Origin of the sequence: Streptomyces sp. Y7, assembly GCF_043195415.1 — a bacterium.
Classification (GTDB): Bacteria; Actinomycetota; Actinomycetes; order Streptomycetales; family Streptomycetaceae; genus Streptomyces.
This window is the reverse complement of sequence record NZ_JBIDDQ010000005.1, coordinates 1-56,993: the sequence shown is the minus strand read 5'-3', so window position 1 is coordinate 56,993 and position 56,993 is coordinate 1. Positions and strand designations below refer to the sequence as shown.

The 56,993-nt window shown below is 69.7% G+C and carries 52 protein-coding genes (1 of these 52 running past the window's edge); 16 read left to right on the top strand and 36 right to left on the bottom strand.

Annotated features, from left to right (window positions below):
- The 18 genes from ACGFW6_RS15820 to ACGFW6_RS15735 all read right to left on the bottom strand — a co-directional run.
- On the bottom strand, window positions 1–1,024 hold the 5' portion of the coding sequence (locus ACGFW6_RS15820) for an amino acid adenylation domain-containing protein (protein ID WP_393508988.1). 512 nt of this gene lie to the left of the window's left edge; only the first 1,024 of its 1,536 coding nucleotides appear in the window; the start codon lies at window positions 1,022–1,024; its stop codon lies off the left edge, out of view.
- A gap of 47 nt (window positions 1,025–1,071) precedes the next feature.
- Entirely contained in the window at window positions 1,072–1,530 is a 459-nt protein-coding gene (locus ACGFW6_RS15815) for an SRPBCC family protein (RefSeq protein WP_393508985.1), read from the bottom strand.
- Window positions 1,530–1,781, bottom strand: coding sequence for an acyl carrier protein (locus tag ACGFW6_RS15810; protein WP_393508983.1), 252 nt, complete (start codon window positions 1,779–1,781; stop codon window positions 1,530–1,532). Before ACGFW6_RS15810 ends, ACGFW6_RS15815 begins: the two co-directional genes overlap by 1 nt.
- Before the next feature lie 33 nt (window positions 1,782–1,814).
- The gene (locus tag ACGFW6_RS15805; protein WP_393508980.1) at window positions 1,815–2,864 is read right to left on the bottom strand and encodes a methyltransferase; all 1,050 of its coding nucleotides are present in this window, start codon (window positions 2,862–2,864) and stop codon (window positions 1,815–1,817) included.
- Window positions 2,861–3,142 carry an acyl carrier protein gene (locus tag ACGFW6_RS15800; protein ID WP_393508977.1) on the bottom strand — a complete coding sequence of 94 codons (282 nt, stop codon included), beginning with the start codon at window positions 3,140–3,142 and terminating at the stop codon, window positions 2,861–2,863. The genes ACGFW6_RS15805 and ACGFW6_RS15800 overlap by 4 nt, the downstream gene beginning before the upstream one ends.
- Before the next feature lie 70 nt (window positions 3,143–3,212).
- Window positions 3,213–5,102: a BTAD domain-containing putative transcriptional regulator gene (locus ACGFW6_RS15795; protein WP_393508974.1), complete on the bottom strand. Its 1,890-nt coding sequence runs from the start codon at window positions 5,100–5,102 to the stop codon at window positions 3,213–3,215.
- Between the two features lie 179 nt (window positions 5,103–5,281).
- The gene (locus ACGFW6_RS15790; protein WP_393508971.1) at window positions 5,282–7,066 is read right to left on the bottom strand and encodes a BTAD domain-containing putative transcriptional regulator; all 1,785 of its coding nucleotides are present in this window, start codon (window positions 7,064–7,066) and stop codon (window positions 5,282–5,284) included.
- Between the two features lie 37 nt (window positions 7,067–7,103).
- Entirely contained in the window at window positions 7,104–7,925 is an 822-nt protein-coding gene (locus tag ACGFW6_RS15785) for a BTAD domain-containing putative transcriptional regulator (protein ID WP_393508968.1), read from the bottom strand.
- Window positions 7,926–8,078: 153 nt separating this feature from the next.
- Entirely contained in the window at window positions 8,079–8,240 is a 162-nt protein-coding gene (locus tag ACGFW6_RS15780; protein ID WP_393508965.1) for a hypothetical protein, read from the bottom strand.
- A complete protein-coding gene (gene metF / locus ACGFW6_RS15775; RefSeq protein WP_393508963.1) occupies window positions 8,218–9,087 on the bottom strand; it encodes a methylenetetrahydrofolate reductase [NAD(P)H] in 870 nt (289 codons plus the stop codon). Before metF ends, ACGFW6_RS15780 begins: the two co-directional genes overlap by 23 nt.
- A 79-nt stretch (window positions 9,088–9,166) precedes the next feature.
- Entirely contained in the window at window positions 9,167–10,150 is a 984-nt protein-coding gene (locus ACGFW6_RS15770) for a carbohydrate kinase family protein (RefSeq protein ID WP_393509878.1), read from the bottom strand.
- Between the two features lie 104 nt (window positions 10,151–10,254).
- Window positions 10,255–11,757: an FAD-dependent monooxygenase gene (locus ACGFW6_RS15765; RefSeq protein WP_393508960.1), complete on the bottom strand. Its 1,503-nt coding sequence runs from the start codon at window positions 11,755–11,757 to the stop codon at window positions 10,255–10,257.
- 109 nt (window positions 11,758–11,866) lie between these two features.
- The gene (locus tag ACGFW6_RS15760) at window positions 11,867–12,700 is read right to left on the bottom strand and encodes a BTAD domain-containing putative transcriptional regulator (protein WP_393508957.1); all 834 of its coding nucleotides are present in this window, start codon (window positions 12,698–12,700) and stop codon (window positions 11,867–11,869) included.
- 260 nt (window positions 12,701–12,960) lie between these two features.
- Window positions 12,961–13,551: a ScbR family autoregulator-binding transcription factor gene (locus ACGFW6_RS15755; RefSeq protein ID WP_393508955.1), complete on the bottom strand. Its 591-nt coding sequence runs from the start codon at window positions 13,549–13,551 to the stop codon at window positions 12,961–12,963.
- A gap of 247 nt (window positions 13,552–13,798) precedes the next feature.
- On the bottom strand, window positions 13,799–14,464 hold the full coding sequence (locus tag ACGFW6_RS15750) for a ScbR family autoregulator-binding transcription factor (RefSeq protein ID WP_393508952.1): 666 nt from the start codon (window positions 14,462–14,464) through the stop codon (window positions 13,799–13,801).
- A gap of 133 nt (window positions 14,465–14,597) precedes the next feature.
- Window positions 14,598–15,368 (bottom strand): SDR family NAD(P)-dependent oxidoreductase, encoded by a 771-nt coding sequence (locus ACGFW6_RS15745; protein WP_393508949.1) that lies wholly within the window; start codon window positions 15,366–15,368, stop codon window positions 14,598–14,600.
- Entirely contained in the window at window positions 15,361–16,098 is a 738-nt protein-coding gene (locus ACGFW6_RS15740; protein ID WP_393508946.1) for an HAD family phosphatase, read from the bottom strand. Before ACGFW6_RS15740 ends, ACGFW6_RS15745 begins: the two co-directional genes overlap by 8 nt.
- A gap of 33 nt (window positions 16,099–16,131) precedes the next feature.
- A complete protein-coding gene (locus ACGFW6_RS15735; protein WP_393508943.1) occupies window positions 16,132–17,373 on the bottom strand; it encodes a cytochrome P450 in 1,242 nt (413 codons plus the stop codon).
- A 312-nt stretch (window positions 17,374–17,685) separates the two neighbouring features.
- Here ACGFW6_RS15735 and ACGFW6_RS15730 point away from each other — a divergent pair, with 312 nt between their 5' ends.
- A complete protein-coding gene (locus ACGFW6_RS15730) occupies window positions 17,686–18,654 on the top strand; it encodes a ScbA/BarX family gamma-butyrolactone biosynthesis protein (protein ID WP_393508940.1) in 969 nt (322 codons plus the stop codon).
- 738 nt (window positions 18,655–19,392) lie between these two features.
- Here ACGFW6_RS15730 and ACGFW6_RS15725 read toward each other — a convergent pair.
- A complete protein-coding gene (locus ACGFW6_RS15725) occupies window positions 19,393–20,046 on the bottom strand; it encodes a TetR/AcrR family transcriptional regulator (protein WP_393508937.1) in 654 nt (217 codons plus the stop codon).
- 246 nt (window positions 20,047–20,292) lie between these two features.
- Between ACGFW6_RS15725 and ACGFW6_RS15720 the strand changes: the two genes are divergently transcribed.
- The 3 genes from ACGFW6_RS15720 (at window position 20,293) to ACGFW6_RS15710 (ending at window position 25,480) form a co-directional block, all read left to right on the top strand.
- Complete coding sequence (locus tag ACGFW6_RS15720; protein ID WP_393508934.1) at window positions 20,293–23,514, top strand: bifunctional cytochrome P450/NADPH--P450 reductase; 3,222 nt, start codon at window positions 20,293–20,295, stop codon at window positions 23,512–23,514.
- Between the two features lie 160 nt (window positions 23,515–23,674).
- Complete coding sequence (locus ACGFW6_RS15715) at window positions 23,675–24,721, top strand: zinc-binding dehydrogenase (protein ID WP_393508932.1); 1,047 nt, start codon at window positions 23,675–23,677, stop codon at window positions 24,719–24,721.
- A 108-nt stretch (window positions 24,722–24,829) separates the two neighbouring features.
- The gene (locus ACGFW6_RS15710) at window positions 24,830–25,480 is read left to right on the top strand and encodes a TetR/AcrR family transcriptional regulator (protein ID WP_393508929.1); all 651 of its coding nucleotides are present in this window, start codon (window positions 24,830–24,832) and stop codon (window positions 25,478–25,480) included.
- Here the strand turns inward: ACGFW6_RS15710 and ACGFW6_RS15705 are convergent.
- Window positions 25,446–26,084, bottom strand: coding sequence for a TetR/AcrR family transcriptional regulator (locus tag ACGFW6_RS15705; protein WP_393508926.1), 639 nt, complete (start codon window positions 26,082–26,084; stop codon window positions 25,446–25,448). The genes ACGFW6_RS15710 and ACGFW6_RS15705 overlap by 35 nt on opposite strands.
- A 138-nt stretch (window positions 26,085–26,222) precedes the next feature.
- Between ACGFW6_RS15705 and ACGFW6_RS15700 the strand changes: the two genes are divergently transcribed.
- Genes ACGFW6_RS15700 through ACGFW6_RS15680 form a run of 5 tightly spaced genes read left to right on the top strand, consistent with a single transcriptional unit; the run spans window position 26,223 to window position 32,302 of the window.
- On the top strand, window positions 26,223–27,368 hold the full coding sequence (locus ACGFW6_RS15700; protein WP_393508923.1) for a VOC family protein: 1,146 nt from the start codon (window positions 26,223–26,225) through the stop codon (window positions 27,366–27,368).
- Window positions 27,365–28,303, top strand: a complete 939-nt coding sequence (locus ACGFW6_RS15695) for a fumarylacetoacetate hydrolase family protein (protein ID WP_393508920.1) — start codon at window positions 27,365–27,367, stop codon at window positions 28,301–28,303. Before ACGFW6_RS15700 ends, ACGFW6_RS15695 begins: the two co-directional genes overlap by 4 nt.
- A gap of 44 nt (window positions 28,304–28,347) precedes the next feature.
- Window positions 28,348–29,940 (top strand): bifunctional 3-(3-hydroxy-phenyl)propionate/3-hydroxycinnamic acid hydroxylase, encoded by a 1,593-nt coding sequence (locus ACGFW6_RS15690; protein ID WP_393508917.1) that lies wholly within the window; start codon window positions 28,348–28,350, stop codon window positions 29,938–29,940.
- On the top strand, window positions 29,937–31,958 hold the full coding sequence (locus ACGFW6_RS15685; protein WP_393508914.1) for an acetoacetate--CoA ligase: 2,022 nt from the start codon (window positions 29,937–29,939) through the stop codon (window positions 31,956–31,958). Before ACGFW6_RS15690 ends, ACGFW6_RS15685 begins: the two co-directional genes overlap by 4 nt.
- Complete coding sequence (locus ACGFW6_RS15680; RefSeq protein WP_393508911.1) at window positions 31,955–32,302, top strand: DoxX family protein; 348 nt, start codon at window positions 31,955–31,957, stop codon at window positions 32,300–32,302. The genes ACGFW6_RS15685 and ACGFW6_RS15680 overlap by 4 nt, the downstream gene beginning before the upstream one ends.
- A gap of 309 nt (window positions 32,303–32,611) precedes the next feature.
- On the opposite strand, the gene ACGFW6_RS15675 is transcribed toward ACGFW6_RS15680, so the two are convergent.
- Together ACGFW6_RS15675 and ACGFW6_RS15670 are read right to left on the bottom strand one after the other, a co-directional pair.
- On the bottom strand, window positions 32,612–33,940 hold the full coding sequence (locus tag ACGFW6_RS15675; protein WP_393508908.1) for a class I SAM-dependent RNA methyltransferase: 1,329 nt from the start codon (window positions 33,938–33,940) through the stop codon (window positions 32,612–32,614).
- A gap of 99 nt (window positions 33,941–34,039) precedes the next feature.
- On the bottom strand, window positions 34,040–36,088 hold the full coding sequence (locus ACGFW6_RS15670; protein WP_393508905.1) for an APC family permease: 2,049 nt from the start codon (window positions 36,086–36,088) through the stop codon (window positions 34,040–34,042).
- A 496-nt stretch (window positions 36,089–36,584) separates the two neighbouring features.
- Between ACGFW6_RS15670 and ACGFW6_RS15665 the strand changes: the two genes are divergently transcribed.
- Together ACGFW6_RS15665 and ACGFW6_RS15660 are read left to right on the top strand one after the other, a co-directional pair.
- Complete coding sequence (locus ACGFW6_RS15665) at window positions 36,585–37,256, top strand: TrkA family potassium uptake protein (protein ID WP_030953572.1); 672 nt, start codon at window positions 36,585–36,587, stop codon at window positions 37,254–37,256.
- Window positions 37,256–37,933: a TrkA family potassium uptake protein gene (locus ACGFW6_RS15660; protein ID WP_030953574.1), complete on the top strand. Its 678-nt coding sequence runs from the start codon at window positions 37,256–37,258 to the stop codon at window positions 37,931–37,933. Before ACGFW6_RS15665 ends, ACGFW6_RS15660 begins: the two co-directional genes overlap by 1 nt.
- A gap of 100 nt (window positions 37,934–38,033) precedes the next feature.
- Here ACGFW6_RS15660 and ACGFW6_RS15655 read toward each other — a convergent pair whose 3' ends face one another.
- The 8 genes from ACGFW6_RS15655 to ACGFW6_RS15620 all read right to left on the bottom strand — a co-directional run bounded on the left by ACGFW6_RS15655 (window position 38,034) and on the right by ACGFW6_RS15620 (window position 45,948).
- Window positions 38,034–38,765: a DUF3159 domain-containing protein gene (locus tag ACGFW6_RS15655; protein ID WP_393508901.1), complete on the bottom strand. Its 732-nt coding sequence runs from the start codon at window positions 38,763–38,765 to the stop codon at window positions 38,034–38,036.
- Between the two features lie 3 nt (window positions 38,766–38,768).
- On the bottom strand, window positions 38,769–39,167 hold the full coding sequence (locus ACGFW6_RS15650) for an OB-fold nucleic acid binding domain-containing protein (protein ID WP_393508898.1): 399 nt from the start codon (window positions 39,165–39,167) through the stop codon (window positions 38,769–38,771).
- A 93-nt stretch (window positions 39,168–39,260) separates the two neighbouring features.
- A complete protein-coding gene (locus ACGFW6_RS15645; protein WP_393508895.1) occupies window positions 39,261–39,944 on the bottom strand; it encodes a response regulator in 684 nt (227 codons plus the stop codon).
- Complete coding sequence (locus tag ACGFW6_RS15640) at window positions 39,941–42,547, bottom strand: DUF4118 domain-containing protein (RefSeq protein ID WP_393508892.1); 2,607 nt, start codon at window positions 42,545–42,547, stop codon at window positions 39,941–39,943. The genes ACGFW6_RS15645 and ACGFW6_RS15640 overlap by 4 nt, the downstream gene beginning before the upstream one ends.
- A 135-nt stretch (window positions 42,548–42,682) precedes the next feature.
- On the bottom strand, window positions 42,683–43,897 hold the full coding sequence (locus tag ACGFW6_RS15635; protein WP_393508889.1) for an alginate lyase family protein: 1,215 nt from the start codon (window positions 43,895–43,897) through the stop codon (window positions 42,683–42,685).
- A gap of 158 nt (window positions 43,898–44,055) precedes the next feature.
- The gene (locus tag ACGFW6_RS15630; RefSeq protein ID WP_393508886.1) at window positions 44,056–44,814 is read right to left on the bottom strand and encodes a DUF3710 domain-containing protein; all 759 of its coding nucleotides are present in this window, start codon (window positions 44,812–44,814) and stop codon (window positions 44,056–44,058) included.
- A gap of 1 nt (window position 44,815) precedes the next feature.
- A complete protein-coding gene (gene dut / locus ACGFW6_RS15625) occupies window positions 44,816–45,367 on the bottom strand; it encodes a dUTP diphosphatase (RefSeq protein ID WP_393508883.1) in 552 nt (183 codons plus the stop codon).
- Window positions 45,364–45,948, bottom strand: coding sequence for a PaaI family thioesterase (locus tag ACGFW6_RS15620; RefSeq protein WP_393508880.1), 585 nt, complete (start codon window positions 45,946–45,948; stop codon window positions 45,364–45,366). Before ACGFW6_RS15620 ends, dut begins: the two co-directional genes overlap by 4 nt.
- A gap of 58 nt (window positions 45,949–46,006) precedes the next feature.
- Here ACGFW6_RS15620 and ACGFW6_RS15615 point away from each other — a divergent pair, with 58 nt between their 5' ends.
- Window positions 46,007–46,468: a DUF3093 domain-containing protein gene (locus ACGFW6_RS15615; protein WP_393508877.1), complete on the top strand. Its 462-nt coding sequence runs from the start codon at window positions 46,007–46,009 to the stop codon at window positions 46,466–46,468.
- An 83-nt stretch (window positions 46,469–46,551) separates the two neighbouring features.
- On the opposite strand, the gene ACGFW6_RS15610 is transcribed toward ACGFW6_RS15615, so the two are convergent.
- From ACGFW6_RS15610 to ACGFW6_RS15595, 4 genes are all read right to left on the bottom strand, one after another.
- A complete protein-coding gene (locus ACGFW6_RS15610; RefSeq protein WP_393508874.1) occupies window positions 46,552–47,475 on the bottom strand; it encodes a hypothetical protein in 924 nt (307 codons plus the stop codon).
- A gap of 13 nt (window positions 47,476–47,488) precedes the next feature.
- Window positions 47,489–47,785, bottom strand: a complete 297-nt coding sequence (locus tag ACGFW6_RS15605; RefSeq protein ID WP_005481602.1) for a DUF4193 domain-containing protein — start codon at window positions 47,783–47,785, stop codon at window positions 47,489–47,491.
- Window positions 47,786–48,190: 405 nt separating this feature from the next.
- Window positions 48,191–49,441 carry a sensor histidine kinase gene (locus ACGFW6_RS15600; protein WP_393508871.1) on the bottom strand — a complete coding sequence of 417 codons (1,251 nt, stop codon included), beginning with the start codon at window positions 49,439–49,441 and terminating at the stop codon, window positions 48,191–48,193.
- 6 nt (window positions 49,442–49,447) lie between these two features.
- Window positions 49,448–50,101 carry a response regulator transcription factor gene (locus ACGFW6_RS15595; protein ID WP_007385219.1) on the bottom strand — a complete coding sequence of 218 codons (654 nt, stop codon included), beginning with the start codon at window positions 50,099–50,101 and terminating at the stop codon, window positions 49,448–49,450.
- Between the two features lie 419 nt (window positions 50,102–50,520).
- On the opposite strand from ACGFW6_RS15595, the gene ACGFW6_RS15590 reads away from it, so the two are divergent.
- The gene (locus ACGFW6_RS15590; protein WP_393508866.1) at window positions 50,521–50,694 is read left to right on the top strand and encodes a hypothetical protein; all 174 of its coding nucleotides are present in this window, start codon (window positions 50,521–50,523) and stop codon (window positions 50,692–50,694) included.
- Window positions 50,695–50,786: 92 nt separating this feature from the next.
- Here ACGFW6_RS15590 and ACGFW6_RS15585 read toward each other — a convergent pair whose 3' ends face one another.
- Window positions 50,787–51,614, bottom strand: a complete 828-nt coding sequence (locus ACGFW6_RS15585; RefSeq protein WP_393508863.1) for an inositol monophosphatase family protein — start codon at window positions 51,612–51,614, stop codon at window positions 50,787–50,789.
- Complete coding sequence (locus tag ACGFW6_RS15580; RefSeq protein ID WP_393508860.1) at window positions 51,611–52,738, bottom strand: ferrochelatase; 1,128 nt, start codon at window positions 52,736–52,738, stop codon at window positions 51,611–51,613. Before ACGFW6_RS15580 ends, ACGFW6_RS15585 begins: the two co-directional genes overlap by 4 nt.
- Before the next feature lie 186 nt (window positions 52,739–52,924).
- On the opposite strand from ACGFW6_RS15580, the gene ACGFW6_RS15575 reads away from it, so the two are divergent.
- From ACGFW6_RS15575 to sepH, 3 genes are all read left to right on the top strand, one after another.
- Window positions 52,925–54,163, top strand: a complete 1,239-nt coding sequence (locus ACGFW6_RS15575; RefSeq protein WP_393508857.1) for an MFS transporter — start codon at window positions 52,925–52,927, stop codon at window positions 54,161–54,163.
- Entirely contained in the window at window positions 54,123–55,442 is a 1,320-nt protein-coding gene (locus tag ACGFW6_RS15570; protein ID WP_393508854.1) for a D-arabinono-1,4-lactone oxidase, read from the top strand. The genes ACGFW6_RS15575 and ACGFW6_RS15570 overlap by 41 nt, the downstream gene beginning before the upstream one ends.
- Before the next feature lie 461 nt (window positions 55,443–55,903).
- Window positions 55,904–56,938 carry a septation protein SepH gene (gene sepH, locus ACGFW6_RS15565; RefSeq protein ID WP_393508851.1) on the top strand — a complete coding sequence of 345 codons (1,035 nt, stop codon included), beginning with the start codon at window positions 55,904–55,906 and terminating at the stop codon, window positions 56,936–56,938.
- Window positions 56,939–56,993 lie beyond the last annotated feature (55 nt).

The following is a 56,993-nucleotide window of genomic DNA, read 5'->3' as shown; positions in this document are numbered from 1 at the left end:
GGAGCCCCTCCTCCCCCACGACGAGGGCAGTAAGCCCCGGATACACGGTGCCCACCGGCACGGTGCCGTTGCCGGGCTCGGGCCAGGCGGCAGGGTCGGGGGGAAGCCGGAACTGAGCACAGCTGAGGGTGAGTTCGGTGGGGCCGTACAGGTTCTCCATGGTGCTGTCGGGCGCCGCCCGCCGCCATGCCGCGGCCTGCTCGACGGTCAGCTGCTCGCCGCAGAACAGACTCCAGCGCAACCCCGGCATGGAGTTTTCGCCCAGTCGTCCCAGGCGCTGGGCCACGGAGATCGCGGACGGCACCGAGAACCAGTGGGTGATGCCGCGCCCGGCCACGAACCGTGCGGGCGAGAGCAGTTCACCCCGCGAGGGCACGACGAGCGTGGCGCCCGATCCCCAGGTGGCGAACAGGTCGAAGACCGACAGGTCGAAGGTGAGGTCGAAGTTCTGCGTCACCCGCGCACCGGGGCCGAGTCGATAGCGCGGAATGACGTACCGCAGGTACGCGTCGACGTTGCGGTGGCTCACCGGCACGCCCTTGGGCGTCCCGGTCGACCCGGAGGTGAAGAGGATGTACGCCGCTTCCCCGGCATCGGGCCGTCGCCGCCGACGCGGTACGGAAGATCCCTGCGGGACGGTCCCCGCCGGTGACGGGTCCGGTACGAGCACGGGTGCCGGCAACCCGGGATCGGCGTCCTGCGCGATGATCGCGTCCAGGTCGGCGTTGCGCACGATCCGCTCGTTGCGGGCCGCCGGAAAGGACGGGTTCAGCGGTACGACGGTCGCGCCGAGCCGGAGGGCGGCGAGGTAGCCGGCGTAGGCCACGAGCGACCGGGAAGCGTACAGGCCGATCCGCCGGGGTTCGCCGGCACACCTGCCGAGGATGTCCGCGGCGAAGCCGTCCGCCGTCCGGTCGAGTTGCCGGTACGTCAGCTTCCGGCCGCCGACTTCGAGGGCGACCGCGTCACCGTGCCGGGCCGCGGACTGCGCGAACCACTCGTGCAGCGTTCGATCCTTCATCATCTTCCCCTCCAGACGCCCTCAGGGCAGCGCGGCGCGTGGTCGCCGGCTCAGACCGCCGCCGCGGCGGCCGCCTCGACCTTCTTCTTGATCACATCCATCTGGATGCGTGTGTTGTCGTTGATGCGCTTGGTGATGGACGCGTCGTCGAAGGGCGCCTCGGGCTTCGCCTCGAACTCCTGGCGCCAGCGCATCCTCGTGCCCTCGCCCTCGGACTCGTACGTCCAGTGGATGCGCATGTACACGAAGGGCCCGGTCTCCACGCGGTGCGCGCGTACGGAGCGCGTCGCGATGTCGGTGGTGCGCTCGCTGACCCAGCTCCACACCGTGCCGTCGTCGTCGGGGACCATGGTGAGCCGGAAGCGGACGGTGGGCCCGTCCTCGTGGAGGACGTCGACCGAGGCGTATTCGGTGAACAGGCCCGGCCAGGTCCTGACGTCGTTGGTCAGCCGCCACACCACGTCCAGGGGGGCGGCGATGTATACCGAGTTGTCCGTGCTGCTCGCCATCAGCTTGCCTTCCTCAGCTTCGAGTTCAGGTGGTCGAGGATCTGGTTGACGCTCCACGCGTGCGCCTCGTCGGGGAGTTCCGTGCCGTACGTCTCGGACACGGCCTTCTGCAGCTCGATGAGTCCGATGGAGTCGACTCCGAGGTCGGCGAGCGAGACGGGTCCCGCCGCGTCGACGGTCTCCGGTTCGAGGCCGATGTTGGTGGTCAGGATGTCGTGCAGCGTCGAGCGGGATACGCCTGTCGGCGCCATGCGTGCCTCCGTGGGCTGGGCTGGTTGCGGGTCTCAGACCGGCTTGCACTCGAGCAGGTCCCAGTGGTAGATCGGCTCGTTCAGCAGCTCGAATCCGGTGCGGGCGAACAGCTCGTTCCAGTCGTCGAGCGTGCGCTTGCGGCCGCCGTGCAGCACGAGCATGTCGATGTCGAGCAGCTTGCCGTGATCCCACTCGTTGCCGGGCTTGAGCACGGAGTCGACGATCAGCAGACGCGCCTTCGTGTCGTCCCCGATCGACTCGCGGATGTTGCGCAGCGCCCGCTCGGCCTCCTCGTCGGAGAAGCGCATGAACACGGCCTTGACGAAGTAGCACTCTGCGCCGCGGGGCACCGGGTCCTTGAGGAGGTCACCGCCGACGATCTCGGCGCGGTCGCTCACTCCGTGATCCGCGAAGACCTTCTCGCCCTTCTTCGCCATCCAGGGCAGGTCGAACAGCTGCGCCGTCATCTGCGGGTAGCGCCGCAGGGCTTGGGCCAGGAAGAAGCCGTCGCCGCCGCCGAGGTCGGCGATGCTGGAGAAGCGGCCGAGCTCCCAGTGGTCGAGTTCCTCCTCCGCGAACTGCTTGGCCCAGTAGGTCTGGAACTCGTCGCAGAACCGGTCGGCCTCCGGGTGCTCCTCCAGGTACGCGTTGAACGTCGTGCCGAAGGTCCTCTTGAAGGCCGGCTCGCCCGTCCTGAGGCTGTGCAGGGTGTCCTCGAAGGGACGGGCGGTGAGCTCCATGTGGTTGTAACGGATCAGCGGGAACACCCCGTGCGGGTTGTCCTGGGTCAGCGACTTCGTGACGGGAGTGGAGCTGAAGACCCCGGTCGGCCCCTCGGCGAAGATGCCGAGCATGGCGGTGGCCCGCAGCACCCTCTGCAGCGCCTGCTCATCGGCGCCCGCACGCTCGGCCAGCTCGGAGATCGGCAGCGGGCCGCCTTCGAGGAGGTCGGCGACGCCCAGCTCCGCGAGCGCGTTGACGATCTGGAACAGTCGCCCGCCCGAGGCGAGCAGTACCAGCTGCAGGCCGTACAGATCGTTCGGAAGGAACTGCTCCGCGGCAGTCTTCTCGACCTCACTCACGACGAAACCTTCTTTCGGTTGCCACTCTGGGAACGGATTACTTCGTTGACCTTCTCGATGACGGCACGGGGTGTTTTCAACGCGTCCACGGCCTCTTCGGCGAGATCGATGCCGTACTCGTGCTTGATGTGGCTCAGAACCTCCATCAAGGCAACCGAGTCATAACCGAGGTGAGTGAAGAGGACGTCGACGATGTCACCGTCCAGCGCGCCTTCCTCGGACTCTCCGGCGTAGGTTCGCGTGAGATCCACCAGGTCATCGAGGGTGAATTCCCGCACGCTCTGTCTCCCCTCAACAGCCCGGTTCTTCTTTTCCTCTGATTCCTTCGAAAGAGCGTGACAAAGACTTCTAGAGAAGCCCTGACGATGCGGTGAAGGCGGCTGATGCGCAGCTGGGGGCGGCCTCGTCGAGGAGCGCCGCCGTGAGGTCGTCCGGCCCCTGCTGCTGAACGAACAGACGGGTGAGTTCCATCAGTCCGTAGCGGGTGCCGGCCCCTCCCCCGTCCGTGTGGGCCACGACGAACCGGGCGTCGTAGAGCCGCTCGAGCGCGTCCTCGGCCTCGACGGCGTCCAGGCCGAACGACCGCGTGACGGCGTCCACCGTGAAGGTTGTTTCCGGGGCACGGCTGAGGGCCCGCAGCAGGTGACGGGCGACCGGGTCCAGGCATTCGTAGGCATGCTCGAGCCTGCCGGACAGGTCGGCGCTGCCACTCCTGAGCACCTGCAGGCGGAGCCTTCGATCCGTCATACGGTCCACGGCGCGGCGCAGCGGCATGCGCGAGGGCAGCGCCAGCAATGAGCCGACGGCATGCACCGCCAGCGGAAGGCGGTCGCAGTGGTCGGCTATCGACCGGGCCATCGCGCGGTCGCGGGTGTCCCACGTGCAGCCGGAGACCCGGGACAGCAACTCGACAGCGTCGGCGGCCGCGAGGGGGCCGATCTCCATGTTCCGCGCCCCGCTGAGCGCATACAGCGGAGAACGGCTGGTGATCAGTACAGCGCACCGCGGACCCGCGGGGAGAAGCGGACGCACCTGCTCCGCGGACGGGACGTCGTCCAGCAGGATGAGCACAGCGCGGTCCGCGCACCAGCTGCGGAACAGCTGGCTGCGGCCGGTCAGATCGTCCGGCATCTGCTCGGGCAGGAAGCCTATGCCGCGCAGAAAGGAACCGATGACGGAACAGGGGTTCGGAGGCAGACCACTGCGGGCGGTCAGACTCCCCTGGAAGCAGGCGAAGAACTGGCCGTCGGGGTACCGCTTGCGCAGCGAGTGCGCCACCCGTACGGCGAGTGCCGTCTTGCCCGCGCCGGCCATCCCGCTCAGCGCGGCGACCCGAGGGCCGGGACCGCCGGGCACGGTAAGGATCTGCTCCAGCCGTGCCGTCTCCGCCTGCCTGCCACAGAACTCGCGTATGTCGGGCGGCAGTTGGGCCGGAATCACGGTCAGCGGGACGCCGGCCCGGTTGACCGTGTGATCGAGCTCCGGGTCACCGGCGAGGAGGGATCGATGGATCCGCTGAAGGCCCGAGCCGGGCTCCAGCCCGAGCTCCTGGGCCAGGGCGGCCCGCAGCTTACGGTAGACCTCCAGTGCCTCGTGGCGCCGTCCGGCCCGATGCAGGGCCAGCATCAGCCGGCCGTGCAGGCCCTCGTGCAGAGGGTGGTTGACGGTGAGGGCCCGGAGCTGGGGAAGCACATCCAGTTCCCGGCCGAGCTGCAGATACGCCTCGATGCGCAGCTCGATCGCCTGCATCCGGGCCTCTTCGAGCTGGACGGCGTAAGCCTCCAGGAAGGGCCCCTTGGGCACGTCGGCCAGAACCTCCATGGAACGCCAGACGGCGAGCGCCCGATCGAAACTCTCGATGGCCTCCTCGTGGTCGCCCGCTCTCATGGCCGCTTTGCCCGCCTCGAAGCGAGTCTCGAAGACGTGCACGTCGATGCCCTCGGCGGAACCCTTGAAGGCGTATCCGGCGGAATCCGTGGCCAGGGTGGCCGATCCCGCCTCCCCGCCCACCGCCCCCAGCAGCTTGCGCAGTTGGTAGATATACGTCTGCATCGTGGCCGAGACCGTGGCGGGCGGCCGGTCCAGCCAGAGTTCCTCGACGAATTGACTGATGGGGACGGTGCGTCCCCGGGAGATGAGCAGCAATGCGAGCACCGCGCGTAACTTAGGAGCAAGTACCAGAGGTTCGCCGCCCGCGTCCGGCAATGCTTCAAGATTCCCCAGCAACCGGAATTTCACTCGACCACCTCGACTGTGTCACCGGATTACCTTCCTGATGCCGGGACCACATACTGAGCGCAACATCAATGTTCCGTTCGGGCCCCCGTCCACTTGCCATCCTGCCGAATGTCTCTATACGAAAACGCGTCGACGCTATACGGCGGCTGGAGTGGGGCTCGCAGCGAAATCACCAGCGGTCAGATCGACTTCGCATGCTGTTCCCTCAGATACACGGCAAGGAATTCCGAGATTTTGTAGTCGATGGCGTCGGACCGGTCCCGCACGACGGCACGGACGGCCTGGGCATCCGCCAGGCTTTCCAGTAGGTCCTCCGCCTCGTGTTCCGGCAGGGCGAGGGCCCGTGCCGCTTCCGGGACCGAGATGCGGCGCTCGGTCAGAAACGCCAGCCGGGTCAGTGGGGCCAGGAGCTCCGCGGGCAGATCCCGGCACGCCCTGGCCAGGCCGGTGCGCAGATCCAGATCGGAGACGCGTAGCTCCTCCAGCCGGTTGCGGGAGGCGTCGCGGAGCCGTCGGACGAGCCGGTCCAGCGTCCAGTGAGGACGGGCCGCCAGCCGCGCCCCGGCGGCATGAACGGCCCCCGGAAGGTACTCGCACAGGCCCATGAGGTGCTCGGCCGCATCGGGTTCGGCAGCAACCCGCGGGACTCCGACGATCCTGCGCAACAGGTCCATCGCCTCCTGGGCGGTGAACTCGGCGAGATCGGCGCGGTGCGCGCCGCCCAGCGCGGCCATTCTGGCCCGCGCGGTCACGATGACCCGGGCCTGCCCGAGGCCGGGCAGCAGGGGGCGCACCTCGGCCTCGTCCGCGGCCCCGTCCACCACGACGAGGACCCTGCGGTCGGTCACGAGGGCACGGTAGAGCCCTCCGCGTTCCTCCACGGAGTCCGGCAGCGTCCCGTCCGGGTCCAGCGCCTCGACCAGGCGGCCCAGCGCCGCACGCGTACGGCCCGGCCCCGGGGGCATGCTGTCGACGTCGACGTACAGCTGTCCGTCGGGAAAGTCGTCCAGGCATCGGTGAGCGAGACGGACCGCCAACCCGCTCTTGCCCACGCCGACGGCACCGGAGATCACAAGAGGGCCGGATGCCGCCGGTCCAAGACGCCGGCCCAGCTCCTCGAGCAGGGCGTCCCGCCCGGTGAAGCCGGCGACGTCCGGGGGCAGGAGGCATGGGCGGGCGGCGCGCAGGCGCTGCCGAGGCATCGCGTACGCAGGGCCGGAAGCCCTGGCATCGAGATCGGGATCGGCGTTGAGTATGGCGTGGAACACCCGGTCGAGAACCGGTCCGCATCGCAGTCCGGCCGCTGCCAGCAGGTCACGTCCCCGCTGACAGGTCTCCAGTGCGTCCGCCTGCCTGCCGCACCGGTACAGCGCCGTCATGAGCTGGGCCCTGAGGCGCTCGCGCAGCGGATGCTCCTCCACCAGCCCGCCGAGTTCCGTGAGGATGCGGCTGTGCCCGCCCTGGGCCAGATCCGCGTCGACACGGTCCTCCAGCGCCGCCAGTCTGGCCTCCTCCAACCGCGGCCGCTCCGCGTCCACGAGGTAGTCGGTGGTCCCTCCCAGAGCCGGGCCGCGCCACATGTCCAACGCGGCCGCCAGGTGCGCGGAGGCTTCCGCGTGACGTTCCCGGCGGGCCTCCTCGTGCCCCAGCTCGACGCGGCGGCGGAACTCCCCGAGGTCCAGGGTCCCTTCGTGCGGGTGCAGGGAGTAACCGGCCCGGGTGCGCTCCACGTCGGCGTACGGGGCGAGGAGTTTGCGCAAGCGGGACACGTAGGTATGGATCTGCGCACGCCTGGTCCGCGGCGGCCTGTCGTCCCACAGCATGCTGCCGAGCCGGGCTTCGGACACGGCCCTGCCGTCGGCGAGGAGCAGAGCGGTCAGGAGCGTCCTCGGCTTGCTGCCTCCGAGTGGGAGCGGCTGTTCGTCGTGCAGGACCTCGACCGGTCCGAGCAGCTTGAATTGCATGTCACGTTCCCCGTTGGATCGCGGCTTGGGGTGGGTCTCAGGCCGCGTACAGGTCGAAGGTCGACGTGTGCCGCGGCCCCGCGGCGACGGTCAGCCTCGGGTCGACATCGAGGATGGCCTGGTGCAGCCGCTGCAGCTGGGGCGAGGGCTCGACGCCCAGCCGGTCGACGAGGAACCCGCGCACCCTGCGGTAGACGTTCAGCGCCGCTGCCTGCCGGCCGGCTCGGTACAGGGCGACCATGGCCTGCGAGTGCAGCCCTTCGTGCAGAGGATGGCGGAGCGTGAGTCCGGCGAGCTCGGCGAGCAGCTCGGTGTGGCGCCCCAGTCGCAGGTCGGCGTCTATGCGGCGTTCCAGGGCAACCAGCCTGGCCACTTCCAGACGTCGCCGTTCCACCTTCAGCACACGACCGCACGGGACGTCGGCAAGCACGGCGTCGTGCCACAGATTCAGCGCCGCCCGGTACGAGGCCGCCGCCTTCTCGTCGTCTCCGGCCGCGAAGGCCGCATGGCCGACGGCGACAAGCCGCTCGTGCTCGTGGACGTCGACAGCGGCCGGCGGAATCTGCAGGACGTAGCCGCCATGCCGGGTGGCCAGGACGTCCTTCGCATTTCTCGGCGCATCGGGCCCCATCGCCGCGTCCAGTCTCCTGCGCAGTTGGCAGATGTACGTCTGGAGAGTGGTCGACACGCTCCGCGGAGGTTCGGCTCCCCACAGTTCGTCGATGAGCGTCTGCGCCGGAACCATCTGGCCGGCCTTGAGTGACAGCAGGGCCAGCACCTGACGCGGCTTGCCTGCCGCGGGCACGATCGACGTCCCGTTCATTTCGGCGCTGAAGGGGCCCAGAATCCGTATGTTCACACTCTCCCCCAGACCTGGCGGTTACCACACTGAGTTGGTACGCACGTTCGGTTCTGGAACGGTAGCCCGGTCACCGGCCACATCCGGACTTCCTTGAGTATCTGTCGAGCGGGCGTCTATCCGTCTCCCAGAGCCTGTGCCGTAGGACTCCCCTCAGTCGATGCCCCGCACGATGTGCGTCTCTTCCTCCTCGTCCTCGTCGCCGGTGCAGGCAGCCCGCTGCGGGCGGAGCGTCGTCAAGTTCACGCCAGGCGGGTCCTGGTGGAGGCGGGCGGCCTCCTCGCCGGAGAAGTCAGTGGGCGTTTGCGAGGGCATGGACACTCCTTGAGGCCTGGATGTTCTGGTGGATCTCCAGCGTCGCGGTGGACCGGTTGAGCGTGATGTAGTGCAGACCCGGCGCCCCCTCGGCCAGCAGCCGCTCCGCCATGGCCGTGGCGTGCTCGACGCCGATGCGGTGACCGTCGGCCGGGTTGTCCCGGGCCTCGTCCAGGCGGCGCGCCAGGTCCTGGGGCAGACGCGCACCGCTCAGTTCGGCGAACCGGACGATCTGGCGGGCATCGGTGGCCGGCATGATCTCGGGGATGATCGCGATGTCGCAGCCCGCGGCCATGACCCGGTCACGCAGCCGCAGGTAGTCCTCCACCCGGAAGAACATCTGCGTGATGGCGTAGTCGGCGCCCGCCCGGCACTTGGCGACGAAGTGCCGGATGTCGCTCTCCCAGTCCGTCGAGCGCGGATGCCGCTCCGGGAAGGCCGCGACCCCGATGGTGAAGTCGCCCAGGGACCGCACGAGTTCGACCAGTTCCCGGGCGTACGTGAAGCCGTCGGGGTGGGGGAGCCACACACCGTTGGGATCGCCGGGCGGGTCGCCACGCAGGGCGAGCACGTCCCGGATACCCGCGTCGGCGTACTGGCCGATGATGTGCCGCAGTTCGGCGACCGAATGGCCGACCGCGGTGAGATGGGCGACCGGGCGCAGGGTGGTCTCGGTGGCGATGCGCCGGGTGACGGCGATCGTCCGGTCACGGGAGGAACCCCCGGCGCCATAGGTGACGGAGACGAAGTCGGGGCGCAGCGCCTCCACCCGGCGGATCGCCTCCCACAGGGTGCGCTCGCCCTTCTCGGTCCCGGGCGGGAAGAATTCGAAGGAGTACGTGGTCACCGCCCGCCTCCCGCGTGTCCCGCAACGTCGAAGCGGCTCGTCTCCCGGAGGGGCCTGGTGGGGCGTTTCCGTTCGCTTCTCATGCCACACCCGCCAGCAGGGGCTCGATCTCCCTGGCAGCCGCATGGCCGTAGGCCCCGTCGATCCGTGCGACGAGGTCCGCCGCGACCACCTTGTACTCCTGCGTGCCCACCGACTCCAGGACCAGGGTCGCCAGTGCACAGCCGAGGCGTGCCGCGTTCTGGTACGTCAGCTCCTGGGTGACTCCCGCGAGGAACCCGGCGCGGAACGCGTCCCCGGCTCCGGTCGGCTCCGCGATCGTTTCAGCCGGTACCGACGGAACCTCCACGGTTGCCGCATCAGCGGAGGCGATTGTCACTCCGTCGCTTCCTCGCGTGGTGACCCATACGCCGACCCGGCGCAGGACCTCTTGTGCGGCCCAGCCGGTGCGCTTCTGCAGCAGCCCGGCTTCGTACTCGTTGGTGAACAGCCAGCGAGCTCCGTCGACGAGTGTTCTGGTCTGCTCGGTGGTGAGGCGGGCGAGTTGCTGGGAGGGGTCGGCGGCCACGTCGACGTCGAGGTCGTGCGCGATCCTGGTGTGGCGCAGCATGGCCTGCGGGTCGTCGGCGCCGATGAGCACCAGGTCCAGGCCACCGGTGGCGCGCTGTACGTCGGCGAGGTCGATCTTCCCGGCCTCGGCCATCGCGCCCGCGTAGAAGGTGGCGATCTGGTTCTGATCGTCGTCCGTCGTGCACACGAATCGGGCGGTGTGCAGCGCATCGCTGACGCGCACCCAGGTGGTGTCCACGCCGGCGGAGCGCAGCAGGGCGTCGTGCTCGGCGAAGTCGAGGCCCGCGGATCCCACGAGCACGGGCCGCAGACCGAGGCTGCCCAGTCCGAAGGCGATGTTGGCGCCCACTCCCCCGCGCCGGACGTCGAGTCGGTCAGCCAGGAAGGACAGCGAGACGTGTTCCAGCCTGCCCGTGAGCAACTGCTCCGAGAAGCGCCCGGGAAAGGCCATCAGATGATCCGTTGCGATCGAGCCGGTGACAGCGATGCACACCACGGTTTCTCCTCGAACCCTGAGCCGATGGAAACATCAGCAAGGTTGGTAGGTGCCGCTGAGGACTCTCTGGAGAGCCGCTGTCACTGCCGTTTGCCGCGCCTTCACCACCGTAGGTAGCCCTCGACGGCGGCGGGGTCCATGGTGGCGAGTCCCACGTAACCGTCGGGACGGACGAGAAACAGTCCGCGCCTCGCATAGGCGCTGTGCACGTGGCCGTCGGTGTCGATGAGGTCCGCGCCGTCTCCCGGGCTGCCGACCCGGAAGGCACGGACTGTCGAACCGTCCAGGGCGGAGGCGGGCAGTGGCACCCCGCCGAAGGCGAGCAAGGTGGCGTGCGGGCCCTGGAAGACCTCGAAGAGGCGCGTCGCCCGACCCGAGGAGTCCGTGCACGGGGCGTCAGGGGCCCTGTCCCCCGCTTGAAGGGCATCTTCGGCCACCTCCGGCCGCAGGTCGAGGGAGAGTGGCCCGCCGCGGTAACCGAGTTCCAGCTGCTGCAAGTCCTTGCCCCGCCGGGTGTTCGCCTTCCTCTGAGACCCCCGGTAGGAACGGTGGATACGGGTGCTGGTTCCCAGAACGTCGGCGGCGACGGGCCGTCGCTCCTCCTCGTAGGTGTCCAGGAGGGCGTCACCCGCTCCGTGGCGGAGTACCCGTTCCAGCTTCCATCCCAGGTTGTAGGCGTCCTGAATGCTGGTGTTCATGCCTTGGCCACCGGCGGCCGTGTGGATGTGCGCCGCATCGCCGGCGAGGAAGACCCTTCCGCTACGAAAGCGGTCGGCCAGAGCGGCGTTGGCCCGGTGGACGGAGACCCATGCCAACTCCCGCAGCCGCAAGCACGATTGTCCCGTGCGTCGGGTGATCAGTCGCTGAACGGCGTCGAACCCGGTGTCGGGTGCCTCGTAGGTGGCGTCGAAGCGGGCCACGAGCTGGTAGAGATCCGTCCCCTCCAGCGGCCGCAGCAGGAACACTCCGCCCTCGGCGTCGGGCCACATGTGCCAGTGGTCTCGGTCGATTCCGTCCACGGCCACGTCGGCGACGAGCGCCGGGCTCGGGTCCACGACGTCCCCTGTGAGTGCGACTCCGATCGCCTTGCGGACCGCGCTGCGCCCTCCGTCCGCCCCGACGAGGTAGGCGGCCCGCACACTCCGTTCCGAGCCGCCGGAACGGCAGAGCCGGGCTGTGACACCGGCGGCATCCTGGTCCAGCCCTGTCAGTTCGGTGGAGTACCGTATCCGGCCGCCGAGTTCGGCGAGGCGGTCCGCGAGCAGTTCCGCCGTCCGCCACTGGGGCAGCATGAGTACTTCGCCGTAGGGGACGTGCGGGTCGGAAGGACGCCGTTCGACCAGGTCCCAGGTCCGCAGTCGGGTCTCTCCGTCCCAGGACAGCATCATCTGGCAGGGGCCGCCCGCGGCCCGCACGGCGTCCAGCACGCCGAGGTCCTCGAAGACCTCCTGGGTACGCGGCTGCACGCCGGTGCCGCGTGACCCTGGCAGGAGCCGGTCCTCACGCTCGACGACCACGCACCGGACGCCACGTCGTGCCAGATCGCATGCGAGTACCAGTCCGGTGGGGCCGGCCCCGACGATCAGTACCTCCGTCGCCGCCACGATCGCTCCTTCAGAGGAACCTGAGCTGTCGGCGACCAGCCTGTCGCCGGCAGCTCAGGTTCCTCTGAAGGACCAGGAAAGGGGGCGACAGCCACCTCATGGAGCGACGTCAGCAGGCGGTGCTGAGCCGGACGCCCTTGCGTTCCTCGGCGGGCAGCGCCTGGTTGTCGTCCGCGCCGGCCAGGAGGATGGAGCGTTGCAGTCTGCGCAGCCAGGCCGAGGGTTCCAGTCCCTTGCTCCGCACCAGGGTGTTGCGCAACCTCTGATAGGCATCGAGAGCCTCACCCCTGCGGCCCGAGCGGTGCAGGGCCAGCATGTACTGGCCACAGAGGGTCTCGTGGGTGGGATAGCGCCTGACCAACACCGTCAGTTCGGCGAGGAGCGACCTGTGCTGACCCAGCCGCAGTTCGGCCTCGATGCGCTGGTCCAGCGCGCACAGCCGCGTCTCTTCAAGCCGCTTGACCTCTGTCTCCAGCTGTTTGCCGGCCTGTATGTCGACGAGTGCGGGACCACTCCACAGAGCAAGCGCCTCCCGCAGATACCGGGAGGCCTCCGCGAAGTCACTTGCGTCCATCGCCGCGTATCCAGCGTCGGACAGCCGCTCGAACTCTCGGATGTCGCTGCTGCCGTCGCCGCTGCGCAGGAGGTAGCCGCCCGGAAAGGTCATCAGGACATCCTTGGCGGTGAGCCGGCTGCCTCCTGTCGAGTCCTGCAGCGCCGTCGTGATCAGCTCCCGCAGGTGCAGGACGTACGTCTGAACGGTGGTGCGCGCCGTTCGCGGAGGCTCCGCGTCCCACAGTTCTTCGATCAGCACGTCCATAGGGACGACCTGGTCCGCGCGTACGGCCAGCAGGGCGAGAACCTGCCGCGCTTTTGGTGCCGTTGGCGTGATCGAGACCCCGTTCACCGACACCGCCAATGTCCCCAGTATTTCGATGTTCACGCCATGTCCCCCTGTCGCTGCCGTCCGTGCGGTCGCCCGATGACGATCGGGTCCCCAGTGACCAGCTCATCGAAAAACAATCCGGACGGTTTGTCAATGCACGACTATACGGTCGGCTTTTGAAGGAGGAACCCTGGGAAGGCGGCATCCTTCCCACCGTCAAACCAGGACAAAGAGCATAGAAATTGCCCAGAGAGTCAGGGGCAATGGGATGGCAAAGATTTATTTGCGCACCCTTAAGAAAACCGAATGGACGGATCTTAAGGGCAAGAACGCGCCTCGAGTCGTGGCAGCAACAACTCCCACAGCCAGTTCAACCGCTCCGGAGCACTCCACTCCGCGTTCTTCGAGGCCAGCGCCTCGAAGCCGGCCATCGCGATCACGATGACCGCGCCGACCGCCACCCGCGAGACTCCGGGCGCCAGTTCACCCGAACTCTCGGCCTGCACCAGCATGGAGCGCACCCACCCCCGCCAGCGCCCCCACAGATCGACACTGCTCACACGGGCACTCTCCGCGCCCAACCGAAAACCCGCTCGCACAACGGCGTCGGAGGCAATACCTTCCATGAGGGCATAGGTGGCATCGACGACGTTCTGCAGCGACGTCGCCCCTTCCCGCCCCTGAGCATGCTCCAGAATGCGCTTCAGACGCGCGTCGGCTTCTTCCTCGATCACCCTGGCAAGGTGGTCCTTGCTGTGGAAGTGAAAGTAGAGGGCCCCTTTACTCACCCCGGCGGCATGACTGATCAAGGGAAGTGAGGCGTGCACGAAGCCCTCCCGCGCGAAGATCTCCGCCGCGGTCTGCCGCAATGCTTCGCGGGTCCGGATCGCACGCTCCTGCTTGGTCATCCACGCCTCCCCTGACATCGGACGGCGTCGGCCGGAGCGACCGACTCGTCCGTCTGTGAGTTCATCTGCGCCCCCGCGCCATCAAGCTAGCAAACCGCTTAGACGGTTTTAAATCGGCTTCAGTGAAACTGGACGGAAGGTTGATCAGGGAAGCTTCGATGCAGACGTCGCCCGGAGCGCCGTCACGCCGCCTCGTCGCGCGGCGAAAACAAACCGGTACCCGCGGCGTCGCAGGGACCGCCGGGGATCAGACGTCGGCGCCTGCCGCAGCTGTCGCCGACAGCGCCTTGGCCTCCGCCAGGACACGGGACCCCCGGTCGGGCGCCGTGTCCAGCTGCACGAGCACCGCTGGGGCGGCGATGGCCGGAAGGACATGACCGAACAGCTCCGACATACGCAGCTCCAGATCAGCCCAGTTGGAGACCGCCTGCGAGACGAACTGGACACCGATCCAGGCACCGAGAAAGACCTGGGCGGTCTTCTCCGGCACGATATGGGGAAAGACCTCGCCCCGCTCCTTGGCGTCGGACAGGAAGTTCGCCGTCAGTTCCGTCCAGGCCGGCCAGGCGCTGCCGAAGAGGCTGCGGCCCTGAAGATCCGCGGAGAGCCGGACCCCGGCGAGGAGCAGGGGTTCCCGAGGGAGACGCGCGGCAAGCGTCATGCCCGCATCCACCCATTCCTGCAGCTTGAGCTGACGGGGCAGGTGGTAGTCACTGCTGATCTGCGCTTCGAGCACGCCTTGAGCGAGCGCGGCCTTGGAATCGAAGTGGAAGTACAGTGCGCCCTTGGTCACGTTGGCACGGTTGTGGATCTCAGTGATCGTGGCTGCCGCATAGCCGCGCTCGGCAAAGACCGCCGCAGCGGCCTCGAGGACGGCGCGGCGCGTCCGTATCGCACGCTCCTGCTGAGCCACAGGGCCTCTCCTGAAAACAGAAACAAAACCGGATGGGACGTACTTTAGCGCACGACAAACAAGGTCGAGCAGGGCCTTTCGGCAAGCAATGTGCAGTATTTTCCCTATCGCACCATTGACAGCCAGGGATCCCTTACCAAGCGGTCCGCCCGCCGTCCACCGCGAGACAGGTGCCGGTGACGAACGAGGCTCGGTCGCTGCACAGCCACGCCGCCGCCTGAGCCACCTCCTCGGGATCTGCGGCCCGTTGTTGTGGAGCCGAGCGGAAAGCCCTTGCCTCCGCCTCCGGATGCACCGTGAACCACTGGTCCACCATCTCGGAGCGGGTCAGGCCCGGAGCTATCGCGTTGACCCGGATCCCGTGTTCCGCGTATTCGACCGCGGCGGCCTTGGTCAGGCCGACGACAGCGTGTTTCGAGGCAATGTACGGAGCCGCCACCGACGTGGCGACGAGTCCCCCGACACTGCTGGTGTTCACGATGGAGCCGGCTCCGGTCGTGAGCATGGCGGCGATCTGGTGTCGCAGACAGTTCCACACCCCGGTCACGTTGACGTCCATGACCCGTTGGTAGGCGTCGTCGTCGGTGAGGTGCAGCGGGGTCTTCTCCACCCCTGTGCCCGCGTTGTTGAAGGCGGCATCGAGTCGGCCGTACCGGGACACCGTGAACTCGACCATCGCCTGGACGTCGGCTGGTTCCGAGACGTCGGCCGTGACCCAGCTCGCCGTGGCCCCCTCCTCCCGCAGCTGGTCGGTGAGCCGGCGCAGCAGGGCTTCACGGCGTGCCGCGAGCACCACGGTGGCGCCTTGCCGAGTGAAGACGCGGGCCGCCGCGGCGCCGATGCCGCTACTGGCCCCCGTGATGATGATGATCTTTCCGGTCAGGGGCGCCCGGTCGTCACTCATGGCTCAATCCTTCGGTCCTGTCCGTTGTTCGCGGGGTGGTGTGCCACACCGTCCCGGTCGACGCTTCGTGGTCGAGAGTCCGCAGGAGGTCCTGGTCGATGCCGCTCAGCGTGCGGACCATGTGCCTCACGCCGGCCCGCGCCATCAAGCTCTCCTGGTACCGGGATTCGGCGCTGAGATGCCCGATGAACGGCACCCCGAGTGACCGCGCGGTCTCCGCCACGCGCGCCACGTCGTCGACGAAGACCGCCCGGTCGTACCCGAGGCCGAAGACGTCGTGGGTGATTTCGTGGATGCCCGGGCGGAAGCTGTCGGTGCAGACGTAGCCCGGGCCGTCGAAGAGGTCGCTGAACTCGCCGAGGTAGCGGTCGAAGTGGGATCTGTCCAAGCCTCCGTAGCACACGACTTGGAGGTTCAGACCGCGCAGCAGCCGCAACAGGTCACCAGCGCCGTCGAGCACGCGCACCGGATACCGGGCGACGTACTCCTCCCGTCGCGCGAGGTAGTCGGCCACCAGCTCACGGGGAGGGGCGGGCGTGTTCGTCACCTGGGCGAACGCGGCGGCGGCGGTGAGTTGCGTCTGGGAGAGCAGGGCGTACTCGACATCCGCTGTGTAGTCACCACCGTGGGCGATCACCATCTCGCGGATCACCGGACTGAAGGTGTCGTTGAGCAGGACACCGTCGATGTTGACCGCGGCGAGACGCAGGTGTTTCAAGGCTGTGGGCACGTCATTCCCCCTCTTTCGCTCTGTTCGGCGGACTCAGGAAGTGGTGGCGGGCTCCAGGACCACCGGGAGTTCGCGATGGCCTGTGGTGATGAACGATTCGAGCGGACGCAGCCGCTCGGGCGGAACCGCCGGCGCCATCCGGGGAAAGCGCTCGAAGAGCGCGGGGAGCGCCGTGGTGGCCTCGGCCATGGCGAGGGGACGCCCGAGACAGTGATGGACGCCGTACCCGAATGCGAGGTGGTCGCGGCTGGCCCTCCGGGTGGCGTCGAAGCGATCGGCGTCCGTCCCGTACTGGTCGGGGTCGCGGCCGGCCGCCGCCATGGAGAGCAGGATCGGCTCTCCCTTGGCGATGCGCGCACCGTCGATGTCGATGTCCTCGACGGCGAAGCGCAGCGGGATGTTGGCCACCGGCCCCTGGGAGCGCAGCGTCTCGTTGACGACGGCCTCCCATGTGACGACACCGTCGCGGACCAGCCTCAGCTGCTCGGGTTCGGCCAGCAGCACGCTGATCGCGTGGTCCAGGAGGTTGACGGTGGTCTCATGGCCGGCACCGATGACGAGCAACAGGGTGTCGACGAGTTCCTTCTCGGTGAGTCCGGAGCCCGCGTCGTCGCGTACGGCGATCAGATCACTGGTCATGTCGGAAGCAGGGCAGGCACGTTTCTGCGCCACGAGCTCGCTCAACAGCCCGTACAACTCGACCTGATTCGCCTGGGCCTGCGCCGAGGTGGTCGTCGTGGTGAACAGGACGTCCACCACCCGTTGGAGGTTCTCCCGGTCGGGTTCGGCCAGCCCGAGCAGCTCGGAGATCACCTGGATGGGAAGCGGGCAGGCGAATGCGCGACGCAGATCGACCGTGTGACCGTACGGAACATCGGCCAGGCGATCGAGCAGCGCCTTGGTGATCTCTTCTATACGGGGCCGGAGTTGAGCGGTGCGCCGAGCCGTGAACGCCGGGGCGACCAGTTTGCGCAGGCGCGCGTGCTCGGGGCCGTAGGCCGTCAGCATGTTGCGGACCGAGACCCACATGGCCATGGGCCAGGAGTCGTCGACTTCACCCGTGATCCACGCAGGCCAGTGCTGGTACGCGTCCTTCGACACCCGGTGATCGACCAACAGCTCCTTGATCCTGGCGTGTCGGGTGACGGCCCATGCCATCACCCCGCCGGGCAGGGACACTTGGGTGATCGCGCCGCGTGCCCGCAGCCGCGCCGCTTCGCCGTGCACGTCGATTCCCGAGGGATCCAACACCGGCGGGTCGGTTCTTTTCTCCATGGGGCAGCTCCGCGAGGCAGGGTCAGGTTCAGGGAACGCACAGGCAGTCGGCCCTCGGAAGAACTCCGAGGATCGAGGGCCACGAGGCATCCTTCTATGACAACTTGACTGCCGCGGTGGGCCACTTGACCAAGCCTTCAAGGACCGGGCCGGCAACCGCAAGGCGCATTACGATTCCCCCGTATCCGGAATACCGGATTCCATACGCTTTAAGGTAGTTTTACCGGACTTTGCTTGAGAAGAAAACCGGTAGGTACGTATCTTACATGACCGTGCCTGCACCACCCCTTCACTCGATCAGTGGAGAAGCAGATGACTTTGCTCCAACCCCTCACCCCAACGCCCACAGTGCCGCTGCCCCGACTGACCACGACCGTTCCCAAGGAGTACGTCCACAGGGCGAGTTTGGCCGAGGTCTTCCTCACCGGCTGCACGACACAGCACGAGGCCCACTTCGAACTCACCGGCCAATGGCCGCGCGCACACACCTTCTTCCACAGCTTCGACGGCAAGGACCATGACCCGCTGATCGTCGCCGAGACCTTCCGGCAGGCCGGGCTGTTCCTCGCGCACGCCGAACTGGGTGTGCCGCTCGGCCACCACTTCGTCATGTGGGACCTGACGTTTACGAGTCAACTCCGCCATCTACGCGTCGGTTCGGCGCCCACGGACATAGAACTGACCGCGATATGTACCGACGTCAGCCGCCGAGGCCGTACCACCAGCGGGTTTCGCATGGAGTTGGCCCTGCGCCGTGACGGCCGGGTCATCGCCACCGGCGGGGGACGATTCACCTGCGTCTCCCCGGCCGTGTACAGCCGGCTGCGCGGTTCGCGGCTGGACCGGGCGAGCATCCCGCAGCCCCGAACCGCTCTCGATCTGCTGCCCCCGTCCGCGGTGGGGCGTCTCAGGCCCAGCGACGTGGTCCTCTCCTCCACCCACCGGCCGGACAGTTGGCTGCTCACTCCCGATCCAGACCATCCGGTACTGTTCGACCACTCGGGGGACCATCTGCCCGGTATGGTCCTGCTGGAAGCAGCCCGCCAGGCCGCCTACCGTTGCGCGGCTCCCGGCACGATAGTGCCGTCGGCCATCTCCACCGTCTTCCACCGCTATGCGGAACTCGATGAGCCGTGCTGGATCGAGGCCACGCCCGCTTCTTCCCGGCAACCCACGGTCACGGCAGTCGAAGTGACGGGCCGCCAGGGTGGTCAGCGGGTGTTCACCTCCACGGTCACCGGTCCCCGGCAGCGGGCACTCACTGCTCAGAGCTCCCTGTAAGTCAGGGAAATGACGTGCCGTCACCCACGCCGAAGCAGCGACGGCAGCAGAGCACACCGGCGACCGGGCCGCTCCTGCCAGCTCCCCTTCCGAGTGACTTTCACCTCGGGACGCCGGGCAAGCTCTAGGAAGCCCGCAGAGAGCGCAGGACACCTGACGACCCGTCACAGCAATCGCCGAGGCGCGCCCCAACGCCCGCACCGCCCACGACGCGCGGGCCCATCCGCAGCTCAGGCACCCTTGCCGGCAGGCTCCAGGATCGCCACGCACTCCACGTGATGCGTCATCGGAAAGACGTCCGCCTGAGCGTGGCTCAGAAAAGGCCAGGTCAGGCGCGTTTTATCGGCCCGCTGCCCCGGTTGCGGGTGCTCAGCTCGCGGGCGAACTGCCCAAACTCCTGCACGGCCCGGCGCCCCCGGTCCGCCTGCTCCGTATCTCTTCGTAGGCGGCTTCCGGACCGAAGTCCATGAAGCCCTGGGCCGGTTTCTCAAGCCTCCCGTCAGGCGACGGCGCCCGATGGCCGCCCCTTCGCCCCGGCCAGGCCGCCGAATGAGCAGGTTCGGTCCTGTTCGCTGCGCCGCTTCCTTCACGATGGAGCTTGCCGGCTGTGAGCGTGGGCGTCACCAGAAGGGGGTCCTGGGCGCTCGCCAAGTCGCCGGCCGGGACCTGGCCGCCGACCCGGCCTGCGCGTCCCGGTTCCCTGAAGGCGCGACGGCGCAGCGCCTCAGCAGAGGTGACTCAGAGGCCGGCGTCCCGGCCGTCACGATCGCCGGTGAGCCGGCTTTCCAGACCCCTGATCAGCGTGTCCATCACAAGGCGGAACATGTGGTCCTGATCAGGGCCTTCAGAACCTGTGCCCGCAGAGTCAGGGTCCGCGTCCCCGTCACCGACTTCAGCATCGTCAGAGCCGGGGGGCTTGAGGGTCGACCACTGGTGGAGCGAGCCGTTGAGTTCGGCGGCGAGGACACCGATGACGACGGCGACCATCAGCGCCGCGATCTCCGAGACCTCTGACTGCGGAACCCCGGCGGCCTCCACGATCGCCGTGAGCGCGGTCCAGAACGGGTCGTCCGGCTGGATGAAGTCGGGCTGGTGGCTGAACGAGTAGGCCATCAGTTCGGGGTGACGATGCGCCAGGGTCCGGAAGTCCGTTGCGAGCAGGCGGATGCGCTCCTGCCAGGGAGCGTCCTCAAGCGTCACGGTGCGGAACTGGGCGCCGACCATTCTTGTCACGCCGCGCAGCACCGCTTCCTTGTTCGGCACGTGGTGGTACAGCGACATCGGGTTCGCGTCGAGCTCGGTGGCGAGCTTGCGCATGGTGAGCGCCTCGACCCCGTCCTCGTCGATGAGCCGCAGGGCGGCGGCGTAGATCCCGGCCTCGGTCAGAGGCACGTCCCTCTTCCTCGTTCCCCGCGGGGGACGCCTCACCTTCTTTTCCATACCTCGTACGGTATCAGTTTCGTACACCGTATGGAAATGGCCCGAATCACAGCACTCATCAAGGCGACCGGGCTTGCTTCACGTTTCCATACGCCGTACGGTACGAGTTCCATACGGCGTATGTTTCCGTACGGCGCCACGGCATCGACCTGCGCAGCGCGCCCTTGCCCATCCCCCCTCCACGCAGAGGAGCAAGCCATGACCATGCACTCCGCGAACGACCTTCGCCCCATCCGGTCCCCGCGTGGGATCCCTCTCCTCGGGAACACGCCGCAGATCCCTGACACCAATCCGGTGGAGTACTTCGGTGAGCTGTCCAAGCAGTTCCCCGAGGGCATCTACGGCATGGACATCGCCGGCATCGAGCAGGTCTTCGTCTACGACCCGGACCTGGTGGCCGAGGTCTGCGACGAGACGCGGTTCTTCAAGCAGATCGACAAGACGCCGCTGCAGCACGTCCGGGACTTCGCCGGCGCGGGCCTGTTCACCGCCCACCAGTACGAAGAGGAATGGGGCATGGCACACCGTGTCCTGCTGCCGGCGTTCAGCCAGCGGGCCATGAAGGCGTACTTCGGGCAGATGCTGGAGATCGCCCAGAACCTCGCGGGCAAGTGGGAGCGGCGGGAAGGGCAGCCGGTCAACATCACCGACGACTACACCCGTCTGACGCTGGACACCATCGCCCTGTCGGGGTTCGGCTACCGGTTCCAGTCCTTCGACAAGGAGGAGCTGCACCCCTTCCTCAACGCACTGCTGGAGGCGCTGATCGAGTCGCTGCGGCGCTCGCAGGAGCTGCCGATGATGACCAAGCTGCGCAAGGCGGACGACCGGAAGTACCGCGACAACGTCCGTCTGATGCAGGACCTGGTCGAAAGCGTGATCAAGGAGCGCCGCGAGGGCAAGGGCACCGGTGAGGAGGACCTGCTGGGCCTGATGCTGGAGGCCACCGACCCGGACACCGGCAAGTTGCTGGCCGACGACAACGTCCGCGACCAGGTGCTGACGTTCCTGATCGCCGGTCATGAGACCACCAGTGGTCTGCTGTCGTTCGCCACGTACTCGCTGATGCGCAACCCGCACGTCCTGGCCCAGGCGTATGCCGAAGTGGACCGGCTGATGCCCGGCGACACCGTCCCGGACTACGACACGATCATGCAGCTGGACGTCATCCCGCGGATCCTGGACGAGACCCTGCGCCTGTGGGCTCCGATCCCGGCGTTCGGCAAGGCCCCGCTGGAGGACACCGTCATCGGTGGCCACTACCTCCTCAGGAAGGGCACGCGGGTCAACATCCTCGAGGGTCCCCTGCACACCCACCCCAAAGCGTGGGAGCGGCCCGACGAGTTCGACATCGACCGGTGGCTGCCGGAGAACCGCGCCCAGCAGCACCCGCACGCCTACAAGCCGTTCGGCAACGGCGTACGCGCCTGCATCGGCCGCCAGTTCGCACTCACCGAGGCCCGCCTGGCGCTGGCGCTGGTGCTGCAGAAGTTCAAGCTCTCGGACACCAGCGACTACAGGATGGACGTCAAGGAGGCACTGACCCGCAAGCCCGGCAACTTCGAGCTGATCGTCCGCCGTCGTCAGGAACACGAGCGGACCGTCTTCGGCGCCGCGGAGCTGCAGACCGGCGACACACAGGCGCAGGCAGCGGTCAGCGGTGTCGGTGTGAACCTGACCGTCGCCTACGGCTCCAGCCTGGGTTCGTGCGAGGACCTGGCGCGCACGATCGCCGACCGAGGTGAGCGCTCCGGGTTCGGCACCACGCTGGTGAGCCTGGACGAGCTGGGTGACAACCTGCCCTCCGAGGGCCTGCTCGCCGTGGTGGCGGCCAGCTACAACGGCAAGGCTCCCGACAACGCCCAGCGCTTCGATGATCTGCTCGCCGCCGGGCTGCCCGAGGGTTCGCTGGCGAACGTGCGGTACGCGCTGCTGGGCGCCGGCAACACCCAATGGGTGGCCACCTACCAGGCATTTCCCAAGCGGATCGAGGAAGGTCTGCTGGCGGCCGGCGCCACCCCGGTCGTCGAGCGCGGCATCGCGGACGCCGCCGGTGACTTCGACGGCATGGCCACGCGGTGGACGGACAACCTGTGGGCCACCCTGGCCGAGGAGTACGCCGCCGACACCTCCCAGGCAAGCGGCCCCCGCTACCAGGTCCAGCTGCTCACCGAGTCCGACGTGCGCCCCGCCATCGTCTCCGAGCAGGCGTACCCGCTCACCGTGGTGACCAACGACGAGCTCGTGGCCGACGCGACCGGCCTGTGGGACTTCAGCATCGAGCCGCCGCGCCCGTCCGCGAAGTCCCTCACCTTCGAGCTGCCCGAGGGCGTCACCTACGACACCGGCAACCACCTGGCCGTCTTCGCCAAGAACGAACTCGCCCTGGTGGAGCGCGCGCTGAGGCGGCTCGGCGTCGACTACGACCAGGTGCTCCGGCTCGACCAGCCGGCCGGTGGCCGCACGCACCTGCCGGTCGGCACCCCGGTCACCGCCGGCATCCTGCTCACCGAGTTCCTGGAGCTGCAGGACGTGGCCACCCGGTCCCAGATCCAGACGCTCGCCGAGTACACCCAGTGCCCGTGGACCCGGCCGCAGCTCCAGGCGTACACCGCTGAAACGGAGGAGGCCGAGGAGCGCTACCAGAAGGAGATCCTCGGCAAGCGCATCTCGGTGCTGGGCCTGCTGGAGCGTTTCGAGGCGGTCGAGCTGCCGCTGGCGGTGTTCCTGGAGATGATGGGCCCGATCCGTCCGCGCTTCTACTCCATCTCCTCCGCCCCGTCGGCCAATCCGCGTCACGTGCGCCTGACCGTCGGCCTGCTGGAGGGACCCGCCCTGTCCGGCGACGGCCCGTACCGAGGCACCTGCTCCTCCTACATCGCCGGCCTGGAACCCGGCGACGTCGTGTACGGCTACGTCCGCGTGCCCTCTCCGACGTTCGCACCGCCCGCCGACCCCGCCACGCCGCTGATCCTCATCGGCCCCGGCACCGGCATCGCGCCGCTGCGCGGCTTCCTGGAGGAGCGGGCGACACAGCACGCGAACGGCACCCGGGTGGGCGTGTCGCAGGTGTTCGTCGGCTGCCGCCACCCGGAGCACGACTACTTCTACCGCCAGGAGATGCAGGACTGGGAGCAGACCGGGATCGCGCGGATCCAGACCGCCTTCTCCGCGGTGACCGGCCACCCGGCACGGTTCGTGCAGAACGCCATCGCCCATGCCGCCGACACGGTGTGGCAGGCCATCGAGGACGGCGCGTACGTCTACGTCTGCGGTGACGGCCGCCGCATGGCCCCCGCCGTCCGCGAGGCACTCGCCGCCATCCACCGCCAGAAGACCGGCAGCGACGACGAGACCGCCCAGCAGTGGCTCGCCCAGCTCGAAGCGGACGAGCGCTACCAGCAGGACGTCTTCGCCTGACCGTCGCACGCCGTCAAGGCGCGCCGACCCCCAGCCGCCGGGAGGAGTGCGGACGTCCTGCCTCCCCCGCACGCCTCCCGGCCCCACCAGCCACTCAGACACCCCAGGGCACCCATGGCCCGGACCACCGGGCCGTGCCGCTCACAGAAAGCAGATCACCATGGACACCATGCTCGCCGGACGCTTCCACCTGGACAGCAAGAAGTTCGCCGTGGAAGAGGTCCCGATCCCCGTGCCGGGCCCGGGCGAGGTCCTCATCGAGGTCAAGGCCGCCGGCGTCTGCCTCTCCGACGTCCACCTCCTCGACGGCTCCCTCGTCCCCCTGTTCGCCACCTCCGACACGGTCACCGTCGGCCACGAGGTCTCGGGTGTCATCCACACGCACGGCCCCGACCTCAAGCGCGGTCTGCCCGTCGGCACCCGCGTCACCCTGGAGGCCGGCAAGACCTGCGGCACGTGCGCCGGATGCGTACGCCACCGCCCCTGCACCCAGATGCTCACCGCCGGCATCGACTACGACGGCGGCTGGGCCGAGTACGTCATCGCCCGCGAGGACACCCTCATCCCCATCCCCGACAGCCTCCCCTTCGACCAGGCCGCGATCATCCCCGACGCGGTCTCCACCCCCTACGCCGCCGTCGTCGCCACCGCGGGCGTGCGTGCCGCCCAGTCCGTCGGCGTCTGGGGCGTGGGCGGAGTCGGCGCGCACAACGTACGCCTCGCCCGCCTGGTCGGCGCCGCCCCGATCATCGCCGTCGACCCGCTGCCCAGCGCCCGCGAGCGCGCCCTGGCCTTCGGCGCGGACCTCGCGCTCGACCCGGCAGCCCCCGACTTCGCCGACCAGGTCCGCGCAGCCACCGGCGGACGCGGCCTCGACTTCGCCTTCGACTGCGCCGGCGTCCCCGCCGTCCGCGACCAGGCCGCATCCGTGCTCGGCCTGGGCGGCTCCCTGATCCTGGTGGGCATCACGCCCCGGCCGCTCACCCTCACCGAGGGCCTGACCTTCAACTACCTGCAGAAGCAGGTGCGCGGCCACTACGGCGGCTTCCCCGAGTCCGTCTCCGAACTGGTGCAGCTGACCGCGGCCGGCCGCCTCGACCTGGCCCCCTCCATCACCGACCACATCCCGCTCATCGAAGCCGCCGACGCCGTCCACCGACTGGAGAACAAGATCGGCGACCCGATCCGCCTCATCCTCGTCCCCTGACGCCCGTCAGCAGGACGACAAGCCACCCTGGGCAGGGGTGAGTGGGCGCCGGTGCGTGAGGGAGCACCGGCGCCCACGGCTTTCCGGCAACCGTGAAGAGACAGAACCATGCAGACCACCGACACGCCGGGCCGTACGCCGCAGCGCAAGGATGCTCACTCCAACCGCAGACGCATCCTCGCGACCGCCCGGCACAAGCTGCGAGACGACCCCGACGCAAGTCTCGACAGCATCGCCGAGGGGGCCGGCGTCGCCCGGCGCACCCTCTACGGACACTTCCCCGGCCGGCCTGCGCTGATCGCCGAACTGACACAGGAAGCAGGCCATGAACTTCGGCAGGCGTTCGCCCGAGCCCGTACCGCGGATGCCGACCCGGTCCAGGCGATGACACGGATGGTGCTCGCGGCATGGACGGTGGGCGACCACTACCGCATGCTCATCACCTTGGGGCGGCGCCATCTGGGAGAGGACGAGATCCGCACCACCCTGGCACCGGCCCGCGCAGAGGCCGTCGCAACCCTACGGCGCGGTCAGCGCGAAGGCGTCTTCGCGGACCACCTTCCAGCACCCGTGCTCGCCCAAGCACTGGAGGCCCTCATGCTGGCCCTCGCCGAGGAGAACGCCGCATGCCCGTGGGCGGACCCCACTGGTGAGGCCGCGGCAACCGCGTTCCTCGTCGCTGCCGGCGTAGCACCACAGAGGGCCGCGCTTCAGGTGCGGGAGGTCATCGGGCGAGACCGGGCAGCGGACGCCGGGTGACCTCGTGGGCGTCATCCGCAGCGAGGCCGAGCATGCGCAGGGCCATCTCGGCCAGGTCGGACGCGGCCTCGTCGCCGTCGAGGTCCGGGCGGTCCAGCCGGAGAGCCACCAGGGACAGCAGGGTGCCACCCAGGGCGGACAGGGCGGTGGTCGCGTTGCCGCAGGTGAAACGACCAGACGCGATGCCGATCTCCAGGTCGCGCAGGGCGCGTGGGGCGAGGCCGCGGTCGGAGTGGATGTGCGCCAGGCCGCGGTCGCGCAGAATCCGCATGAGTTCCGGGTGGGAGTCGGCCATCCGGGCGGTGAGCCGGAACCCGACCGCGACCAGCTCGGCCGGGTCGTCGACGCCTTCCACGCGCGCGTCGATGACCTGCCCGAACTCCTCCAGGGCGTCCGTCACCGCCGCGTCGAACAGCTCAGTCTTCGACTCGAAGTGGTTGTAGAAGGACCCGAAACCGACATCGGCGCGCTCGGCGATGGCCTGAATGCTTGCGCTCGTGTCCCCGGTTTCCGCGAGGATCTGCCGGGCCGCTCGGACGAGCGCCTGGCGGGTCTCGGCACGGCGTCGCTCGAAGCGGTTCTTGGGCGGGGCTGACGTCGGCATGCGGCCCAGTGTAACCGTCACAGCGATGACACTGCCATTACTGATGAGATCCTCAATTATTTGGGCTGCATCTATTGACGAAGATAAACGGCAGAGTTGATGATTTCCTCATTACGGCAGTGTTGCTTGGAGGACACCATGTCCCACATCCCCGTCAACAAGGGCGGCCCTCTGACGCCCCACCAAGACCTCCACAGTGAGCAGGGCGCCCTGCGCGGTGAACACCCCGGACGAGCCCGGAACCCCGTGATCAAAGTGGCGGATCTGGCCTGGCTCGAGTTCGAGAAGCCGGACCTGGACCGGGCCGAGGTGTTCGCCCGTGACTTCGGCTTCGCGATCGCCGCCCGCACCGATCACGAGCTGTGGCTGCGCGGCACGTTCGCGGGCTCTCCCTGCATGGTCATCCGGCGCGGTCGCGCCTCCCGCTTCCTCGGGCCGGCGTTCCGGGCGGCCGAGCGGACCGATGTGGACCGGCTCGCCGCCGCCGTCGGACACACCGTCCGGGACATCGACGTCCCCGGCGGCGGCCGGTCGGTCGCCCTGTTCGATCCCTCGGGACTCCCGGTCCGGGTGGTGCACTGCGCCGAACCGCTGCCCGCGCTGCCCGGGCAGCAGCCGCTGATCCTCAACACCGGCATCGAAGGCCGTCGTACGAACACCGCCCAGCGCCCGCCCCGTGAGCCGTCCCGCATCCAGCGCCTCGGCCATGTGGTGCTGGAGACGCGGGCGTTCACCCGCACCCTGGACTGGTACCTGGACACCCTCGGCATGATCGTGTCCGACTTCCTGTTCCTGGACGGGCAGCGCCAGCGCGGGCCGACCATGGCGTTCATCCGCTGCGACCAGGGCAGCGTGCCCGTGGACCACCACACCCTCGCCCTGCACCTGGGGCCGGGCACCGGCTACGTCCACTCCGCCTACCAGGTGACCGACCTCGACTCGATAGCCGTCGGCGGGGAGTACCTGGCCGAGCGCGGCTACCGGCGCAGCTGGGGCATCGGCCGGCACATCCAGGGCAGCCAGCTCTTCGACTACTGGCGCGACCCCGACCGCTTCATGCTGGAGCACTTCGCCGACGGCGACCTGTTCTCCTGCGACCTCGAACCCGGATGGGCGCCGATGTCGGCGAGCGGCCTGGCCCAGTGGGGCCCGCCGGTCACCCGCGACTTCCTCGGCGCAAGCCCGTCCCCCGCCAAGCTCCGCGAGGTCATGACGGCCCTGCGCGGCGACAACGAACTCGACCCCGCACGCCTGCTGGGCCTGATGAAAGCGATGAGCTCATGAGCACCAACGTGCTGCGCACCCCCGACGGCTGGTGGGCCGTCCGCGACGAGCGCGCCGTCCGCATCGAGACCAAGGCGGTCACCACCGCCGAACTGCTCGCCGACCGGGCCGCCGTCCGGGAGGCCGCCGCGTCCGGCGAGAGCGGCACACCCGTCGCCGACCTGGTGGCGCTGCCCCCCGTCACCACCCCCTGCCGGGTGGTCGCCCAGATGGTCAACTACCGCAGCCACGCCAAGGACTCGGGCTTCACGGGCGACATACCGCCCACCTTCTTCCGCAAGGCGTCCGGCTCGATCAGCGGCCCGCACGACACGATCGTCCGCCCGGCACACGTGAACTTCCTCGACTACGAAGTCGAACTCGGCCTCGTCCTGGGCGCGACGCTCCCGGTGGGCACAGTTGTCGAGGAGCAGGACCTTCCTTCGTACGTCGCCGGGCTCGTCCTCACCAACGACGTCAGCGCCCGCGACGTCCAGCTGACCAAGACCCAGTTCTACGAGAGCAAGTCCTACCCGACCTTCACCCCGGCGGGTCCGTACCTGGCCCTGCTGGAGCCGGAGGACTTCGACCGTCTGATCGACCTGAGACTGCGGCTGTCGGTGAACGGTGTAACGCGTCAGGACCGCACCCTGGCCGACATGATCGTGCGGCCCGCACAGGCGCTCACCCTGCTCGCCCGCTTCCAGACCCTCGACCCGGGCGACCTGCTGCTGACCGGTACGCCCGGCGGCACCGCCCTGAAGGCCCCGCCCAAGCCGGTCGAGAAGATCGCCGCGCTGCTGCCGCCCGCGCTGAAGTGGAAGGCGTTCTTCAACGGCCAGGCCAAGAACCCCCTGTACCTGCGCGACGGTGACCTCGTCACCGCCACGATCGCCACCCCCGACGGGCGGATCGACCTGGGCGAGCAGCAGACCGCTGTCGAGGCCGCGAAGTGACCGCCACAGCCCGCAGACCGGTAGTGATCATCGGGGCGGGGCCCGTGGGAGTCACGGCCGCGCTGCTGCTGGCCCGTCACGGAGTGCCCAGCCTCCTCCTCGAGCGCCACCCCGATGTCTACCCCCTGCCGCGCGCCGTCGTGGTGGACGACGAAATCCGCAGGGTCCTGCAGAGCGTCGGCGTCCACGAGGAGTTCGCCACCATCGCCCGGCCGGCGCCCGGGCTACGGCTGCTGGACGCCCGGCGCCGCGTGATCGGCGAGTTCCCTCGGTCCATGCAAGGACTCCACGGATTCCCGGAGCTGAGCATGTTCAACCAGCCCGAGCTGGAACGTCTGCTGCGGGGGGCCCTGGCGCGCCGCCCGGAGTGCGAGTTGTGGAGCGGGGTGGAGGTCGTGTCCGTCACCGGGTCCGACACGCCGAACACCGACGCACCCGACGATCCAGCGGGTCCCATCCGGGTCACCTTCCGGCGCGGCGGCAGTGATGAGGAGGAGTACCTGTGGGCCGATGCCGTCCTCGGCTGCGACGGGGCGGGCAGCCTCACCCGTGACGCCATCGCCGCCGCCTGGGAGGACCTGCACTTCCAGGAGAGCTGGCGGGTCATCGACGTGCGCACCAGCCGCCCGGTGCGGACCTGGGAAGGCGCCGAGCAGATCTGCTCCCCCACCCGGCCGGCGACCTTCATGCGCATCAGCGAGGACCGCTACCGCTGGGAGTTCCGGCTGGCCGACGACCAGAACCTGGAGGGCCCGGACGGATGGGAGCGCCTGCGCGAGCTGGTCGCCCCCTGGGTGGACCTGCCGGCCTCGCGGAGCGACGACTTCGAGGTGGTACGGCAGGCGCAGTACACCTTCCAGGCCCGTCTCGCCGACCGATGGCGCAGGGGGCGTGTCTTCCTGCTGGGTGACGCCGCCCACCTGACCCCGCCCTTCGTCGGGCAGGGTCTGTGCTCCGGCCTGCGCGACGCCAACAACCTCACCTGGAAACTCGCCCGGGTCCTCCGACAAGGCGCGCCCGAGGAGCTGCTGGACACCTACGAACGCGAGCGCAAGCCGCACGCCCGCCATCTGATCCGCGTGGCGGTCGCCGTCGGCTGGGCCATGACCGGCGGACAGGACCGCGGTGCTGCCTTCCGCCGCGCCGTCGTGGGCACGGCCTGCCGCATCCCCGGCGTGACCGAGGCGGTGAGCCGTGACCTCAGCCCCGCTCTGGCCGTCGGCCCGCTGGTACGGCGCCGGCCGAGGCTGGCCGGCCGTGCGCTGGCCGGCACCTTCTGCCCGCAGCCCTGGATACGGCACGACGGCAGGCGAGCACGTCTCGACGACGTCGTCCGGGACGCCTTCGTCGTCCTGACAGCCGTACCGGCCACGGCGCAGATGACGGCAGTGACCACGCCACTGGGCGCCCCGACGATCCACGTCGACGACCTGGACGACGACGGCACGCTCGCCGCCTGGCTGGCACGCGGCCGAGCGGACGCCGTCCTGCTGCGCCCCGACCGCATCGTGATGGACACCGTCCCCGCCGGAACCGGCCACTTCACGGACCCCACGACCTGGGCCTCCGTGCTCCACACGGCCCGCCGTACCACCGATGCCCGATCCGTCTCCCTGCCGAGGAGCACCGCACCGTGACCATCCCGCATCCGGCACCGTTCCTGCCGCCCGACAAGAAAACCGCCGCCGGCAGCCGCATCGCCGACTTCGCCCGCTGGGCCGCCCGGCACCACGGCGCCGAAGGGATCCCGGACCCCACCGACTACCAGGCCCTGCACCACTGGTCCGTCACCGACCTGGAAGGATTCTGGGCGGCGGTGTGGGAGTACTTCGGCATCGACGCCACCACTCCGTACGAGCGGGTGCTGGCCGAGGAGACCATGCCCGGCGCCCGCTGGTTCCCGGGCGCCACCCTCAACTACGCCCACCACGCACTGCGCAACCTGCACCCGGACTCCCCCGCGATCACCGCCCTGGACGAGACCGGAGCCGCGTACGAGATCACGGGCCGGCAGCTGCGCGCCCAGGTCGCCTCCGTCGCCGCCACCCTGCGCGACCTGGGCGTCGGAGAGGGCGACCGGGTGGTCGGCTACCTGCCCAACACCCCGCACGCCGTCATCGCCTTCCTCGCCACGGCCAGCCTGGGCGCGGTGTGGTCCGTGTGCGGCCAGGACTACGCGCCCAAGGCCGCCGCCGACCGCTTCGCCCAGCTCGACCCCACGGTGCTCATCGCCGCGGACGGCTACCTCTTCAATGGCACCGCGCACGACCGCCGGGCCGCTTCCCTCGACCTGGCCGGTGCCCTGCCCACGCTGAAGGCCACGGTGCTCGTGGATCATCTCGGCATCGCCTGGCCCGCGACCCGGGCCGCGAGGCTGACGGTTCCCTGGGAGGACGCGGCCGGCCGCACCGAGTACCTCGCCATCACCCCGGTTCCGTTCGACCACCCGCTGTGGATCGTCTTCTCCTCCGGCACCACCGGGCTGCCCAAGGGCATCGTCCACGGGCACGGTGGCGTCCTGCTGGAACACCTCAAGATCCTCGGCCTGCACTGCGACCTGGGCGTCGGAGACCGCCTGCTGTGGTACACCACCACCCACTGGATGATGTGGAACCTGGTCGTCTCCACCCTGCTGACCGGTGCCGCCACCTGCACCTACGACGGCAGCCCCGCGCCGGTGGCGCGCCCGGACGTCCTGTGGGAGCTGGCGGCCCGCCACAAGGTCACCGTCTTCGGCACCAGTCCCCAGTACCTGCTGGCCATGGCCAAGCTCGGCGTCGACCCCGCCGTGCACGACCTGTCGGCGATCCGCGTCGTCGGCTGCACCGGCTCGGCCCTGCTGGCCTCCGCATACCCCTGGGTCCGCGACCACGTCGGCGCAGGCGTCCAACTGGCCTCCACCAGCGGCGGCACGGACGTCGTCTCCGGCTTCGCCGGCAGCGCCCCCACCACCCCGGTGTGGGCGGGTGAACTGTCGGCTCCCAACCTCGGCGTGGCGCTCGCGGCGTACGACGGCGCGGGACGGCCGGTCGTCGACCACGTCGGGGAACTGGTCGTCACCCGGCCCATGCCGTCGATGCCGCTGTACTTCTGGAACGACCCTGACGGCAGCCGCTACCGCGACGCCTACTTCAGCGCCTACCCGGGCGTGTGGCGGCACGGCGACTGGATCACCCACACCTCCCACGGCTCGGTGATCGTCCACGGCCGCTCCGACGCCACCCTCAACCGCAACGGCGTACGCCTGGGCAGCGCCGACATCCACGACATCGTCGAACGCCTACCCGAGATCACCGAGGCCCTCGTCATCGGCGCGGAGGAACCCGACGGCGGTTACTGGATGCCGCTCTTCGTGGTCCTCGCCGACGGCACCATCCTGGACGAGTCCGTGTGCGAGAAGATCCGCGACGCGATCCACACCGGCGCCTCACCCCGCCATGTCCCCGACGAGATCCTCGCCGTGCCGGCCATCCCGCACACGAAGACCGGCAAGAAGCTCGAGGTCCCGGTCAAGCGCCTCCTTCAGGGCGCCCCCGCCGAGCAGATCCTCAATCCCTCCGCGGTCGACAACCCCGCCCTGATCGCCTACTTCGCCGGCCTGGGAGCCGAACGCCGCCATGCCCGCCGCCCGCACACCCCCGAAGGTGCCTCATGATCCTCTCCGTCTCTCTGACCTGTCTCATCGCATTGAGCTTCGCCCTGCTGGGCACGGCCAAGATCCTGGCTCTCGGTCCGATGCCCGAGCTGGCCGCCCACGCCGGCTTCACCACCGCGGCCTACCGGGTCATCGGCGGGCTGGAGCTGGCGGGCGCCATCGGCGTGGCTCTCGGCCCGGTCGTACCGCTGTGCGGCGGCCTGGCCGGCTTCGGGCTGCTGATGCTGCTCGCCGGTGCCGTGACCACGCACGTACGCAAGGGCGACGGGCTGACCAAACTCCTCCCCGCGGTGACATGCGCGGCCCTGGTCGCCTGGTATCTCGTACTCCTCCCCGGCCTCTGACGGTTCCGGGGGACGCCGGAGGAAACGCTGCACGCGCCGGCCCAGGTGCGCGGTCCCGCTGTCGATGGGGTCCTGAGCATCCCGCAGGGCCGGCGTTCCCGCTCGTAGCCTTCGCAGAAGCGGGCAGGACCGGTTCAGAGCTCCCGGCCCCGCCCGGTCGGGGGCGGCACGGCCGACCATGAGGCGCCGGGGCCGAGCTGCGCCAGGGGCTGGCGGACCAAGGCGGCAGAAGACCACTGCATGCGTCCGGCCGCCAGGTGACAGACCATCAGAAGGTGCCCCCTCTGAGTCGCCCGGAAAAACCTTGGGTCAGAACCCCTTTGCTGCGGGCTCAAGGATGGCCACGCACTCCACGTGATGCGTCATCGGAAACAGATCGAACGCCCGCAGCATCCGCACCCGGTACCCCCCGTCCCGGAAGTACCCCAGGTCCCGCGCCAGCGCGGCGGGGTCGCAGGCCACGTAGGCGATCCGGCGGGCGCCCAGGGACGCCAGGTGCTCGACCGTCTTACGGCCCGCGCCCGCCCGGGGCGGGTCCAGGACGATCAGGTCGACCTCGGTGATACCGGTGCGCGGCAGGACCGACTCGACCTTGCCCTGCTCGATGCGGACGCGTTCGAAGTCGGCCAGGTTGTGCCGGGCGTCCTCCACCGCGCGCTTGCCGGACTCGATGCCGAGGACCGCGCCCTTGTCGCCGAGGCGGTCGGCCAGGGCGCCCGCGAAGAGGCCGACGCCGCAGTACAGGTCCAGCGCCATCTCGCCCTTGCGCGGCAGCAGGCCCTGCATGACCGCCGTCACCAGGGTGTCCGCGGCCTTCGGGTGGACCTGCCAGAAGCCTCCGCTGCCGACGCGGTAGGTACGGCCGTCCGCGCGCTCACGGACGAAGGGGCGGCCGTGGACGCGGTGCGTGCCGCCGTCCTTCTCGCCGACCCGCATCACGGAGACCGGCTTGTCCAGCTCCACGATCGGCAGCCGCGCGCCGGGCCGGGGCGTGAGGATCACCTGTCGGTCCTGGGACCCCGTCGCCGCGATGGCCTCGACGGAGGCCATGCCCGTCCAGTCCCGCTTCTCGATGCCCAGCTCGCTGACGCCCTCGGCGGCGATCATGCAGTGGTCGACCGGCTCCACGTCGTGCGAGCGGTGCCGGCGTAGTCCGGCGTGGCCGTCGGCGTCGACGGCGTACTGCACGCGCGTGCGCCACTGCGGCACCTGTCCCGCCGGCAACTTGTCGCCCTCGGCCGGCATCACCGTGCCGTCCCAGCCGACGTCCTCGGGCGTCAGGCCCGCGAGCCGCTGCAGCTGCTCGGCGACGACCTCGCCCTTCAGCCGGCGCTGCGCCCCCGGCTTCGCGTGCTGCCAGTCGCAGCCGCCGCAGCGGCCGGGTCCGGCGTAGGGGCAGGGCGCCTCGACGCGGTCCTTGGAGGCCGTGAGGATCTCGACGGCGTCGGCGCGCAGGAAGCGGTCGCCCTCCTCGCCCTCGGTCACCCGGGCCACGACCCGCTCACCGGGCAGCGTGTGCCGGACGAACAGCACCTGGCCGGCGTCGGTGCGGGCGATGCAGTGCCCGCCGTGGGCGACGGGGCCGATCTCGACCTCGTACTCCTCCCCCACCAGCGACTTCTTCTCTTCTGCCTGCATGGTGGGGTGACTCCAGATCGAAACGGGGGGGACGGCCCTCTCCAGGGGTCTCCCGAGGGCCTGACAACAGCCCACCAGTCTACGTGCTCCCGGGCCTCGTCAGTTCCGGGCTTCGGTCTCCTTGGCCCGCTCCTGCGCCGGCCCCCGTCGCACCGCACCCGGTGCGTTCCACTCCCCGCGCTTGCGGGCGCGGACCTTCGCGGCCTCGGAGGACTGCAGCTGGTAGGGCACCGAGGTGACCATGATGCCGGGCGTGAACAGCAGCCGGCCCTTCAGCCGCAGCGCGCTCTGGTTGTGCAGCAGGTGCTCGTACCAGTGGCCGACGACGTACTCGGGGATGATCACGGACACCGCGTCGCGCGGCGACTCCTTCCGCAGCCCCTTCACGTACTCGATGATCGGCCGCGTGATCTCGCGGTAGGGCGAGTCGAGAACCTTCAGCGGTACGTCGATGCCGCGCCGCTCCCACTCCTCGCGCAGCGCCTTGGTCTCCGCCGGGTCGACGTTGACGCTGAGCGCCTCCAGGGTGTCCGAGCGCAGCAGCTTGGCGTAGGCGAGGGCGCGCAGCGCGGGCCGGTGGATCTTGGAGACCAGGACGACGGAGTGCACCCGGGAGGGCCGGACGCTGTCGTCGCTGGGGCCTTCGGGGGCGGAGAGCTCCTCGGAGACGTGGTCGTAGTGGCGGCGGATCGCCGTCATCGTCACGTAGAAGATGACCATGCCGAGCAGGGCGACCCAGGCGCCGTGCGTGAACTTGGTGACCAGGACGACGACCAGGACGAGCCCGGTGAAGAAGGCGCCGAAGGTGTTGATCGCGCGGGAGCGGACCATGTGGCGGCGCTGGGCCTGGTCCTTCTCCGTGGCCAGCAGGCGGTTCCAGTGCCGGACCATGCCGATCTGGCTGAGCGTGAAGGACACGAAGACGCCGACGATGTAGAGCTGGATCAGGCGCGTGGAGTCGGCGCCGTAGATCCACACCAGCAGCACGGCGGCACCGGCCAGCAGCACGATGCCGTTGGAGAAGGCGAGCCGGTCGCCGCGGGTGTGCAGCTGGCGCGGCAGATAGCGGTCCTGGGCGAGGATCGAGCCGAGCACCGGGAAGCCGTTGTAGGCGGTGTTGGCCGCGAGGAACAGCACCAGTGCGGTGGCCGCGGCGAGCACGATGAAGAAGAAGCTGCCCTTGCCGAAGACGGCCTCGGCCACCTGCGTGATGACCGGGTTCTGGACGTATCCGGAGCCGACCGCGACGCCGTCCTTGATCAGGTCGACGGCCGGGTTCTCGGCCATGCGGACCTTGGTCACCATGGCGAGGCCGATGATGCCGCAGAACATGGTGACGGCCAGCAGGCCCATCATCGCCAGCGTGGTCGCGGCGTTCTTCGACTTGGGCTTGCGGAAGGCGGGGACGCCGTTGGAGATCGCCTCGACACCGGTGAGCGCGGCGCATCCGGAGGAGAACGCGCGCAGCAGCAGGAAGACCATCGCGAACCCGGCGAGCCCCTCGTGCTCCGGTTTGATCTCGTACGACGCGGTGGGGGCCCGCATGGTGTCGTCCAGGACCAGTCCGCGGAACGCGCCCCAGGCGATCATGATGAAGACGCCCGCGACGAAGACGTACGTCGGGATCGCGAAGAGGCTGCCGGACTCCCGGACGCCGCGCAGGTTCATCACCGTCAGCAGCAGGATCACCGCGGCCGCGCACTCGACCTTGTGCTCGACCACGAACGGGACCGCGGAGCCGAGGTTCTCGATGCCGGAGGAGATGGACACGGCCACGGTCAGGACGTAGTCGACGAGCAGGGCGCTCGCGACCGTCAGGCCGGCCTTGGGGCCGAGGTTGGTGGTCGCCACCTCGTAGTCGCCGCCGCCGCTGGGGTAGGCGTGCACGTTCTGCCGGTAGGAGGCGACCACCGTGAACATCAGCACGACGACCGCGAGCGCGATCCAGGGGCTGAAGTGGTAGGCCGACACGCCCGCGATGGAGAGGACCAGCAGCACTTCTCCGGGGGCGTACGCCACGGAGGACAGCGGGTCGGAGGCGAAGACGGGCAGCGCGATGCGCTTCGGCAGGAGCGTTTCCGCCAGCCGATCACTGCGCAGTGCGCGCCCGATCAGAATCCGCTTGGGCACGTCGGTCAGTTTGGACACAACAGAGAATCGTAGGCCCCCGGCCTGGGGCGGAGCACATCCGGGTGAAATCGCGCACGGCGCGGGGGTGAATTCCGGGCCCCTCACGTGCCGGGCAGGGAGCCGGATGGCGTGCGCATGCCTCTATGACCTGCGTCGGTACGCTCATCACATCCGGGAGACCTCATGTCGCAGACGACCGCTCAGCTCGTCGGGGCTCTCGTCTCGCTCGCCGGACTCGGCGTCCTGGCACTGGCCAGTCTGCGCAGCTTCAACCGCCGCTGAGGGCACCGACGGACGCCCCGGTCGGTGTGTCGGAGGCGGCGGCTACGGTGGGACCGAGGCACACGCGCGTCCACGATCCGTACCGCGAGGGATCATTCAGGCCATTGCCCGGCATGATGTTGCCCAGCGGTCCGCGACCGGCCCGCGCCCGTTGCCCGGCGAACCGAGAGAAGGTTATGAGCACCACGTTCACGCAAGTCAGACGCCTCACGAGGAGTGCGGGGTAAGCGCCGTGCACATCGTCATCATGGGTTGCGGAAGGGTGGGTTCCGCTCTGGCCCAGACCCTGGAGCAACAAGGGCACACGGTCGCGGTCATCGACCAGGACCCCACCGCGTTCCGCCGGCTGGGTCCCGGCTTCGGCGGCCGCCGCGTCACCGGAGTCGGCTTCGACCAGGACACCCTGCGCGAGGCCGGCATCGAGGAGGCGGGCGCCTTCGCCGCCGTCTCCAGCGGCGACAACTCCAACATCATCTCGGCCCGAGTGGCCCGCGAGATGTTCGGCGTGGAGAACGTCGCGGCCCGCATCTACGACCCCCGTCGCGCCGAGGTCTACCAGCGCCTGGGCATCCCCACCGTGGCCACGGTCCGCTGGACGGCCGACCAGATGCTGCGCCGGCTGCTGCCCTCGGGCGCCGAGCCGCTGTGGCGTGATCCCACCGGCGGCGTCCAGCTCGCCGAGGTGCACGCCTCAGCGGAGTGGGTGGGCCACAAGATCAGCCGGCTCCAGGAGGAGACGGGCGTCCGCGTGGCGTTCCTGACCCGCCTCGGCGAGGCGATCCTGCCCACCTCGCAGACGGTGCTGCAGGAAGGCGACCTGGTGCACGTCATGATGCGCACCGACGAGGTCGACAAGGTCGAGGCGGCGTTCGCCAAGGGTCCCGAAGAGGAGGGCGGTCACTGATGAGGGTCGCCATTGCCGGTGCCGGCGCGGTGGGCCGCTCCATCGCGGGCGAACTGCTGGAGAACGGCCACGAGATCCTGCTGATCGACAAGGCGCCGACCGCCATCTCGGTCGAGCGGGTCCCGCAGGCGGAGTGGCTGCTGGCCGACGCGTGCGAGATCACGTCGCTGGACGAGGCGGCGCTGCAGCGCTGCAACGTGGTGATCGCGGCCACGGGTGACGACAAGGTCAACCTGGTCGTGTCCCTGCTGGCCAAGACGGAATACGGTGTTCCGCGCGTCGTCGCCCGGGTGAACAACCCGAAGAACGAGTGGCTCTTCAACGAGTCGTGGGGCGTGGACGTGGCCGTCTCCACCCCCCGCCTGATGTCGGCCCTGGTCGAGGAGGCGGTGAGCGTCGGCGACCTGGTCCGTCTGCTCCGCTTCAGCCACGGCGACGCCAACCTCGTCGAGCTGACCCTCCCGGAGGAGTCGGCGCTGGCCGGCACCCAGGTCGGCGACGTCGAGTGGCCCCAGGACACGTCGCTGGTGACGATCATCCGCGGCACCCGCGTGCTCACCCCGTCCCGGGAGGACTCGCTGGAGGCCGGCGACGAGCTCCTCTTCGTGGCCGCGCAGGCCCGCGAGGAGCAACTGGAGGACCTGCTGTCGGTCCGGCGCGAGGACACGACGCGCTGACCGCTGCGCGCGATACGGCAGGAAGGGGGCCCCGGGATCCCGGGGCCCCCTTCCTGCTGTGATGTCTGTGCCTACTCGGCTCCTGCGGTGATGTCTGGGCCTACTCGGGCCGCCCGGCGGCAGCCTTCCGCTCCGCCTCGGCCTTCTCGGCCGCCTCCATCTCCGCGAACACGTCGATCGGCGCCGGCGCCTTCGCCAGGAAGACCCAGGTCAGCCACACGGCCAGCAGGAACGGCGGGATCTTCAGCGCGACCAGCACCCAGCCCAGCTGGGTCGTGTCGGCCCACCAGTACAGCGGGAAGAGGATCGCGCACTTGGCCAGCAGGATCAGGCCCCAGGCGTAACTCGCCTTCGCGTACGCCTTCTTGCGGCCGGGGTTGCGGGTGCGCCAGGAGAGGTTCTCCTTGAACACCGGTCCCAGGATCAGGCCGATCAGCGGCACACCGCACAGGGTCGTGATGATGTACGCGAGCGCCAGCCCCAGCGTGTAGAGCATGCCGGGCAGGTAGAAGTCCTTGGCGTTGCCGGTCATCATCGCGAACACGACACCGAAGGCGACGCCGAAGACCCCGCTGAAGGCGTGCTTGATGGTGTCCCGCATCACCAGGCGCACGACCACGAGGACCAAGGACACCGCGAGGGCCGCGATGGCCGACATGTGCAGGTCCTTGTTGATCGTGTAGATGGTGACGAAGAGCAGGCCGGGCAGGACCGTCTCGATCATGCCGCGCATGCCGCCGAAAGCCTCGAACAGCGCGGCCTCGGTCACCGCCCGGGAGTCGTGCTCGGCGTCTGCGGTGGTGTCTTCGGTCGGCTTGTCGAGCGACGTCACCGGCTACTCCCGTCCGAGGGGTCTCAGTTCGTATTTCGGGTTGAACAGCACACGGCGGCCCCGGCTCATGGAGATCCGGCCGGATGCGATCAGCTTGCGCCCGGGCTCTATGCCCACTATGGAGCGTCTGCCGAGCCACACCACGTCCAGGGCGGCGGAGCCGTCGAACAGCTCGGCCTCCAGGGCCGGGACTCCCGCACGCGGCCGCAGCGTGACCGTGCGCAAGGTACCAGTAACCGTCACGATCTGCCGGTCGTGGCAGTCACCGATCTTGATGCAGCCGGTGGTCTCGGCGTCCTCTCGCAGCTCCTCGGACTCCAGGTCCTCCTGCGAAGAGGAGAGCCGGTCGAGCATGCGCCGGAACCGGCCCACCGACTTTTCGGAACGAGGAACAGCACTCATGTCTTGAAGCCTACCGGGGTGCACCGACACCTACGTACCCCTGGTGCCACCGCTCGAACCCGCCCCGCTCCGACCTGCGAACGGGCCCACGACTCACTTCTCGAACCGGTAGCCCATCCCGGGTTCGGTGATGAAGTGCTGGGGGTGCGAGGGGTCCGTCTCCAGCTTCCGGCGCAGCTGGGCCATGTACACCCGCAGGTAGTTCGTCTCCGTCCCGTACGACGGCCCCCACACCTCCTGGAGCAGCTGTTTCTGGCTGACCAGGCGTCCCGTGTTGCGCACCAGCACCTCCAGCAGATGCCACTCCGTGGGGGTGAGCCGTACGTCCCTCCCGCCGCGGTTGACCTTCTTCGCGGCGAGGTCGACGGTGAACCCGTCGGTCTCCACCGTCGCGTCGTCCTCGCCGCCCCCGGTGGGCTCGGCCCGGCGGACGGCGGCCCGCAGCCGGGCCAACAGCTCGTCCATCCCGAAGGGCTTGGTGACGTAGTCGTCGGCGCCCGCGTCGAGCGCCTCGACCTTCTCGTCGGAGGAGTGCCGGGCGGACAGCACCAGGATCGGCACCCGGGTCCAGCCGCGCAGTCCGCGGATCACCTCGACGCCGTCCATGTCGGGCAGACCGAGGTCGAGGACGACCACGTCGGGGTGGCGGGTGGCGGCGAGTTCGAGGGCGGTGGCCCCGTCGTGGGCCGCGTCGACCTCGTACTTGCGGGCCTTGAGGTTGATCACGAGGGCACGCACGATCTGCGGCTCGTCGTCGATCACCAGCACCCGGGTCATGTGGTCTGCCTTTCGGGTCGTACGGAGGGAACGGGCTCGTCGGGGCGGGGCCGCCCCGGGGCGTGAGAGGGCTCGCCGGGGCCGGGTGGCTCCCCGGGCCGCGCTCCCGCCGCCCTGAGGGTGAGGACCATGGTGAGACCGCCTCCGGGCGTGTCCTCGGCGTTGAGGGTGCCGCCCATGGCCTCGGCGAAGCCGCGGGCGACGGCGAGGCCGAGCCCGACGCCGGCGCCGCGCGGGGCGTCGCCGTAGCGCTGGAAGGGGGCGAAGATGCGTTCCTTGGCCTCGTCCGGGACGCCCGGCCCTCGGTCGACCACCCGGACCTCGACCCGGTCCGCGATGGCGCTGGCGGACACCAGGACCCTGCTGTCGTCCGGGCTGTACTTGACCGCGTTCTCGACCAGATTGGCCACCGACCGCTCCAGCAGCCCGGGGTCCACGGCGACCATCGGCAGCGTCTCGGGGATGTCCAGATCGACGCTCCCCTCGGGCACCCCGCCCAGTGCCATCGGCACCACCTCGTCGAGGTCGATCTCCCGGATCAACGGGGTGACCGTGCCGGTCTGGAGGCGGGACATGTCGAGCAGGTTCCCGACCAGGTGGTCGAGCCGGTCGGCGCCCTCCTCGATGCCTTCGAGCAGCTCGGCCTCGTCCTCCTCGGACCAGGCGACGTCGTCGGAGCGCAGCGAGGACACGGCGGCCTTGATGCCCGCGAGGGGCGTGCGCAGGTCGTGGCTGACGGCGGCGAGCAGGGCCGTGCGGATGCGGTTGCCCTCGGCCAGTTCCTTGGCCTGGTCGGCCTCCCGCTGGAGGCGCTGACGGTCCAGGACGACCGCGGCCTGCGCGGCGAAGGCGGCGAGCACCCGACGGTCCTCGGCGGGCAGCACCCGGCCGGTCAGCGCGAGCGCCATGTGGTCGCCCACGGGCACGTCGACGTCCGCGTCCTCGGGCCGCGCCGGTGCCGCTCCCGCGCCCACGCTGCCGGCGCAGGTCCATGGCTCCACGTCGCTCTCCCGTTCCAGCAGGGCCGCCGACTCCATGCCGAACGTCTCGCGGACCCGCTCCAGCAGCTCCGTCAGACCGGTCTCGCCGCGCAGCACGTTGCCGGCGAGGAGGGACAGGATCTCCGACTCGGCGCGCAGTCTGGCCGCCTGGTGCGTACGTCTGGCCGCCAGATCGACCACGGAGGCGACGGCCACGGCCACGAAGACGAAGATCACCAGCGCGAGCAGGTTCTTCGGGTCGGCGATCGTGATGCGCCGCAGGGGTGGGGTGAAGAACCAGTTCAGCAGCAGGGAGCAGACCGCGGCCGAGGCGAGTGCCGGGTAGAGCCCGCCGAGCAGGGCCGCCGCCACCGTCAGGGTCAGGAACAGCAGCATGTCGTTGGCGAGCCCGAGGTCGGCGTCGACATGGGTCAGCAGCAGCGTGAGCAGCGCCGGACCGCCGACGCCGACGAGCCAGCCCGCGAGGATCCGGGTCCGGCCCAGGCGCGCTCCCCGGGCGACGGGCAGTCCGCGCCCCTTGGCGACCTCCTCGTGGGTGACGATGTGCACGTCGAGGTCGGGGCCCGACTCCCGGGCCACGGTGACGCCCACGCCGGGTCCGAAGACGTACTGCCAGCTCCTGCGGCGCGAGGAGCCGAGCACTATCTGGGTGGCGTTGGCCCCGCGTGCGAAGGCCAGCAGCGCCGCCGGGATGTCGTCGCCGACGACGTGGTGGAAGGTGCCGCCGAGGTCCTCGACGAGGGTGCGCTGGAGGGCCAGTTCCTTCGGCGAGGCGGACGTCAGGCCGTCGCTGCGGGCGATGTAGACGGCGAGCACCTCGCCGCCGGCGCCCTTCTCCGCCAGCCGGGCCGCGCGGCGGATCAGCGTCCTGCCCTCCGGTCCGCCGGTCAGTCCGACGACGATCCGCTCGCGCGACCCCCAGATCCGCGAGACGCGGTGATCGCTGCGGTACTGCTTCAGGTACTCGTCGACCCGGTCCGCGACCCACAGCAGTGCCAGCTCCCGCAGGGCGGTGAGGTTGCCGGGGCGGAAGTAGTTCGACAGGGCCGCGTCGACCTTGTCCGGCTGGTAGATGTTGCCGTGCGCCATACGGCGCCGCAGCGCCTGGGGCGACATGTCGACCAGCTCGATCTGGTCGGCCCGGCGCACCACCTCGTCCGGCACGGTCTCCTGCTGCCGTACACCGGTGATCGACTCCACGACGTCCCCGAGGGACTCCAGGTGCTGGATGTTGACGGTCGATATGACGTCGACGCCGGCCGCGAGGAGCTCCTCCACGTCCTGCCACCGCTTGGCGTTGCGGGAGCCGGGGATGTTGGTGTGGGCCAGCTCGTCGACGAGGGCGACCTGCGGGCGCCGAGCCAGGACGGCGTCCACGTCCATCTCCGTGAAGGTGCTCCCCCGGTACTCCAGGCTCCGTCGCCGCACCTGCTCCAGGCCGTGCAGCATCACCTCGGTGCGCGGCCGCTCGTGATGCTCCACGAACGCGACCACGCAGTCGGTGCCGCGTTCCACCCGCCGGTGCGCCTCGGAGAGCATCGCGTACGTCTTGCCGACGCCCGGTGCCGCACCGAGGTAGATCCGAAGCCTGCCGCGTCCCATGGTCCCCATTGTGTTCCGGTCATTGCTGCCTACGCAGCGTCGACCTTACGGCCAACAATCGAGACAAATGGGGCCGGGTGTCGCGGCGAGGGCGTCTTTGACGCAACTCTGACGCCCCGCCGCGGGTCGTACGGCTCAGCTGGGGTTGTCGCCGTGCGTGAGGGTCTCCCACGCCACGAACAGGTTGTTGCTGCCGGCCGGGCGGCCGCGCTCGGTCAGCGTCTGGGTGTTGGTCATCGCGATGCCGAGGCGGTTGTGCAGGGCGTTGTAGCCCACCTCGGTGATCGGGCCGAGGCCCAGCTTCAGCGAGCCGCCGCACAGCCAGCTCGGGGCGGCCGTACCCAGCTGGTACTTGGCGTGGAACCCGAGTGCCTGGCGCAGCCGCTCGCCGACGTCGGTGCCGTACAGGTCCTGGCCCTGGATCCGGCTGGTCTCGGCGACGTGCGAGATCGCGGAGATGCCGTACCCGGTGTGGGTGAAGTCGCGGCAGGTCTCCTGGGTGAGGCCGGTGACGAAGGTGGACTGCTTCTGCCAGTAGTTGACGATCTTCTCGCGGGTGTCGAGGTTCTGGCTCGGCACGGTCCTGGGCAGATCGCCGTCGGAGGACAGGTAGACGTAGGCCGCGGTCCGGGTGCGGAACTTGGCCATGGCCTTGTCGTACGACGTCTTGTCCTCCAGGAAGACGGAGATGCCGACGGCGGCCTCCATCATCGACAGCTCCCAGTTCCCGTTGGAGTTGGAGCCGTTGATGATCTCGGGCAGGTAGACGTTGCGGAGCATGGTGGCGAACCGTCCGGAGTTCGCCCAGCTCCCGGTGTACGTGTGCTTGATGATCTCGGCGGCCTTGGGCCAGGAGGAGCCGGCCCAGCCCGTCTGGAGCGGCGCGTTGCTGTTGGTGTGGTCCTTGATCACCGCGGACCAGGCGTCCATCAGCTCGATGGCCTTGCGCGCGTACCGCTCGTCCCGGGTGATGTACCAGGCGAGGGCGTCGGTGTAGGCCGCTATGGCGTCCTCGCGCTCGTCGGTGCAGCCGTAGTTCGGGTTCGAGTACGAACCGCACTCGACGACCGCGCGGGGCTTGGGGGTGCGGTTCAGATCGGCGTACTTGCTCGCCGTCATCTGGTCGAAGGCACCCTTCCAGGGCTGGGCGCCGGCGTTGACCTTGGTGCGCACGAAGTCCAGTTGGGACTTGGAGACGGTGACTCCGGGATGGACGAAGGCGGCGGGTGCCGCTTCGGCACGGTCGGCCTGCGGCCGCAGCAGCAGGGTGGACACCAGCGCGGTGGTCAGTACCGCGAACAGGGCGGTACGACGGAATCTGCGTCGGTGACGTGCGGGAGCAGGTGACATGTGGGGGGCCATCCGTTCTCGTACGTGAACAATGAGCGTCCCTTTGAACACTCGCGATGGCCGCAGACGATAGGTACAGACCAATAAGCCGTCAAGGGTTCACGCACGAGAAAGGGCCGTACCCCGGACGGGGTACGGCCCTTGTGTCCTTACGGTGCTCAGCGCACCTCGGTGATCTCCGGTCCGCGCTGGAGCTGGCCCATGCCTCCGGAGAAGCGGGAACCCGCCTCCTCCTGCTGCACGCCCTCGGGAACCATCTGGGCGTCGTTGGGCAGCTGCAGGACGATCGGGTCGCGCGGGGCCATCGGGCCCTCGCCGCGGACCACGACCGTGTCCCGGAAGATCTGCTCGAGCAGACCGGCCGCCTGCGGCTGCACGGCGCCCTGGCCCGAGATCACACCGCGCAGGAACCAGCGGGGGCCGTCCACACCGACGAACCGCACGACCTGGAAACCACCCGTGCCGTCCGGCAGTTGCACCGGCACCTGGGCCCGCAGTTCCCAGCCGAGCGGCCCCTCGACCTCGTCGATGATGCCACCCTGCTGAGTGATGCCGGAGCCGATCTCCTCGCGTACCTCGCCCCAGATTCCCTCGCGCTTGGGGGCGGCGAAGGCCTGGAGCTGGATGGCGCTGTCGCGCAGCACGACCGTCGCCGCGACGATCGCGTCGCCCGCGACCTCCACGCGCAGTTCCATGCCGTCGACCCCCGGCACCAGAATGCCGCCCAGGTCCACCCGGCCCTCGGCGGGGTCACGGACCTCGGAGCTGTCCCAGGGCCCGTCGGGCCGCGGTTCCGGCTCTAGCCGTACGCGCTCACGCGTGCCGTCGTCGTCCGCCTCAGAGTCGATGTCGACGACCTGCTCGGGCTCGCCGGCCGCGTCCTCGGCGGCACCCTTCTTGTTGCGACGTCCGAACACGTCACTGTCCTTCCCGGTCGGATACGACCGAAGCGTATCGATTCCCACCCGTTGCGCCGCCGTCGGCGGCCTGACCGCTTGATTCGCTTGTGTCGCCCACCGCGGCATGGCCGCCGGTGGACCCGAAGCCCCCCTCGGCCCTCACCGATTCGGGAAGCTCCGCCACCTCCTGGAAGCGAACCCTCTCGACCTGCTGGACCACCAGTTGGGCAATCCGGTCGAAGCGCTCGAACCGCACGGGCTCGTGCGGGTCGAGATTCACCACGATCACCTTGATCTCCCCACGGTACCCGGCATCAACCGTCCCCGGGGCATTCACGAGGGCGACACCGAGACGGGCGGCGAGACCGGAGCGCGGGTGCACGAAGGCCGCGTACCCCTCGGGGAGGGCGATCGACACCCCGGTGGGCAGCACGGCCCGCTCCCCGGGCTTCAGTTCCCGGCTCTCGGTCGTCCGCAGATCGGCTCCCGCGTCGCCGGGATGCGCGTACGTCGGAAGCGGTACGTCCGGATCGACGCGCCGGATCAGCACGTTCAGGGGGGCACGGCTCACGGGTTCACCTCGAAGGCGCGGGCCCGCCGCACCTGGTCCGGGTCGTCCATGGCGGCCCGGATCTCCTCCGGGCGGCCGTTGTCGATGAAGTGGTCGACCTTCACCTCGATGAAGAGGGCGTCCGCGCGGACGGCGACGGGCCCGTCGGGTCCGCCGATCCGGCCGGTCGCGGTGGAGAAGATCTTGCGGCCCGCGACCGCCGTCACCTCCGCCTCCAGGTACAGCACCGTGCCGACCGGAACCGGCCGCACGAAGTCGGTCTCCAGCCGCCCGGTCACGGCGATGGTCCGCAGCAGCCAGTTGAGCGAGCCGAGGGTCTCGTCGAGGGCGGTGGCGAGGACACCGCCGTGCGCCAGCCCGGGCGCGCCCTGATGGGCGGGCTGCACGGTGAACTCGGCGGTGATGCTCACGCCGTCCCCGGCCCGCGCCGCCAGGTGCAGCCCGTGGGGCTGCTCGCCGCCACAGCCGAAACACTCGCCGTAGTGCGCGCCGAGAAGCTCACCGGGCGCGGGAGCATCGGTGTGCCGCACCGGTTTCACGGCGTCGGCCGGCGGCTCAAGAGCTGCTGAAGTACCTCTCACAGCCGCAGACCTTACCCGCGCGTCGGAAGCTGCCGGACACCGTGCCAAGCTTGGCTTCATGCAGCTCTCCGCCACCCCGTACGAAGAACGTCTCACCGCCCCCCGGTCCTGGTGGCTGGTCTCGTTCCTGGTCGGGCTCTCGCTGGCCCTGATCCTCCTGCCCTTCGGCACGCTTCCGATGCTCGCGGGGCTGGCGGGCGGCACCGCGGCGGCGGCGGTCGTGGCGAGTTCGTACGGTTCCATCCGGATCCGCGTGGTGGGCGACTCGCTGATCGCGGGTGAGGCGAAGCTTCCGGTGCGCGCGCTGGGCGAGGCGCACGTCATGGACCCGGAGGAGGCGCGGGCCTGGCGCACCCACAAGGCCGACACCCGGGCGTTCCTGCTGCTGCGCGCCTACATCCCGACGGCGCTGCGCGTGGAGGTCGTCGACCCCGAGGACCCGACCCCGTACCTGTACCTGTCGACGCGTGAGCCGGAGCGGCTGGCGGAGGCCATCAGGGCGGCGAAGGCCGCGGCCTAGCACACAAGATCGGGCCGTCACCGGCCCGGTCAAGCTTTGTTCCGCCCCCGGCAAAATCTTCGTCTCGGGGCGCTCTCGGCCCCTCAGCCGCCCCCGAGTTCCTTGCGCCAGTGGCTTCGCGCGGCGTCGCCCATCGGCAGCGGCTCGGCCGGCTTCTCCAGCGGCGGCAGCTGCTCCAGCTCCTCCCAGGGCACCTGGATCTTGCGCAGGTCCGCGCGGATGCGTGCCGCGAGTTTCTTGGTGTCCCGCCGGTTCATGGCCGCGCCGACAGCGGCGCCCACCAGGAAGGGCATGAGGTTCGGCAGATTGCGCACCATGCGCTTCATGATCTGCTGACGCAGTTCACGCTTCATCTGCCCGCCGAGCGCGGCGTTGACGGTGGAGGGCTTGGCGGGGTCGATCCCGCGTTCCTCGGTCCACGAGGACAGATACGCGGTGCTGCGTTCCCGCATGTTTCCGGGCGGGCGTACGCCGTACACCTCGTACAGCTCGGCGATCAGCTTCAGCTCGATCGCGGCCACACCGGTGATCTCGGCGGCCAGTTCGGTCGGCATCGCGGGCGGCACGGGCAGCATCGCCGCCGCGCCCACTCCGGCCCCGACCGTCGAGCTCGCGTTGGCCGCGCCCGCCACGAGTCTGTCGGCGAGCTGCTCGGGCCCGAGGCCCGGGAAGTGCCGCCGCAGCGTCGCGAGGTCACGTACGGGGATACGCGGGGCGATCTCGATGATCCGGTCGGCCAGGTACCCAAGGCCCGCTCTGGCCCGGCTGCCGCCCTTACGGACGCCTTCCCTGGCCTTCTCCCGGATGACCGCGACCCGCCGCCGGGCGACGGGCGCGGGAATCTCGGCCGACGCCGGGAGGTCAGACCCGGACATCGGTTCGAGCGAGGCTCCCGTACTGGATGAGCCCCGCCCGTCGTCACGCGCGCCGTACGGGCCGTCTGACGGCCGTTGGTCCGCTTCCCGCTTGCGGAAGCGGCGCTTCCGAGGAGGGGTCGAGCCAGTCATGCCCGACCCGTCCTCAGTCGCAGTCGCGGCAGATCGGCTGACCGTTCTTCTCCCGGGCCAGCTGGCTGCGGTGATGCACCAGGAAGCAGCTCATGCAGGTGAACTCGTCCTGCTGCTTCGGCAGCACCCGGACGGCCAGCTCCTCATTCGAGAGGTCCGCGCCGGGCAGTTCCAGGCCCTCGGCGGCCTCGAACTCATCGACGTCCACAGCGGAAGTCGACTTGTCGTTCCGCCGTGCCTTCAGTTCTTCAAGGCTGTCCGAGTCGACGTCGTCGTCGGTCTTGCGTGGGGTGTCGTAATCCGTTGCCATGTCGCTCTCCCCCTCTGGGTGTCTGCGGTGTCTCCAGCGCACGTAACGCGTGAGAGGCCGGACTTGTGCCCGACCCGAGGCGGAGATTTTGCCTCACATCAAGGTCTGTTACTCAATCGACACCCAACCGGACTCCTCAAGAGTGATCGGCTTGGATGGCGAACGGGACCGTACACGGTCCTAATGCCGCAGTTCAAAGGCGTCTCACCCTGTACTTCCCGTGATCAAGACCCCCGAAAACCCGGATTTTCCCGGCTTTCCGACAGGGCACATGATCACGGAGAGTAGATGGCCGGAAATTCGCCCTTGTGATCGATCACACACGGTTCCGCTCGCAGAGCGCCCAGAAAATTCCGCGCAAAGCGAACATCCCCGCGTCAGCGGCGTGTGTCGGCGCACATGGTCTCAGACCGGCAGGGTCACTCGCATCACGAGCCCGCCTCCCTCACGCGGCCGGGCCGAGATGTGGCCACCGTGGGCCCGCACCACCGACCGCACGATCGAGAGGCCCAGACCCACGCCCTTGTCGCTGCCGGTGCGCTCCGTCCGCAGCCGTCTGAACGGCTCGAAGAGGTTGTCGACCTCGTACGCCGGCACCACCGGCCCGGTGTTGGACACGACCAGGACGGCCTGCCCGTGCTCGACCTCGGTGGTCACCTCGACCCAGCCGTCCTCCGGCACGTTGTACCGCACGGCGTTCTGCACCAGGTTCAGGGCGATGCGCTCCAGCAGGACGCCGTTGCCCTGGACCACGGCGGGTTTCTGCTCGCCGCGGATCACCACGCCCTTGGCCTCCGCCTCGGCGTGCACCTGGTCGACGGCCTGCTCGGCGACCTCGGCGAGGTCGACCGGCTTGCGCTCGACGATCTGGTTGTCGCTGCGGGCGAGCAGCAGCAGGCCCTCCACGAGCTGCTCACTGCGCTCGTTGGTGGCCAGCAGCGTCTTACCGAGCTGCTGGAGCTCCACGGGTGCCGTCGGGTCGGACAGGTGCACCTCCAGCAGCGTGCGGTTGATCGCCAGCGGGGTGCGCAGCTCGTGCGAGGCGTTGCCGACGAAGCGCTGCTGGGCGGTGAAGGCCCGCTGCAGCCGCTCCAGCATCTCGTCGAAGGTGTCGGCCAGCTCCTTCAGCTCGTCGTCCGGGCCGTCCAGCTCGATACGGCGGGACAGGTCCGAGCCGGCCACCGCGCGGGCGGTCCGGGTGATCCGGCCGAGCGGCGACAGGACACGGCCGGCCATCGCGTACCCGAAGGCGAAGGCGATGACGGCGAGGCCCAGCAGGGCGAGCAGGGACCGGCTCAGGAGGTGGTCGAGGGCCACCCGGCGCTGCTGGTCGATGCAGGCACTGACCGCTTCGTTGAACTGCGGATAGGTGAGGTTGGTGGCGTTGTTTATCGCCTGGCAGTTGTCGCTGGTGACCCTGAGCTGGTCGCCGTCCACGATCTTGAACAGCGGTTCGTTGCCGGTGTTGATCGCCTGCGCGGCCAGCAGATAGATGATCGACAGCAGCAGGATTCCGGCGATCAGGAACATGCCGCCGTAGAGCAGCGTGAGCCTTATGCGGATCGTCGGGCGCAGCCATGGGAACGGCGGTTCCGACCTGCGGGGGTCCCAGGTGGGCTTCGGGGGCGCCTGGGGAGGCGCCGGGGTGGCGGCCACGGCGGATCAGATCCGGTAGCCGGAACCCGGGACGGTCACGATGACCGGCGGCTCACCCAGCTTGCGGCGCAGCGTCATGACGGTCACCCGCACCACGTTCGTGAAGGGGTCGGTGTTCTCGTCCCAGGCCTTCTCCAGGAGCTGCTCGGCGGAGACGACCGCGCCCTCGCTGCGCATCAGCACCTCCAGCACGGCGAACTCCTTCGGCGCGAGCTGCACCTCCTTGCCGTCGCGGAAGACCTCGCGGCGGTTGGGGTCCAGCTTGATGCCGGCGCGCTCCAGGACGGGCGGCAGCGGCACGCTGGTACGGCGGCCGAGCGCACGCACGCGTGCCGTCAGCTCACTGAAGGCGAAGGGCTTGGGAAGGTAGTCGTCGGCGCCGATCTCCAGTCCCTCGACGCGGTCGCTGACGTCGCCCGAGGCCGTGAGCATCAGCACGCGGGTGGGCATGCCGAGTTCGACGATCTTGCGGCAGACGTCGTCGCCGTGCACCAGCGGGAGGTCGCGGTCGAGGACGACCACGTCGTAGTCGTTGACGCCGATGCGCTCCAGGGCGGCCGCACCGTCGTACACGACGTCGACGGCCATGGCCTCCCGGCGCAGTCCGGTGGCCACCGCATCGGCGAGCAGCTGCTCGTCCTCGACGACGAGTACGCGCACGTCGCTTGTCCTTCCTGTGTCCACCCGCGTAGCGGTTGTCTCGCGCCGCGGGCAGGGGTGTTCGTCGGGTGTCTTGGCCTCCATCCTGCCCTTTTCGGTCATAAGTCGGCGGTAAGACGGGTGAGCGGAGCATGCGGGACAGGTAGGAGGCCCGGGAATGCGAGATTTTCTCTTCCGGTTGAGGTTTCCGTGGGAGGGACCGCGGGGAGGACGGCATGTACACCCCGCGATCACGCTCTGCTTGTGCCGCACCACCATGCGGTACGAGGGGATCCGCTTTCCGCAGAGCGGGTGCGGGTGTCCGGCACCGTCGCCGCCCGGCCAGGGCAGCGCTGGGCACCTGCTGGAGACGTGATCGCCCCTTCCGAACGGCACACCCCCGTGCCACCGACCCACGACCCAGGACGAGGGGGCGCAGCATGGACGCTTTCACCGCAGGACTTCTGCAGCGCATAAAGACGACCGAGTCCGACCTGACGCGGGCTCGTGACGAGGGCGACGACTTCCTCGTCGAGGTGGAGCAGGGCGAGCTCGACGACCTGCGACGCCTCGCCGCCGAGCACGGTGTGGAAGTAGGCGCCACCAGCGTCTGATCGGCTTTTTTGAGCACCAGGGCGGCCCCCGGCGAATCCAGCGCCGGGGGCCGCTTTTCTGTGCCGTTTCTCTGCGCCGTCGACCCTCGGGGTCAGTCGTGCCAGGCGCCCAGGTTCTCCAGCAGGTCCTGGAGGGGTTCGAAGACTCCCGGTGTCGCCGCGACCGTCAGGTCACGGGACGGGCGTTCGCCGGGCCGGCCGCCCGTCAGGGCGCCCGCCTCGCGGGCGATCAGGTCGCCCGCGGCGAAGTCCCAGGCGTTGAGGCCGCGCTCGTAGTAGCCGTCCAGGCGGCCCGCAGCCAGGTCGCACAGGTCGATCGCGGCCGAGCCGCCGCGGCGGATGTCGCGCAGCAGGGGGATCAGCCGTCGGGCCACGTCGGCCTGGTGGGTGCGGACCTCGGTGACGTAGTTGAAGCCGGTCGAGACCAGGGCCTGGTCGAGGGGTGCCGTGGGGCGGCAGGTCAGCCTGCGCTCGCCGTCCCAGGGGCCTCGCGCCCAGGCGCCCTCGCCGCGGACCGCGTGGTAGGTCTCGCCGCGCATGGGGGCCGCCACGACGCCGACCACGGTCTCGCCGTCCTGCTCGGCGGCGATGGACACGGACCAGGTCGGCAGTCCGTAGAGGTAGTTGACCGTGCCGTCGAGGGGGTCGATCACCCAGCGGACGCCGCTCGTGCCCTCGCTGGAGGCGCCCTCCTCGCCGAGGAAGCCGTCGTCGGGGCGCTGCTCGGAGATCAGGTTCGTGATCAGCTTCTCGGCCGCGATGTCCATCTCGGTGACCACGTCGATCGGGCTGGACTTGGTCGCGGCCACCGCGAGGTCGGCCGGGCGGCCGTCGCGCAGGAGTTCACCGGCGCGGCGGGCCGCCTCCTGGGCCAGGGTGAGCAGTTCCGTGGGCAGGGCGTCGGACACGGGGCTCCTCATGCGTAGGGGCTGTCGGCGCCGGCTGCGGCGGGCCTGGGTGCGCGGGACGGGCAGCAGCCGACCGGGCAGAGGTTGTGGCTCGCGCCGAGCGCGCCGAGCGCGCAGGGCGTGACCTCCTCGGCGCGCTCCACGGCGGCGCGCTCCAGGACGAGGTCGCGGATCGCGGCGGCGAAACGCGGGTCGTCGCCGACGGTGGCGGAGCGGCGCATCGGCAGGCCCAGCTCCGCGGCCTTGTCCTTGGCCTCGGTGTCGAGGTCGTAGAGGACCTCCATGTGGTCGGAGACGAAGCCGATGGGCGCGATCACGACCGCGGGCACGCCGGCCGCGTGCCGCTCCTCCAAGTGGTCGCAGATGTCGGGCTCCAGCCACGGGATGTGCGGGGCGCCGGAGCGGGACTGGTAGACGAGCTGCCAGGGGTGGTCCACGCCGGTGCGCTCGCGGACGGTGTCGGCGATCAGCCGGGCCACGTCCAGGTGCTCGGCGACGTAGGCGCCGCCGTCGCCGTGGTCCTCGACCCGGCCGGAACTGTCGGCCGCGGCGGTCGGGATGGAGTGGGTGGAGAACGCGATGTGCGCGCCGGCCCGGACGTCCTCGGGGAGGTCGGCCAGAGAGCGCAGCACGCCGTCGATCATCGGCTCCAGGAAGCCGGGGTGGTTGAAGTAGTGCCGCAGCTTGTCGATCCGGGGCAGTTCGAGGCCCTCGGCCTCCAGCGCGGCGAGCGAGTCGGCGAGGTTCTCGCGGTACTGGCGGCAGCCCGAGTAGGAGGCGTAGGCGCTGGTGGCGAGGACCAGGATGCGGCGGTGGCCGTCGGTGACCATCTCGCGCAGCGTGTCCGTCAGGTACGGCGCCCAGTTGCGGTTGCCCCAGTGGATCGGCAGATCCAGACCGTGCTCGGCGAAGTCCTTGCGCAGGGCGTCCAGCAGGGCGCGGTTCTGGTCGTTGATGGGGCTGACGCCGCCGAACCGGAAGTAGTGCTCCCCGACTTCCTTGAGGCGTTCGGTGGGGATGCCCCGCCCACGGGTGACGTTCTCCAGGAACGGGATCACGTCGTCCGGGCCCTCGGGGCCGCCGAAGGAGAGCAGGAGCAAGGCGTCGTAGGGGCTGGCATCGCGCGCGTCTGGCATGGGTCGATCCTGTCATCCGGTACTGACAGCCGGGAAACGGCGGGGTGTCGACCCGGGTTCCCCGTTCGTCCGGACGGGTGCGTTAGGGTCACCTAACTCGTAAGCTGTCTCGGCTGGCGACACGCCTTACCGCGCGCTCCAGAGCCTTCCCCGTCCACGCTTGCTTCCGCCTGACCGGAGACCCCCGTGCCCAGCCCTTACCGCGCCCTGTTCGCCGCCCCCGGCAGCAAGGCCTTCTCCGCCGCGGGTCTCCTCGGCCGGATGCCGCTGTCGATGATGGGCATCGGCGTGGTGACGATGGTGTCGCAGCTGACCGGGCGGTACGGCCTGGCCGGCGCCCTGTCGGCCACCATCGCGCTCGCCGCGGCCGTGGCGGGCCCTCAGGTCTCGCGCATGGTGGACCGGTACGGGCAGGCCCGGGTACTGCGCCCGGCGACGCTGATCTCGCTCGCCGCGGGGGCCCTGCTGCTGTTCGCGGCGCACTACTCCTGGCCGGACTGGGTGCTGTTCGTGGCCTGCGTCGGCATCGGCTGCGTGCCGAGCGTGGGCGCGATGATCCGCGCCCGCTGGGCCGCGCTGTACCGGGGCACGCCCCAGCTGCACACCGCGTACTCCTTCGAGTCCGTGATCGACGAGGTGTGCTTCATCTTCGGGCCGATCATCTCCATCGGACTGTCGACGGCGTGGTTCCCCGAGGCCGGGCCGCTGCTCGCCGGCTGCTTCCTGGCGGTCGGCGTCTTCTGGCTGACCGCGCAGCGCTCCACCGAACCGGCCCCGCATCCGCGCGAGAAGCAGGGCGGCAGCTCCGCCCTGCGCGCCCCCGGTCTCCAGGTGCTGGTGGCCACCTTCGTGGCGACCGGCGCGATCTTCGGGGCCGTCGACGTGGTCACCGTGGCCTTCGCGGACGAGCAGGGGCACAAGAGCGCGGCGAGTGTGGTCCTCGCGCTGTACGCGGCGGGCTCCTGCGCGGCGGGCCTCGTCTTCGGCTTGCTGCGCTTCAAGGGGGCGCCCGAACGTCGTTGGCTGCTGGGCATATGCGCGATGGCCGTGAGTATGATCCCCCTCCTACTGGTCGGAAACTTGCCGTTTCTGGCCGTGGCGCTGTTCGTCTCGGGCATGGCCGTCGCTCCCACGATGATCACCACCATGTCCCTGATCGAAGAGCACGTACCACGCGCGCAACTGACCGAGGGCATGACCTGGGTGAGCACCGGGCTCGCGGTCGGGGTCGCGCTCGGCTCCTCGATGGCCGGCTGGGTGATCGACGCGGCCGGGGCGGACGCCGGGTACGGGGTCCCGGCGGTGTCCGGGGCCGTCGCGGTCGCGGTCGGTTTCCTGGGGTACCGCCGGCTCAGCAGGCCGGCTCCGCGTCGGGAGGGCACCGTTGAGCAGCACAGCGAGCGGGAAGAACGGCACGTGGCGTAACTGGGGCGGCAATGTCGCCGCCCGTCCCGCGCGGGAGGTCGCTCCGGCGTCCGTGGAGGAACTGGCCGCGGCGATACGCCGGGCCGCCGAGGACGGCCTGAAGGTGAAGGCGGTCGGCAGCGGGCACTCCTTCACGTCCATAGCCGCGACCGACGGGGTGCTGATCCGCCCTCAGCTGCTGACCGGCATCCGGCACATCGACCGCGAGGCCGGGACGGTCACGGTCGAGGCCGGCACCCCGCTCAAGCGCCTCAACATGGCCCTGGCGCGCGAGGGCCTGTCGCTCGCGAACATGGGCGACATCATGGAGCAGACGGTCTCCGGAGCCACCAGCACCGGCACGCACGGCACGGGCCGCGACTCGGCATCGATCGCCGCCCAGATCAAGGCCCTGGAAATTGTCACCGCCGACGGCTCGGTGCTCACCTGCTCCGAGAAGGAGAACCCGGAAGTCTTCGCGGCTGCCCGTGTCGGCCTCGGCGCCCTGGGCGTCGTCACCGCGATCACCTTCGCCGTGGAGCCGATCTTCCTGCTGACCGCGCGCGAGGAGCCGATGCCGTTCGCGCGGGTCCTGGCGGAGTTCGACGAACTGTGGACCGAGAACGAGCACTTCGAGTTCTACTGGTTCCCGCACACCGGCAGCACCAACACCAAGCGCAACAACCGCAGCGCGGGCCCGGAGAAGCCGGTCGGGCAGCTCGCGGGCTGGTTCGAGGACGAACTGCTCTCCAACGGCGTCTTCCAGGTGGCCCAGTGGGTCGGCCGCGCGGCGCCCGCCACGATCCCGACGATCGCCCGCGTCTCCAGCAAGGCCCTGTCCGCGCGCACTTACACGGACATCCCCTACAAGGTCTTCACCTCGCCGCGCCGGGTGCGCTTCGTGGAGATGGAGTACGCCGTTCCGCGCGAGGCCGTCGTCGAGACCCTGGGCGAACTCAAGTCCATGATCGAGCGCTCAGGGCTGCGGGTCAGCTTCCCCGTGGAGGTGCGCACGGCCCCGGCCGACGACATCACCCTGTCCACCGCCTCGGGGCGCGACAGCGCGTACATCGCGGTCCACATGGTCAAGGGCACGCCGTTCCAGCGGTACTTCACCGCGGCCGAGCGCATCTTCACGGCCCACGAGGGGCGCCCGCACTGGGGCAAGGTGCACACGCGTGACGCGGAGTACTTCGCCGGGGTGTACCCGCGCTTCGAGGAATTCACCGCGCTGCGGGACCGGCTCGACCCCGACCGGCTGTTCCAGAACGACTACCTGCGGAGGGTGTTGGGCGCCTAGCGGCCGGTCCGCGCGCCCGCCCGTCCGACCAACCGCGCGACCGGCGCACGTACGGTCGAAAGCATTGGTTCCGTTTCTGACATTTGCGTGAAGTACGCCACGTTCAAGGTCGAAAACCGCCCAACCCACGGCCGAGTCACGCCCCTTGCCAGAAGTTGGGCGGCGTGCCAATCCACGCACGTGGCCCAAATGGAGTACTGTGGCGAGCCCTGGGTCCGGTCTCCCGCCTGGGCATCCGTGGCCTTCAAGGACCGCCGGGAGGGGGCTAGTTGCACAGGGTGACGGAGTTGGTCACTTAGCGTTGCGAATAGGTAACCGTGCCATAACGGCGATCCAGGGCCCTGGCCCGACACGCCGGGCAACTCGGCAAGGTTGTGGCAGGCTGCACCCGGGCAGGCCACACTCGACTAGCGGAAGCAGCGACGCACGTGACGTCGGCAGGCACCACCCGGGAGGTCCCCATGCCCGAACTGCGTGTCGTGGCCGTCTCAAATGACGGCACACGGCTGGTGCTGAAGGCTGCCGACGCAACGGAGTACACCCTTCCGATCGACGAACGCCTGCGCGCAGCCGTGCGCGGCGACCGTCCGCGCCTCGGCCAGATCGAGATCGAGGTGGAGAGCCATCTCCGCCCCCGCGACATCCAGGCGCGTATACGCGCCGGTGCCACCGCGGAAGAGGTGGCCCAGCTCGCCGGCATCCCCGTCGACCGTGTACGCCGCTTCGAGGGCCCCGTGCTCGCCGAGCGCGCCTTCATGGCCGAACGAGCCCGCAAGACTCCGGTCCGCAGGCCCGGTGAGAACGCCGGTCCGCAGCTCGGCGAGGCCGTCCAGGAACGGCTGCTGCTGCGCGGCGCCGACAAGGACACCGTGCAGTGGGACTCGTGGCGCCGCGACGACGGCACCTGGGAAGTGCTGCTGGTCTACCTGGTGGCGGGCGAACCCCACTCGGCGAGCTGGACGTACGACCCGCCCCGGCGGCTCGTCCAGGCCGTCGACGAGGAGGCGCGCTCGCTGATCGGCGAGTCCGACGACCTCGCCGCGCCGGAGCCCAGCTTCCCGTTCGTGCCGCGGATCGCCCGGCTCCCGCGTGAGCGTTCGATGGACCGTGCCCTCGACACCGCGCGGCCGAGCCTGCCGGCCCAGGCCTCCGAACCGGTCGAGGAGACCACGGAGGAGCGCGACTCGCTGACCAGCCTGCTGGAAGCGGTGCCGAGCTTCCGTGGCGACATGGTGGTCCCCGAACGCCCCGCGGAGCCCGAGGTGGAGGAGCCTCCGGCCGAACCGGCCGCGGAGGAGCCGCCCGCTCCGGCCGCGTCGGCCGGTTCCGCCTACGCGGACGTCCTCATGCCCCGCTCCGTCGGCAGCCACCGTGATCGTCTCATCGGCGCCACCGACCGCCAGGCCGAGGCGGACGGCGTCCGTCCGGGTCGCCGGGCCGCCGTCCCGAGCTGGGACGAGATCGTGTTCGGCACGCGCAGGAAGAAGCAGGAGTAGCCGGTAACTGCCGGTCGTACGGCTGCCCGTGCGGCCGTACGTGCGGCCGTACGAT

What these genes read in the sequence shown, in the direction of transcription:
- ACGFW6_RS15815 (WP_393508985.1), bottom strand. Translation starts at nt 1,530, where the DNA reads ATGGCGAGCAGCACGGACAACTCGGTATACATCGCCGCCCCCCTGGAC.
- ACGFW6_RS15810 (WP_393508983.1), bottom strand. Translation starts at nt 1,781, where the DNA reads ATGGCGCCGACAGGCGTATCCCGCTCGACGCTGCACGACATCCTGACC.
- ACGFW6_RS15790 (WP_393508971.1), bottom strand. Translation starts at nt 7,066, where the DNA reads ATGCAATTCAAGCTGCTCGGACCGGTCGAGGTCCTGCACGACGAACAG.
- ACGFW6_RS15780 (WP_393508965.1), bottom strand. Translation starts at nt 8,240, where the DNA reads ATGCCCTCGCAAACGCCCACTGACTTCTCCGGCGAGGAGGCCGCCCGC.
- ACGFW6_RS15755 (WP_393508955.1), bottom strand. Translation starts at nt 13,551, where the DNA reads ATGACCAAGCAGGAGCGTGCGATCCGGACCCGCGAAGCATTGCGGCAG.
- ACGFW6_RS15745 (WP_393508949.1), bottom strand. Translation starts at nt 15,368, where the DNA reads ATGAGTGACGACCGGGCGCCCCTGACCGGAAAGATCATCATCATCACG.
- ACGFW6_RS15735 (WP_393508943.1), bottom strand. Translation starts at nt 17,373, where the DNA reads ATGGAGAAAAGAACCGACCCGCCGGTGTTGGATCCCTCGGGAATCGAC.
- ACGFW6_RS15730 (WP_393508940.1), top strand. Translation starts at nt 17,686, where the DNA reads ATGACTTTGCTCCAACCCCTCACCCCAACGCCCACAGTGCCGCTGCCC.
- ACGFW6_RS15720 (WP_393508934.1), top strand. Translation starts at nt 20,293, where the DNA reads ATGACCATGCACTCCGCGAACGACCTTCGCCCCATCCGGTCCCCGCGT.
- ACGFW6_RS15715 (WP_393508932.1), top strand. Translation starts at nt 23,675, where the DNA reads ATGGACACCATGCTCGCCGGACGCTTCCACCTGGACAGCAAGAAGTTC.
- ACGFW6_RS15710 (WP_393508929.1), top strand. Translation starts at nt 24,830, where the DNA reads ATGCAGACCACCGACACGCCGGGCCGTACGCCGCAGCGCAAGGATGCT.
- ACGFW6_RS15705 (WP_393508926.1), bottom strand. Translation starts at nt 26,084, where the DNA reads ATGCCGACGTCAGCCCCGCCCAAGAACCGCTTCGAGCGACGCCGTGCC.
- ACGFW6_RS15700 (WP_393508923.1), top strand. Translation starts at nt 26,223, where the DNA reads ATGTCCCACATCCCCGTCAACAAGGGCGGCCCTCTGACGCCCCACCAA.
- ACGFW6_RS15695 (WP_393508920.1), top strand. Translation starts at nt 27,365, where the DNA reads ATGAGCACCAACGTGCTGCGCACCCCCGACGGCTGGTGGGCCGTCCGC.
- ACGFW6_RS15680 (WP_393508911.1), top strand. Translation starts at nt 31,955, where the DNA reads ATGATCCTCTCCGTCTCTCTGACCTGTCTCATCGCATTGAGCTTCGCC.
- ACGFW6_RS15675 (WP_393508908.1), bottom strand. Translation starts at nt 33,940, where the DNA reads ATGCAGGCAGAAGAGAAGAAGTCGCTGGTGGGGGAGGAGTACGAGGTC.
- ACGFW6_RS15660 (WP_030953574.1), top strand. Translation starts at nt 37,256, where the DNA reads ATGAGGGTCGCCATTGCCGGTGCCGGCGCGGTGGGCCGCTCCATCGCG.
- ACGFW6_RS15650 (WP_393508898.1), bottom strand. Translation starts at nt 39,167, where the DNA reads ATGAGTGCTGTTCCTCGTTCCGAAAAGTCGGTGGGCCGGTTCCGGCGC.
- ACGFW6_RS15645 (WP_393508895.1), bottom strand. Translation starts at nt 39,944, where the DNA reads ATGACCCGGGTGCTGGTGATCGACGACGAGCCGCAGATCGTGCGTGCC.
- ACGFW6_RS15640 (WP_393508892.1), bottom strand. Translation starts at nt 42,547, where the DNA reads ATGGGACGCGGCAGGCTTCGGATCTACCTCGGTGCGGCACCGGGCGTC.
- ACGFW6_RS15635 (WP_393508889.1), bottom strand. Translation starts at nt 43,897, where the DNA reads ATGTCACCTGCTCCCGCACGTCACCGACGCAGATTCCGTCGTACCGCC.
- ACGFW6_RS15615 (WP_393508877.1), top strand. Translation starts at nt 46,007, where the DNA reads ATGCAGCTCTCCGCCACCCCGTACGAAGAACGTCTCACCGCCCCCCGG.
- ACGFW6_RS15610 (WP_393508874.1), bottom strand. Translation starts at nt 47,475, where the DNA reads ATGACTGGCTCGACCCCTCCTCGGAAGCGCCGCTTCCGCAAGCGGGAA.
- ACGFW6_RS15605 (WP_005481602.1), bottom strand. Translation starts at nt 47,785, where the DNA reads ATGGCAACGGATTACGACACCCCACGCAAGACCGACGACGACGTCGAC.
- ACGFW6_RS15590 (WP_393508866.1), top strand. Translation starts at nt 50,521, where the DNA reads ATGGACGCTTTCACCGCAGGACTTCTGCAGCGCATAAAGACGACCGAG.
- ACGFW6_RS15585 (WP_393508863.1), bottom strand. Translation starts at nt 51,614, where the DNA reads ATGAGGAGCCCCGTGTCCGACGCCCTGCCCACGGAACTGCTCACCCTG.
- ACGFW6_RS15580 (WP_393508860.1), bottom strand. Translation starts at nt 52,738, where the DNA reads ATGCCAGACGCGCGCGATGCCAGCCCCTACGACGCCTTGCTCCTGCTC.
- sepH (WP_393508851.1), top strand. Translation starts at nt 55,904, where the DNA reads ATGCCCGAACTGCGTGTCGTGGCCGTCTCAAATGACGGCACACGGCTG.